46 protein-coding genes and 3 rRNA genes (2 of these 49 cut by a window edge) are annotated in these 57,671 nt (G+C 61.4%); 25 read left to right on the top strand and 24 right to left on the bottom strand.

Annotated elements, in window-relative coordinates:
- A protein-coding gene (locus DXT74_RS02670; protein ID WP_194427260.1) for a hypothetical protein crosses the window boundary here: on the bottom strand, positions 1–1,310 show its 5' portion. It extends 658 nt beyond the left edge of the window; only the first 1,310 of its 1,968 coding nucleotides appear in the window; it begins with the start codon at positions 1,308–1,310; the stop codon falls past the left edge of the window.
- Between the two features lie 10 nt (positions 1,311–1,320).
- The gene (locus DXT74_RS02675) at positions 1,321–2,346 is read right to left on the bottom strand and encodes a hypothetical protein (RefSeq protein ID WP_194427261.1); all 1,026 of its coding nucleotides are present in this window, start codon (positions 2,344–2,346) and stop codon (positions 1,321–1,323) included.
- Between the two features lie 578 nt (positions 2,347–2,924).
- Between DXT74_RS02675 and DXT74_RS02680 the strand changes: the two genes are divergently transcribed.
- Positions 2,925–3,263, top strand: a complete 339-nt coding sequence (locus DXT74_RS02680; protein ID WP_194427262.1) for a hypothetical protein — start codon at positions 2,925–2,927, stop codon at positions 3,261–3,263.
- Between the two features lie 235 nt (positions 3,264–3,498).
- Here DXT74_RS02680 and DXT74_RS02685 read toward each other — a convergent pair whose 3' ends face one another.
- From DXT74_RS02685 to DXT74_RS02735, 11 genes are all read right to left on the bottom strand, one after another.
- Positions 3,499–4,152, bottom strand: coding sequence for a phage baseplate assembly protein V (locus DXT74_RS02685; RefSeq protein WP_231138259.1), 654 nt, complete (start codon positions 4,150–4,152; stop codon positions 3,499–3,501).
- Positions 4,149–5,213 carry a phage late control D family protein gene (locus DXT74_RS02690; RefSeq protein ID WP_231138260.1) on the bottom strand — a complete coding sequence of 355 codons (1,065 nt, stop codon included), beginning with the start codon at positions 5,211–5,213 and terminating at the stop codon, positions 4,149–4,151. Before DXT74_RS02690 ends, DXT74_RS02685 begins: the two co-directional genes overlap by 4 nt.
- The gene (locus DXT74_RS02695) at positions 5,210–5,425 is read right to left on the bottom strand and encodes a tail protein X (protein WP_043639107.1); all 216 of its coding nucleotides are present in this window, start codon (positions 5,423–5,425) and stop codon (positions 5,210–5,212) included. Before DXT74_RS02695 ends, DXT74_RS02690 begins: the two co-directional genes overlap by 4 nt.
- A gap of 4 nt (positions 5,426–5,429) precedes the next feature.
- Positions 5,430–6,341: a phage tail protein gene (locus DXT74_RS02700; protein ID WP_194427264.1), complete on the bottom strand. Its 912-nt coding sequence runs from the start codon at positions 6,339–6,341 to the stop codon at positions 5,430–5,432.
- Positions 6,342–6,402: 61 nt separating this feature from the next.
- The gene (locus DXT74_RS02705; protein WP_194427265.1) at positions 6,403–9,132 is read right to left on the bottom strand and encodes a hypothetical protein; all 2,730 of its coding nucleotides are present in this window, start codon (positions 9,130–9,132) and stop codon (positions 6,403–6,405) included.
- A 124-nt stretch (positions 9,133–9,256) separates the two neighbouring features.
- The gene (locus DXT74_RS23005; protein ID WP_194427266.1) at positions 9,257–9,385 is read right to left on the bottom strand and encodes a GpE family phage tail protein; all 129 of its coding nucleotides are present in this window, start codon (positions 9,383–9,385) and stop codon (positions 9,257–9,259) included.
- A 25-nt stretch (positions 9,386–9,410) separates the two neighbouring features.
- The gene (locus DXT74_RS02715) at positions 9,411–9,665 is read right to left on the bottom strand and encodes a phage tail assembly protein (RefSeq protein ID WP_019101636.1); all 255 of its coding nucleotides are present in this window, start codon (positions 9,663–9,665) and stop codon (positions 9,411–9,413) included.
- Between the two features lie 215 nt (positions 9,666–9,880).
- Positions 9,881–10,405, bottom strand: coding sequence for a phage major tail tube protein (locus DXT74_RS02720; protein WP_043592621.1), 525 nt, complete (start codon positions 10,403–10,405; stop codon positions 9,881–9,883).
- 2 nt (positions 10,406–10,407) lie between these two features.
- Complete coding sequence (locus DXT74_RS02725) at positions 10,408–11,844, bottom strand: phage tail sheath subtilisin-like domain-containing protein (RefSeq protein WP_043639095.1); 1,437 nt, start codon at positions 11,842–11,844, stop codon at positions 10,408–10,410.
- A 2-nt stretch (positions 11,845–11,846) separates the two neighbouring features.
- Entirely contained in the window at positions 11,847–12,044 is a 198-nt protein-coding gene (locus DXT74_RS02730; RefSeq protein ID WP_043639092.1) for a hypothetical protein, read from the bottom strand.
- Positions 12,041–12,502: a Gp37 family protein gene (locus DXT74_RS02735; protein WP_043639089.1), complete on the bottom strand. Its 462-nt coding sequence runs from the start codon at positions 12,500–12,502 to the stop codon at positions 12,041–12,043. The genes DXT74_RS02730 and DXT74_RS02735 overlap by 4 nt, the downstream gene beginning before the upstream one ends.
- A 46-nt stretch (positions 12,503–12,548) precedes the next feature.
- Here DXT74_RS02735 and DXT74_RS02740 point away from each other — a divergent pair, with 46 nt between their 5' ends.
- The 3 genes from DXT74_RS02740 (at position 12,549) to DXT74_RS02750 (ending at position 13,721) form a co-directional block, all read left to right on the top strand.
- A complete protein-coding gene (locus tag DXT74_RS02740) occupies positions 12,549–12,767 on the top strand; it encodes a hypothetical protein (protein ID WP_194427267.1) in 219 nt (72 codons plus the stop codon).
- Positions 12,745–13,092 (top strand): Mor transcription activator family protein, encoded by a 348-nt coding sequence (locus tag DXT74_RS02745; protein WP_114155307.1) that lies wholly within the window; start codon positions 12,745–12,747, stop codon positions 13,090–13,092. Before DXT74_RS02740 ends, DXT74_RS02745 begins: the two co-directional genes overlap by 23 nt.
- Before the next feature lie 260 nt (positions 13,093–13,352).
- A complete protein-coding gene (locus DXT74_RS02750; RefSeq protein WP_156038999.1) occupies positions 13,353–13,721 on the top strand; it encodes a hypothetical protein in 369 nt (122 codons plus the stop codon).
- A gap of 99 nt (positions 13,722–13,820) precedes the next feature.
- Here DXT74_RS02750 and rrf read toward each other — a convergent pair.
- The 3 genes from rrf to DXT74_RS02765 form a co-directional block, all read right to left on the bottom strand.
- Positions 13,821–13,935, bottom strand: a 5S ribosomal RNA gene (rrf, locus tag DXT74_RS02755).
- Between the two features lie 122 nt (positions 13,936–14,057).
- Positions 14,058–16,946 (bottom strand): 23S ribosomal RNA (locus DXT74_RS02760).
- A gap of 302 nt (positions 16,947–17,248) precedes the next feature.
- A 16S ribosomal RNA gene (locus tag DXT74_RS02765) occupies positions 17,249–18,784 on the bottom strand.
- Together the 16S, 23S and 5S rRNA genes form the textbook arrangement of a ribosomal RNA operon.
- Before the next feature lie 484 nt (positions 18,785–19,268).
- Here DXT74_RS02765 and DXT74_RS02770 point away from each other — a divergent pair.
- Positions 19,269–20,591 carry an MFS transporter gene (locus tag DXT74_RS02770; RefSeq protein ID WP_194427268.1) on the top strand — a complete coding sequence of 441 codons (1,323 nt, stop codon included), beginning with the start codon at positions 19,269–19,271 and terminating at the stop codon, positions 20,589–20,591.
- 60 nt (positions 20,592–20,651) lie between these two features.
- On the opposite strand, the gene hslU is transcribed toward DXT74_RS02770, so the two are convergent.
- A complete protein-coding gene (gene hslU / locus DXT74_RS02775) occupies positions 20,652–21,995 on the bottom strand; it encodes an ATP-dependent protease ATPase subunit HslU (RefSeq protein ID WP_043593309.1) in 1,344 nt (447 codons plus the stop codon).
- A gap of 53 nt (positions 21,996–22,048) precedes the next feature.
- A complete protein-coding gene (gene hslV / locus DXT74_RS02780) occupies positions 22,049–22,624 on the bottom strand; it encodes an ATP-dependent protease subunit HslV (protein WP_043593311.1) in 576 nt (191 codons plus the stop codon).
- Positions 22,625–22,849: 225 nt separating this feature from the next.
- Between hslV and DXT74_RS02785 the strand changes: the two genes are divergently transcribed.
- From DXT74_RS02785 to DXT74_RS23105, 8 genes are all read left to right on the top strand, one after another.
- The gene (locus DXT74_RS02785; protein ID WP_194427269.1) at positions 22,850–23,557 is read left to right on the top strand and encodes an energy transducer TonB; all 708 of its coding nucleotides are present in this window, start codon (positions 22,850–22,852) and stop codon (positions 23,555–23,557) included.
- Complete coding sequence (locus DXT74_RS02790) at positions 23,554–24,231, top strand: MotA/TolQ/ExbB proton channel family protein (RefSeq protein WP_043593313.1); 678 nt, start codon at positions 23,554–23,556, stop codon at positions 24,229–24,231. Before DXT74_RS02785 ends, DXT74_RS02790 begins: the two co-directional genes overlap by 4 nt.
- Positions 24,218–24,628 (top strand): biopolymer transporter ExbD, encoded by a 411-nt coding sequence (locus tag DXT74_RS02795; protein WP_019101956.1) that lies wholly within the window; start codon positions 24,218–24,220, stop codon positions 24,626–24,628. The genes DXT74_RS02790 and DXT74_RS02795 overlap by 14 nt, the downstream gene beginning before the upstream one ends.
- Positions 24,629–24,970: 342 nt before the next feature.
- Positions 24,971–27,163, top strand: coding sequence for a TonB-dependent siderophore receptor (locus DXT74_RS02800; protein ID WP_194427270.1), 2,193 nt, complete (start codon positions 24,971–24,973; stop codon positions 27,161–27,163).
- Positions 27,164–27,364: 201 nt separating this feature from the next.
- Positions 27,365–28,045, top strand: coding sequence for a Fe2+-dependent dioxygenase (locus tag DXT74_RS02805; protein WP_194427271.1), 681 nt, complete (start codon positions 27,365–27,367; stop codon positions 28,043–28,045).
- A gap of 212 nt (positions 28,046–28,257) precedes the next feature.
- The gene (locus tag DXT74_RS02810) at positions 28,258–30,099 is read left to right on the top strand and encodes a DUF3857 domain-containing transglutaminase family protein (RefSeq protein ID WP_194427272.1); all 1,842 of its coding nucleotides are present in this window, start codon (positions 28,258–28,260) and stop codon (positions 30,097–30,099) included.
- A 345-nt stretch (positions 30,100–30,444) separates the two neighbouring features.
- Positions 30,445–31,002: a PAS domain-containing protein gene (locus DXT74_RS02815; RefSeq protein WP_043641032.1), complete on the top strand. Its 558-nt coding sequence runs from the start codon at positions 30,445–30,447 to the stop codon at positions 31,000–31,002.
- Positions 30,999–32,435: a methyl-accepting chemotaxis protein gene (locus DXT74_RS23105; protein WP_194427273.1), complete on the top strand. Its 1,437-nt coding sequence runs from the start codon at positions 30,999–31,001 to the stop codon at positions 32,433–32,435. The genes DXT74_RS02815 and DXT74_RS23105 overlap by 4 nt, the downstream gene beginning before the upstream one ends.
- Positions 32,436–32,500: 65 nt before the next feature.
- On the opposite strand, the gene DXT74_RS02825 is transcribed toward DXT74_RS23105, so the two are convergent.
- The 3 genes from DXT74_RS02825 to DXT74_RS02835 form a co-directional block, all read right to left on the bottom strand.
- Positions 32,501–32,782, bottom strand: coding sequence for a hypothetical protein (locus DXT74_RS02825; RefSeq protein WP_194427274.1), 282 nt, complete (start codon positions 32,780–32,782; stop codon positions 32,501–32,503).
- A 403-nt stretch (positions 32,783–33,185) separates the two neighbouring features.
- A complete protein-coding gene (gene entS / locus DXT74_RS02830; protein ID WP_194427275.1) occupies positions 33,186–34,466 on the bottom strand; it encodes an enterobactin transporter EntS in 1,281 nt (426 codons plus the stop codon).
- A 635-nt stretch (positions 34,467–35,101) separates the two neighbouring features.
- The gene (locus DXT74_RS02835; protein WP_194427276.1) at positions 35,102–36,703 is read right to left on the bottom strand and encodes an NAD(P)/FAD-dependent oxidoreductase; all 1,602 of its coding nucleotides are present in this window, start codon (positions 36,701–36,703) and stop codon (positions 35,102–35,104) included.
- Between the two features lie 149 nt (positions 36,704–36,852).
- Between DXT74_RS02835 and DXT74_RS02840 the strand changes: the two genes are divergently transcribed.
- The 4 genes from DXT74_RS02840 to katG all read left to right on the top strand — a co-directional run bounded on the left by DXT74_RS02840 (position 36,853) and on the right by katG (position 41,232).
- Positions 36,853–37,278 (top strand): Lrp/AsnC family transcriptional regulator, encoded by a 426-nt coding sequence (locus DXT74_RS02840; protein ID WP_043641040.1) that lies wholly within the window; start codon positions 36,853–36,855, stop codon positions 37,276–37,278.
- Positions 37,279–37,875: 597 nt separating this feature from the next.
- Entirely contained in the window at positions 37,876–38,436 is a 561-nt protein-coding gene (locus DXT74_RS02845; RefSeq protein WP_114154635.1) for a DUF2975 domain-containing protein, read from the top strand.
- 9 nt (positions 38,437–38,445) lie between these two features.
- Entirely contained in the window at positions 38,446–38,679 is a 234-nt protein-coding gene (locus DXT74_RS02850) for a helix-turn-helix transcriptional regulator (protein ID WP_043641048.1), read from the top strand.
- A gap of 342 nt (positions 38,680–39,021) precedes the next feature.
- On the top strand, positions 39,022–41,232 hold the full coding sequence (gene katG / locus DXT74_RS02855) for a catalase/peroxidase HPI (protein ID WP_114154633.1): 2,211 nt from the start codon (positions 39,022–39,024) through the stop codon (positions 41,230–41,232).
- Positions 41,233–41,378: 146 nt separating this feature from the next.
- Here the strand turns inward: katG and DXT74_RS02860 are convergent, their stop codons facing one another.
- Positions 41,379–41,813, bottom strand: a complete 435-nt coding sequence (locus DXT74_RS02860) for an outer membrane protein assembly factor BamE (RefSeq protein ID WP_052370823.1) — start codon at positions 41,811–41,813, stop codon at positions 41,379–41,381.
- A 43-nt stretch (positions 41,814–41,856) separates the two neighbouring features.
- Positions 41,857–43,431, bottom strand: coding sequence for a YadA family autotransporter adhesin (locus tag DXT74_RS02865; RefSeq protein ID WP_194427277.1), 1,575 nt, complete (start codon positions 43,429–43,431; stop codon positions 41,857–41,859).
- Between DXT74_RS02865 and DXT74_RS02870 the strand changes: the two genes are divergently transcribed.
- From DXT74_RS02870 to DXT74_RS02880, 3 genes are all read left to right on the top strand, one after another.
- Positions 43,421–43,645 (top strand): hypothetical protein, encoded by a 225-nt coding sequence (locus DXT74_RS02870; protein ID WP_162788090.1) that lies wholly within the window; start codon positions 43,421–43,423, stop codon positions 43,643–43,645. The genes DXT74_RS02865 and DXT74_RS02870 overlap by 11 nt on opposite strands.
- Positions 43,646–44,177: 532 nt before the next feature.
- Complete coding sequence (locus tag DXT74_RS02875; protein ID WP_194427278.1) at positions 44,178–44,747, top strand: GNAT family N-acetyltransferase; 570 nt, start codon at positions 44,178–44,180, stop codon at positions 44,745–44,747.
- Between the two features lie 582 nt (positions 44,748–45,329).
- Positions 45,330–47,003: a GMC oxidoreductase gene (locus DXT74_RS02880; RefSeq protein ID WP_196783817.1), complete on the top strand. Its 1,674-nt coding sequence runs from the start codon at positions 45,330–45,332 to the stop codon at positions 47,001–47,003.
- A 36-nt stretch (positions 47,004–47,039) separates the two neighbouring features.
- Here DXT74_RS02880 and DXT74_RS02885 read toward each other — a convergent pair whose 3' ends face one another.
- A complete protein-coding gene (locus tag DXT74_RS02885; RefSeq protein WP_194427279.1) occupies positions 47,040–48,242 on the bottom strand; it encodes an NAD(P)/FAD-dependent oxidoreductase in 1,203 nt (400 codons plus the stop codon).
- A 136-nt stretch (positions 48,243–48,378) separates the two neighbouring features.
- Here DXT74_RS02885 and DXT74_RS02890 point away from each other — a divergent pair, with 136 nt between their 5' ends.
- The 5 genes from DXT74_RS02890 to DXT74_RS02910 form a co-directional block, all read left to right on the top strand.
- Positions 48,379–49,203 carry a helix-turn-helix domain-containing protein gene (locus tag DXT74_RS02890; RefSeq protein WP_194427280.1) on the top strand — a complete coding sequence of 275 codons (825 nt, stop codon included), beginning with the start codon at positions 48,379–48,381 and terminating at the stop codon, positions 49,201–49,203.
- A gap of 620 nt (positions 49,204–49,823) precedes the next feature.
- Positions 49,824–52,634, top strand: coding sequence for an ATP-binding protein (locus tag DXT74_RS02895; protein WP_194427281.1), 2,811 nt, complete (start codon positions 49,824–49,826; stop codon positions 52,632–52,634).
- Between the two features lie 133 nt (positions 52,635–52,767).
- Positions 52,768–55,995, top strand: a complete 3,228-nt coding sequence (locus DXT74_RS02900; RefSeq protein ID WP_194427282.1) for a hybrid sensor histidine kinase/response regulator — start codon at positions 52,768–52,770, stop codon at positions 55,993–55,995.
- Positions 55,996–56,085: 90 nt separating this feature from the next.
- A complete protein-coding gene (locus DXT74_RS02905) occupies positions 56,086–56,739 on the top strand; it encodes a response regulator (RefSeq protein ID WP_043641156.1) in 654 nt (217 codons plus the stop codon).
- Positions 56,740–57,442: 703 nt separating this feature from the next.
- Positions 57,443–57,671, top strand: the beginning of a protein-coding gene (locus tag DXT74_RS02910; protein WP_043641161.1) for a fimbrial protein. It continues 356 nt past the right edge of the window; 229 of the gene's 585 nt are visible here — the first part of the coding sequence; it begins with the start codon at positions 57,443–57,445; its stop codon lies beyond the right edge, outside the window.

Genomic DNA, 57,671 nt, shown 5'->3' on the forward strand with positions numbered 1-57,671 from the left:
ACCGGTTTGTTGTTGGGCGGCGACGGCGGCAAAGCATTGCCGCCGCCCATTGGGTTCTTGTCCTTGGGCAGCAAGCCTACGTCGACTTCGGCGGACAGCGGCTGGCCGTAGCGGCTGGCGAAGAAGCTGACCGGAAGCTGCTGACCGGCGTTCAGCCGCAGCACATGCTCGTCGGAACGCACGTAGAGACCGTCTATGGATTCTTGCACCAGCACCTGATAGCCGTCGTCGGCCGGGCTCAGCAACAACAGCGGACAGGCTTCCAGCGCCTGCCGGGCGCCGGGGATGGCTGCATAGTCGAAGTCCTGGATCGCCGCGGTCTGGCGAAACCACTCGGACGGCTCGTCGCTGGCCGCCGCGCCCGGCTGTGGCGGGTCGTAGGCCAGTTGGCCCAGCACGATGACCTGGTCCTTGGCCAGCGTGCCGCTGATTGGCGCATGCGCCGGCTGTTTCAACACCGCCATGGTCAACGGCCCCAGATCAACGAAGGCGCCGCTGGCGTCAATGATGGGCAGCGCGTTGCCAAAGTCCGCGGTCAGGGTTTGACGGTCCGGATGATTCTTGCACTGGAAGCTGTAAACCCCTCCAGTCGGCTTCATCATATTGTTGCTGTCCACCTGCGCCGTCATTTGCCGGCCCAAGATGAAATGCTTGGGCTCCCGCTCATGGTAGGGGCCGATGGTGCCGACGATGTGGCCCTGGGTGTAGCGTGGAATAGAGGGGTCGCGACCGTAGCCGAACAGATTGAACTCGATGGCCAGCAGGCCGTGCTGGGTGGCTTTGCGCATTGCCTCCAGCACCGGCGAGTGGCTGTGCCCGTGCCATTGCACGTTTTCCAGGATGGACTGGTAGTTGGCGGCCAGCGTTTGATCGTTGAACGCCTGGGTTTGCTGACGCTTCCATAAATTCATGAAGCCCACCGGCAGCATGTCGCCGATGAACAGCGCGCGCTCGACATTATCGGTCAGCCGCACTTGCAGCGCCCAGATCTGGGACACCATTTGCTGTTGCGGGTCCAGGTCCGCCATCTTGCCCGGCGCGCGGCAGTCCGCATTTTCCATCGCCATGCCGATAATGGGGTCCTGCGCGCTGCTGGTGACCGGCTTGCCGTTGAGGCTGGCGCCGGTGACGCTGCAACTGACGAAGCGGAAAATGGCGGTGCCCTGCGGGTTCCAGCCCCCGTCGCCGTACTGCTGGTATTGCTCCTTGAAGGCGTCGGAATCGTAATAACAGACATTGTTGTTGACGGTGGATACGTCCGACTGGAAGTAGCCGGAAAAGTGAATGCGGGGAGAGTCGAGATAACTCATGGCGGTTCCTTTACGGCTGCAAAGTGGCCCAGCTCGGGTCGGGTTGGGCGTTGGCCTTGTCGGCCGCCGGCGCGTCCGCCTTGCCCTTGTCCGGGCAATCGGTGGCGAACAGGCAGCACCATTCCGGCTTGGCCGGGCACATCTCGGCCACCTTCATCCAGGTCTGTTTCGGGTCCGGTTTCTGCGCGCGGAAGTGGCTGTAGTTCTGGCTGACCATGGGCGCGTCCGGCGGCGAGCCGGGATCGCCGGAGAAGAAGAAGGACTGCGGGTGCCGGTACGGCGCGCCCTTGCCGCCGTCGCGCGTAGGCTGTTTGTAGAAGGCGTAGCCAAACAGGATGTTGCCCGGCTGCACCACGCGCGAGTACGCTTGGACGCTGCCGTTCAAGTGGCTGCTCTGCGCGGCGTTATACGGCAGATGCTTGATGAAATCTCGACGCGGCGGGTGGTTGTCCAAGGAGAACTGACAGCACTGCGGCGTGCCCTTGGGCCGGTCCGCGTAGCGCAGGAAATAAGCCTTGTTGCCCAGCGATACAAAGGAGCAGCTGTAATGATTGCTGCCGGGGAAGATGGGCAGGCAGCGTTTTTCATAATGCTCCATCATCGCGCCGCGGCCATCGCCGTCCGCCGGCACATAACTGGAGTCGTAATAGCTGGCGCCGTAGGACGTTTCGTAATCCTGGCCCTCGCTCATCCCGGCAGGCGGCGAGGCGTACGGCGGCGGGTATTCCTTGATCGCCGCCTGATTGAAGATGCGATACATGGTCCAGTCGCTGACCCACCATTCAGGAAACAGCGGATCGCTGGGTTCGCCGGGCTTGCGCGGATAGACGCAGCTGCCCGGCAACAGACAGCCGACGGTGTTGTGCACCCCGCCGGTGTAATAGCTGTGACGCCCCGCCGGCGTGCTCTTCAAAGCCTTGAGCGCGGCGGCGGCGGAAGCCTCCGGCATGTCCGCGGCCTGGACGCCGGCGGCGGCGCAAGCCAGAACCAGCCACCCCCAGCGCGAGCTGACGGAGACAGACTGTTGCAATGACATCGATTGTGCTCCTTCGTATTGGAACCCCGGTGCCATCCGCCCCCTTGGCGGCCGTTCCCTTCCCGGCTGACTGCGGACGGCGCCGCTTCACAGGCGGCGAACCCGCCCTCTCTGATGCAGCGCACTACGTATAGTCACTTAGTATTAATTCGCACCAACAATCATGCTTTTATCATTACATGCAAGTGTGGTTATAGCTGGCGGCCAGATCAGCCGCAAAGGAAAATGTGAGATGCGAACTAAGCGCGGATTCAAAGGCTCGGGAGCCAGAGCGAGACAAGGCGAAAACGAGCGAAAAAGCGGAATGTACACGTGGTACATGAGCATTTTGAGCTTGCTTTTAACGCCGTATCGCCGCAGCGCAGCAGATCGTGAACAGGTTCTAAAGCGGTTTGGGCGCGGCGGCTTCCTCCGGCCTTGACCCCAAGCGCGGCGCTGGACGACAATTCACGACGTGCCGGAGTTCCCCGGCGCCGGGAACGCGGCCCACGCAGGCCGGCAGGCCGCCCCGCCATGGACTTGCCCGCTTCCGATCGGTACCGGACAGGCTGCGCCGACATCAATTGGAAATTTTCATCATGGCCCTCCCCCCCACCTCCTCTGCCGCCGAAGGCAAACCCACTCATCAGTTGGGACAGGCCATTGCCCAATTGCAGGCGCTACGCCAGCAACACGCGGAGCTGGGCATGCTGGATGCGGTGATAGACGAATTGAGCCGCTGTCATCAATCCATCCGCCAGATCGCCAGCCGCCACCTGACGGAGCTGGACACCGCCAACAATAGCCTCAGCGCGGCCCTGCAGTTGCTGTGGCAAGGCGAGGACGCAGGGGTTTACGGCAGCCACCTCGCCTTCATGCTGGAGCCGCTGCATGCGATGCAGGTGAACGCGGCCAGCGAGTTGAACCGCTTGCTGTAAAAACGTGCTCACGGACTCATGACCAAGAACGAGGCAAGGCGGAAACGGCAGAGAAATCAGCATGCGCGAGTGGTGCACGAGCAAAGTCATAGCAATGCCCGCGGTGCTGCGGCTCCCCCGGCGCAGCAGACTGTGCGCCGGTGCGGATTCTCTTGCCCCATGAAACAACCCAGCCCCGACGGCTCTCGCCATCGGGGCTGGGCGCTTGACGCTGCGGTTAGACTAAACGCGACGCCTACACTGGGCCGCCGGTCATGCCGCCCGGCGCCGGATGCACGTGGCCGGCCAGGCTCTTGCCGCTGGCCACCACGTCGCCGCCGGCGTTGTTGAAGCTGCCGCCGCTCTGGCTGATATTGCCGGAGAAGCTGGCGCCGCTGCCGCCGGAACCGCTCAAGCCGCCCTGGTAGGTGAGCAGGCCCTTGACCAGCAGGGTGCCGCTGATCTCCGTGGCCGGCGCGTCTATGCTGACCTTGGCACCCGCCTTGAGGACAATGTCCGCCCCCGCTTCCACCACCACTTTTTGCACCCCGCCGCTGACGGTGAGCTGATGGGCCGCGCGATCGTACTCCAGCGTCGCGCCGTCGGCGAAGCGCCGATGCCATTTATCGACACTGGCCACCGGCACCGCATCGGCGGCGGAGAAGATGGCGCCCAACACCACGCCGTCCTCGCCGCGAGCGTCCAACAACACCGCCACTTGTTCGCCAATGTCCGGCAGCCAGTAGTCCTTGTCGCGGCCGCTCTTGCGGCTGAGCACCGGCAGCCAGGCAGTGCGCAGCCGCCCCAGTTCCGGCAGCCGCACGCGCACGCGCTGGGTATTGGCATCCACGGCGGAGACGCTGCCGAACTTGAGGGTGGCCAGCGCTTCCGGCAGGGGTACGTCCATCATGGCTTGTTCCTCTCGTTTGCTGTGTTTTGGGCGGCGCCGGCGCTCACCCGTTTCAGTTCCAGTTCGCAGACATAGCCGTCCTGACGGCTGATGCGGTGGCTGGCGCGCTGGATCTGGTAGCGGCCGGACAATTTGCCGAACCCGTCCAGATCGATATTGCTGCCGGCGGCCAACTGCGGCGAGCCGTCCACGGTGATGGACATGCGGGTGCGCTCCAACTGGCGACGTTCCAGTTCCGCCGCCGCCATCTGCTCCGCCTGGCGCTTGCCGGCCGCCTTGCGGGTGAGCTTGACGATATCCGCGCTGCTGGCCTTGCCGCCCGGCGCCTTGGCGTCGGCGCGCACGCTGGCGGTGCGCAGCGCGCGCTTGGCCGGATCGTGATAGCTGACGTCCACCTGGGCCGGCACCTTGCTAAGCTGGTCCTGCGCCTGCCAGGCCATCAGCTGGGCCGGGGTGTAACGACGCACGCTGGGGCTTTGCATCAGATCGCTGCGTTTCCAAAACACCAGCTTGCGGTTGTTGTCCATCACCTTGCAGACATAGCCGTGCTGGTCCGCCACCCGCTGCAGGAATTGCAGATCGGTTTCGTGGTACTGGGTCAGCCGGTCGATGTTCACCGTCTCTATCTTGCCCTGCAGCTTCATCCGGTGGCGCTTGGCGACGCGCTGGGCCAGCGCTTGCAAGGTGATCTGTTCATAGGCGCGGCCGTTCTTGGTGCGCAGCGGATGCTGCACGCCGGTGGCCAGCGCGCGGATGCGCACGGTGGACGGCGGCGAGCGGTATTCCACTTCGTCGATGTCGAAGCTGCCCGCCGCCACCAGCGCCGCGCCGCGATAGCCCAGTTTGAGCGCCAGCGTGGCGCCTTTGTCCGGATACCAGCCGTCCAGCCAGCGCCCGTCAACGTCCTCCAACTCCACGTCCAGTTCGTCGGACTCGCCGCTCAGGTGGTCGGTATAGCTGACGCTGAGCGCGTGGCGGGCGATGTCCGCGGTGATGGATTTGCCGTTGTAGCTGAGTTCGAAGGCCGGAGTCGGCACCTCCTGCGCGCGGCTGTCGCTCATGAGCGCCTCCACGGCGGCAATTGCTCCAGCGCCTCGCTGTCCGCGGCCTCCAGCACCGGGATGGCCAGGGTCAGGCCGGCGGGCAGGGTTTCGCCTATGGGGATGTGGGCGTTGTTGGCGATCAGCTGCGCCATTTGGCCGACATCGCCGTAATAGCGCCAGGCGATCTGGTCCCAGCGTTCGTTTTCTTGGGTCACATGGTTCAGGAACATGGCGTCACCTCAGGATGCGCCGCACCGCGGCCTTGGCGGCCAAGCCGGCCAGCGGCTCGGCCAGTTCGCGCAAGGCCACTTCGGAGCGGCCGTTGATTTCTTCGCAGGCGGCCAGCTTGTCCAGCACTTGGCCGGCCGGGGTGCCTGTCAGCAGCCGGCCCATCGCCGTCATATTGAGCTTGGCCTGCTGCAGGCTCTGGCCCACGCGCACCGCGTCGCCGGCCAGCTTGCTGTATTGCTCGAACTTGGCCATCTGCTCGACGCTGACTTGCAATCCGGGCGCCGCCGCCTGCACCTCCTTGAGCAGGCCGGGCAGCTTTTCCAAAGCCGCTGCCGGGTCGCGGCCAGCCAGCTGACGCAGCTCTCGCGCGGTGTTGATCACGGTCTTGACCTTGCCCACCACGCTTTTCACTTGAGCCACGGTCTTGGCCAGGCCGGCGATATCGGCCTTGAAGCGCTCCAGCCCGGCCGGCAATTTGAGCTTGCCCGCGGGCAGGCTGGCCGCGGCCTTGGCCAACGCCGGCTTGGGCTTGGGCGGGGCGTCGCCGCCGTACTCGCGCAGGCTGAGCTGGGCCTCCACCGCCAACAGGCTGCCGCTGCGGTCGGTCTGACGGCCGGTGCTTTGCAGTTCGGCGATGACGAAGCGGCCTTTGTAGTCGCCGTTGCCCAGCACAAACGCCAAGGCCTGGTGCTGCTGCCTCGCCGCCTGCAGCTTTTGCAACTCCTCGTCCGGCTGGCAGTAGGCGGCGTGCAGCACCAGGTCGATGCGGATTTCGTCCAGCTTGTCGCCGACGAATTGCAGCACCGGCTTGCCGCCGATGCGGCCGTGTTCGGCGAAGTCGCTGCCGCTGCGCTGTTCCAGGCCGTCGAAATAACTGATCAGATCAAACTCGATATTGCCCAGTACCGCGTACATGGGTTGCCCTCCGAATGGGTGGAAAGAGGACCCGGCGCGCGAGCGCGCCAGGCTCCGCGGCTCAAGCGCGGGCGCTATAGCTACGCCGTTGCCTGTCCGCCTCGTAGCGCCGCATCAGGCGTTCAAACTCGGCGTAGGACAACTGCACCGCTTGCTGCACCTGCTGCTTCACCGTGGCAGCCGCGCTGGCAGTAACGGTGATGTGCGGCGCAAAGGTGACGTTCATCCCGCCGCCGGCGTTCTTGGCGGGCGCCTTGGCCGCCGCGACGCCTTGTTGCAGGCGTTGCAGTTGCCGTGCGCGCACTTCCGCCTGGGCGGACACCGAGACGCTGGCCGTCACTTCCGCGTTGCCCCCGCCACGCATGCCGGTCGGCTTGTTGAAGTCCACCTTGGGCGGCCGCGACGGCGGCTGGGTAGCCGCGGGCGGCGGCGCGGCGGGCGGCTGCTTGGCCTTGCCGGGCATGGGCGCGCCGTGGATGGCGTTGCCCACCTTGCCGCCGGCCCATTCCCCAGCGTATTTGCCGGCGAAGTGGCCGATGACCCCACCCACCAGAGTGCCGACGCCAGGCAGGATCATGCTGCCGATGGCCGCGCCCATCGCCGCGCCGCCTATGGAGCCGCCAGCCTTGCCGCCTATCTTCCAGTACTCCTTGTTCTTCTCTGTCTGGCTGCGGTTGGACTTGCTGACGTTCCAGGCTTCCTGGCCGGCCTCCATCACCGTGATCACCGAGCCGGCGATGCCGGCCTTGAGCAGGCCGCCGGTTCGCTTGAACACTTCCTTGCCGATGCCGAGGCCGGCCTTGGCCACGCCAGCCCCCGCCTTCAACAACGGAGCCGCCCGCTGGGCCGCCGCCCTGGCCAGCTTGGCCGCGCCGCTGACGCCGCCGCGCGCCAATCCAGGCAGGCGCTTCATCCCGGCGCCGATGCGGCTCGCCGCGGAGCCCGCCGCCTTGGCCGCGCTCTGCGCGCCGGCCTTGGCCTTGCCCGGCAAGCTCTTCAGCCAGTCTCCCGTCTTCTGCACGCCGCCGCGCAACATGCCCGGCACTTGCTTAAGCGCATTGCCCAGGCCTTTGACGCCGGCTTTGGCCAAGGCCGCACCGCGGCGGAACAGGTCGCCCATGCCGCCGGGCAGGCCACGTCCCTTGGGTAAACGCCGCGGACGCGGGCTCCTTCTGGGATTCGGCTTCGGACTGGGCTTAGGTCTCGGACTGGGCCTCCGTTTCGGGCTGGGCTTGGGACGCGGCTTGGGTCTGGGTCGCCGCTCCTTGCGGCCCCGCTCCCGCCGATCGTTCTTTTTCTCCTTATCGCGCTTGTCTTCCTTTTTGCGCTCGTCCCGGTCCGGGTCCATGCTGTCGCCGGGCTTGTCGATGTCGCGCGTGACCGGCTGGCAGCAACAGCAGCAGTTCTCGGGCTTGGCCTCCATGCAGTCGCCCGGCTTGTCGGCCTGGCTCTGGGTGGCGCCCGGTTTGTCTTCCTTGAACCATTCGGTGCCGGCGGCCCACAGTTTGCTCAGCAAGCCGCCCTTGGTGTCCTGATAGCGGCGCAGCGATTTGCCCACCTTGTCGCTGATCTCGCCGGCCTTGGTTGCGCCCTCTTCCAGCGCTTTCACCGAACCGAGTATGCTTTCCACGCTGGGCAGCTTGCCGCCCAGCAGCGGATTGAGCTTGCCGTGCACATAGCGCAGCGCCTTGTTGCCCATGCCTTGCGACAAGGTCTTGTGTACCGTGCCGGCCGCCTTCGCCACATCGCGGCTGATGCTGCCCAGCTTATCGTTGAATTCGATCAAGGGCGTGGCGTCCGGCGCCGGCAGGCCTTGCAATAGCCGAATGGCGGAGCGGATCTTGCCGCCGCCGGCCTTGCCCTTGGCGGCCGCGCCGCCCGTCTTGCCCGACGCGGCAGACTTGGCGCCGTCTTCTTTCAACAGCGCCTCGCTGGCTGCGGCGATCTTGGCCAGCACACTGCCCGGAGCATCGGCGTAACGACGCAGCGCCCGGCCCACCCTGGCCGCGCCCTTGGCGATGGTGTCGCCGGCGTCGCGGGTGCTTTCCAGCGCCCCGAGCATGCTGTCCACGCTGGGCAGCTTGCCGCCCAGCAGCGGGTTGAGCTTGCCGTGCACATAGCGCAGCGCTTTATTGCCCAGGCCTTTGGATAGGACTTCGTGGGTTTTGCCGGCGGCGTCGGACAGCCAGCGCGAGGACAGCTGAACAGCGTCGGCCACGCCTATCCATCGCTGGATGCCGGGCGTGCGCAGACGCTTGAGAGTGGATTCGAGATCGGGGGGCGCGTCTTTGGCTTTGTCGTCGCCATCGCCGCGGGGTGTCGGCCGTTTTGGGCAGGTTGGCGGGCGAGGATTGCAGGTGGCGTCTTTTTGCCGCTCCTGGCTTTCCAGCACCCGCTGTTCCACTTCGATCACCGCCTTGACCTTCACCGAGGCCTGCAACTCGACGCGGCACTTGGCCACCAGTTCGCTGACCTGGGACACGCCGGGCAGGGCGAGCTTGACGCCCTGGCCGCGTTTGACGCTTTCCAGCCAGGCGTCGTGCCGCTGACGCAAACGGTCCAGCGTCAGCTCCAGCTTGTGATGGTCGCGCTCCAGCTGCGGCAGATCCAGCGCGGCGAAAGCCTTGCGGGAACGCTCCACGCTGTCGCTCAGCTCTCGCTGGCGGTCACGCAGGCGCAAGCTGGTCTTGCCCAGTTCGTCCAAGGAGGCGCGCGCGGAGCGGAAGGCGTTGTCGAAGACCCCGGACAGCGTCGCTCCCACCTTAAGGCCGATGAAAAACTCGCTTACCATGGTGTTAGCCTGTGAGTATGTGGGGAGGGCCGCCAAACCAGCTCCGGCGGCTCTGGGTGGGGCCGGCGGACGTCCTGACGGATGGGCCGGCCCCGGGCCGCGCGGACGCGCGGCGCAGGAAAAATCAGTCTCGATCCAGCCACTGTTGTTCGCGCTCGTGGCGGCGCTGGACCTCTCGCTCCGCCACTTCGCACCAAAACCAGTAGTCGTCCATCGCCAGCGCGTCGATTTCCGACGGCGGCAGGCCGAGCACGGTCAGCAGCGCTTCGTCGAAATCTTTAAGCGTCGTCGGAGACGCCCACCATGTCGCGAAAGCAGTCCGCCAGCGCGCGGCTGTCGGCGATGTCGAGCTGGTCGATGTCTTCCAGGGTCAGGCCGGTCATGCGCGCGAACAGAAAATCTTCCTGGTCGGCGTCGTCCTGGCTGTGATGGCTGGCGGCCTTGAGGTCGGCGCGCTTCAGGCGGCTGATTTCCAGGCTGTCCAGGCGTTCGCCGGCGGCGTTGGTGAACGGGTATTTGAGTTTGATCTTCATGGGAGCTCCTTGTCGCGGACTGCGTGGTTGATGAGCTTCATTGTCCGGTTTACGGCCCTGCGGGTCTGTTAAAGCCCTTTAGGGAAAGGCTTGAAAGCGCCAGCCGGCTTGCCTGCAAACTGAATCGCCGTGGCTCCGGCGGGACCCGGCCAAGCCGGGCCCACCTTCATGGAAACGGGAGCGTGCCGACAAGCCGGCCGGCGGCCGGCCCTTCATCAGCCGCCGATATTGCGGCGGTACAGTTCCAGCATGTCGTTGCCGCCCACCCGGAAGATATTGGCCAGGTAGTCCAGCTCCAGCACATCCTCGCCGTCCACTACCTGCTTGATGTAGGTGGCGGAGAAGGAGGAGCTGAAATCGGCGTTTTCATGCTGTTTGTAAGTGCCCAACGGATTCTTCTTGAACATCACGGTCAGGAAGGTCACCAGGCTGACCTGCTGCAGGCGACCCTGCGCGCCGTAGGTCTCGATGCTGGAACGGGCCTGCAGCTGCACCGCCTGGAACGGATTGGCGATGATCTTGGCCACGTCCTTGTACAGCGAGTTCCACTTGATCTCGCCCTCCAGCTTGTCAAAACCGGCCGGCAGCTCGATCTTGCCCACCATGCCCAGCGCCTTATGCTCCTGCATGATGGCGGACACGTCCGGCAGCTTGATCTCCTCGGCGCGACCCAGCAGCGAGTTGCCGTTGATATAGATGTTGGCGTTGGTGATGCGGTTGATTTCAATCTTGCCTGCCATGATCAATTGCCTCCCTTCAGGCTCAACAGGTATTCCGAGGTGATCTCGGTTTCAAAGGTCAGACGTTCCAGCGGCGGCGGCACCGTGTACTTGTAGCTGATCAGCAGGTGGCCGGCGGCCAGCTCGGTTTCCGGATTGCGCGCCGTGTCGAACCAGGCTTTGAAGCCCAGCAGCGCGCCGTCGCCAATCAGCTTGCGGCCGTAGCCGTTCACCGATTCCACCAGCGCGTCGATGGTGGCCTGGTTCAGCGGCATATCGATGAACTGCTGGCTGAAATAGCGAATCGACTCATTGATCACGTCGCCGGTGCGGCGCACGTTCTCGAAGTTGCGCATATGGCTGACAGTGGGCCAGGCGGCGGTGCGGTTGCCCCACAGACGGAAGCCGGAGCCAAAGCTGGAGAACACCGTGGTGATGCCCTGCTCGTTCAACAGGTTCACCTCGGACTGAGGATCGTCGATCATCGCGGTCAGCTGACGCTCCACGCCGATGACGCCGGCCAGTTCCTGGTTGGAACTGGACCACCAGAAGCCCTTGTCGTTGTCCACCTTGGCGCGCAGGCCGGCGGCGCGGGCCGACAGCGGCTCCAGGCGAGTGTCGTTGGTGGCCGGGTCATATACCTTGACGTGCGGATAGCACAGGCGCACGCGGTCGCTGGACGTGTTGAAGTTGATGCCGCCCGCCGGACCGCGGCCGGCTTGCGCCTGGGCGAAGCTGGTGCCGATCGGCGCGTCGACATAGGCGATGGCGTCCAGCTTGTCTGCCATGGCGGCCATGGCGCTGGCCACCGAGTTCTGCGTGCAGAAGCCCGGAGCGATCAGCAGCTTGGCGAAGAAGCCAAAACGGTTGTAAGTGTCCTGCAAGGCCTTCAGACCGGTGCGGTTGCCGGCGGCGTTGACCGCGCCGATGATGTCGGCGGCGGTGATCTTGCTCGGGTCGGCGTAATCGTAGCTGACCTTCAGCACCGCGCCCGCGGCGATGGCGCCGTCTTTCACACGCGTGATCTTGCCGTTGACCGCATCCAGCAGGTAGTCGGTCCCAAGCGCGTAAGCGGTGGCGCCGTCGGCGCTCTTCACCGCCACGTTCAACAGCGCCGCCTTGGCGGTTTTGCCCTGGCCGGTGGCCGCGTCCAGCGTCACCGCCTCGCCGGCCACCGCGGTTTTATGCACGGCCGGGTCCAGCACGTTGATCACCACCACGGTGCCGGCGCCGTGATCGTAGATCGCATTCAACGCTTGCGGAATGGTAAAGCCGGCCAGTTGCGGGCCAAAAGCCGCCGCGTCTTTTTCCGACAGGCACAACACCGGGGTATGGGCCGCCTCCGGCGCCGTCGGCGCGGTGCCGATCAGGCCGATCACCGCCGATTTGACGGTGCGTACCGGGCGCGCGCCGCGTTCGACTTCAATGGTTTCCACGCCATGCAGATAATTGGCTGCCATGCTCAAGCTCCTTGTTCAGCGCTAGGGGACGTCGATGCCGTCGCCGCTTGCGGCAACGGGCTCAGATGCTGCAAGGCCAACAGCATGCGGGTGTAATCGTGCTGTTCCGGCATCTCCACCTCAGCGCCGGGAAACAACATGATTTCCTGGCCGTCGGCCAGAGTGACGCCGCTGATCGGCCCGGAATACAAGTACTTCATGACTGCTCCTCCTTAGTGACTGCGGTTAACACAGGCTCATGCCCCGGGGCCGCCTCCGCCACCTGCAAGGTGTCGGCGGCCAGCGAAATGGCGTAACGGGCGATACCGTCGCTGAAGCCCAAAAAGGTTTCGCTCGATAAGCAGGCGGGTCGGCAATCCGGCGCGGGGAATCCCAGGCAGGCGCTCCGCGCCGCGTCCAGCGCTTCCGTATCGTTGAGTTGCGCGCTGGCGCGCCGCAGCAGCAGCGTCAGCTCCAGCTGCAGCGTGCGCTGCTGGCAAACTCCGGCTACATCGCGAGGCAAGGCGAATTGGCTGCCGCGGTAGCTCAACAAGAGCGCGCCTTGCGGATGTTCAAGCCGGTAATCGGCCGGAGCGGCGCAATGCTCGACGCTCAATGACGGCAAAGCGCCGCGCAAACGCGCCAACAGCGCGTCAACAATTTGGGAAGTGCTGGCCACGGGCGGGCTCCTGGACATCGTGGGAAGAAAGGCGAGATCACTCGCAATGACGGTTGCCGACGGCGCCTGGCCATCGAACGAGGGCAAGGATGCGCCACCAGGGTCCTGGCGGTCTTTTAACGCGCTTTACAGAAAAGCGGCCGCCAATGCGCCTCCGTCGGCGCTGACACGCGTCATCCGGGCCGCGCGCGCGAAGACGACGATAATGTCCTTCATCGACACCGTCGCCAAAGGACAACGCCATGCAAGCGCGCTTTCGCAGTAAAGGACCGGAACTGCTCGTAGATCTGGCACAACACGTGGCCATGACGCTGAGGCAGCTCGCCAACACCGAGCAGCAGCAAGCGGAACAACTGGGCCAGGAAATCGCCGAACGCATGGCCAAGCACTGGGGCGGACAGAACATCTATTTCCCCATTGGCCTGTCCTATAAATCCTCCCAGCGCGACCAGCAGATCTACCGGGAATTCACCGGCGGCAACCACGCCGAACTGGCACGTCGTTACGGCGTCTCGCTGCAATGGATCTACAAAATCATCAAAACGGAACGCCAGCGGGAGCAGGAACAACGAGCCAGCCAGGCCAGCTGAGCGCCTCCCAGTCACTTGAATGCAAAAAGCCGCTCATCCGAAACCGGAGAGCGGCTTTTGTCACGCAAATTTTAAACAATGTTGGATTAATAAAGGCTTGATTTGTAACTTTTATAGATATTTACTATTAAACGCGGTTTTAACATATTAATTTTTTGCTGGAATCAAACTGGATACCGCCTATATCTAGAAGGCCACACCGCCACAACGGCCGCCAGAGCCGTTGGGAACAAGCTTATTCGATCAAACGGGGTATTCATATGAAACAACCAGCGTCGCTTGCCGCCATGGCTTGCCTGCTGCTGTCGTCGGTCGCACTGGCCGACGGCGGCGTCATCATCTTCAACGGCCGCATCGTCGAGGCTCAATGTCCACTCGCGCTCAACGCGCCCAGCGGCCTCAATGGCCCTAGTCGGCTGGAAGTCGGCAAATGCAAAGCGCCGGTCCACATCCAGGCCCTCGCGACCAACGGCGAGAACCTTCTTGTGCGGGCCAACGCCGACGCAAAATCCAGCAGCCAAGCCGCCGCGAACGGCTACGACCTGGGTCGCAGCGATAATCTGCGCAGCTTCAGCATCGCCACGCCCAAAAACAGCCAGCGCGGCCAATTGGTCGTCAGTTACTACTGAGCCCTGCAAACGCACGAAAGCCTCCCATGGGGAGGCTTGGCAAGGTCTGAACACCAATGCAAAAGCCCAGCTCGTCTGAGCTGGGCTTCGCAATCGGGCGTCTGGCGGTGTCCTACTTTCACATGGCGAATGCCACACTATCATCGGCGCTAAGGCGTTTCACGGTCCTGTTCGGGATGGGAAGGCGTGGGACCACCTCGCTATGGCCACCAGACATAAACTGGTACAAACTAGAAGAAGCCTAGGCTGATCTTTGATCAGCCCACATATATTCGGTATTCAATTGTGTCGCACACCCACATCTCGTCGCTCAGTCTCCCAAGCCACTCAAATGATAGGATCAAGCCTCACGAGCAATTAGTATCGGTTAGCTTAACGCCTCACAGCGCTTCCACACCCGACCTATCAACGTCCTGGTCTCGAACGACTCTTCAGGAGGGTCAAGCCCTCAGGGAAGTCTCATCTTCAGGCGAGTTTCCCGCTTAGATGCTTTCAGCGGTTATCTCTTCCGCACTTAGCTACCCGGCAATGCGACTGGCGTCACAACCGGTACACCAGAGGTGCGTCCACTCCGGTCCTCTCGTACTAGGAGCAGCCCCCGTCAAACTTCCAACGCCCACTGCAGATAGGGACCAAACTGTCTCACGACGTTTTGAACCCAGCTCACGTACCACTTTAAATGGCGAACAGCCATACCCTTGGGACCGGCTACAGCCCCAGGATGTGATGAGCCGACATCGAGGTGCCAAACACCGCCGTCGATGTGAACTCTTGGGCGGTATCAGCCTGTTATCCCCGGAGTACCTTTTATCCGTTGAGCGATGGCCCTTCCATTCAGAACCACCGGATCACTATGTCCTGCTTTCGCACCTGCTCGACTTGTCGGTCTCGCAGTTAAGCTACCTTTTGCCATTGCACTATCAGCACGATTTCCGACCGTACCTAGGTAACCTTCGAACTCCTCCGTTACACTTTGGGAGGAGACCGCCCCAGTCAAACTGCCTACCATGCACTGTCCCCAATCCGGATCACGGACCAAGGTTAGAACCTCAAACACACCAGGGTGGTATTTCAAGGACGGCTCCATGAGAACTAGCGTTCCCACTTCATAGCCTCCCACCTATCCTACACAAGTCTGTTCAAAGTCCAATGCAAAGCTACAGTAAAGGTTCACGGGGTCTTTCCGTCTAGCAGCGGGGAGATTGCATCTTCACAAACACTTCAACTTCGCTGAGTCTCAGGAGGAGACAGTGTGGCCATCGTTACGCCATTCGTGCGGGTCGGAACTTACCCGACAAGGAATTTCGCTACCTTAGGACCGTTATAGTTACGGCCGCCGTTTACTGGGGCTTCGATCAAGAGCTTGCACCCCATCACTTAACCTTCCAGCACCGGGCAGGCGTCACACCGTATACGTCCACTTTCGTGTTGGCACAGTGCTGTGTTTTTGTTAAACAGTCGCAGCCACCGATTCTCTGCGACCTCTCAAAGCTCCTCCCGCAGGGGATTCACTCTAAGAGGCATACCTTCTCCCGAAGTTACGGTATCAATTTGCCGAGTTCCTTCTCCTGAGTTCTCTCAAGCGCCTTAGAATTCTCATCCTGCCCACCTGTGTCGGTTTGCGGTACGGTTCTTATGCAGCTGAAGCTTAGTGGCTTTTCCTGGAAGCGTGGTATCAGTCACTTCAGGTCCGTAGACCCTCGTCATCACGTCTCGGCCTTAAGGGAAGGCGGATTTGCCTACCTCCCCAGCCTACCGGCTTAAACAGACTATTCCAACAGTCTGATGACCTAACCTTCTCCGTCCCCACATCGCACTGCATAAAAGTACGGGAATTTTAACCCGTTTCCCATCGACTACGCTTTTCAGCCTCGCCTTAGGGGCCGACTCACCCTACGCCGATGAACGTTGCGTAGGAAACCTTGGGCTTTCGGCGAGCGGGCTTTTCACCCGCTTTATCGCTACTCATGTCAGCATTCGCACTTCTGATATCTCCAGCATCCCTTACGAGACACCTTCTCAGACCTACAGAACGCTCCCCTACCATCTGCACTTACGTGCAAATCCGCAGCTTCGGTTATCAGTTTGAGCCCCGTTACATCTTCCGCGCAGGACGACTCGACCAGTGAGCTATTACGCTTTCTTTAAATGATGGCTGCTTCTAAGCCAACATCCTGGCTGTCTAGGCCTTCCCACTTCGTTTACCACTTAACTGATCATTTGGGACCTTAGCTGGCGGTCTGGGTTGTTTCCCTCTTGACGATGGACGTTAGCACCCACCGTCTGTCTCCCATGCTCGCACTTTCCGGTATTCAGAGTTTGCCATGGTTTGGTAAATCGCAATGACCCCCTAGCCATAACAGTGCTTTACCCCCGGAAGTGATACATGAGGCACTACCTAAATAGTTTTCGGGGAGAACCAGCTATCTCCGAGTTTGTTTAGCCTTTCACCCCTATCCACAGCTCATCCCCTAGTTTTGCAACACTAGTGGGTTCGGACCTCCAGTGCGTGTTACCGCACCTTCATCCTGGCCATGGATAGATCACTCGGTTTCGGGTCTACGCCCAGCAACTAAATCGCCCTATTCGGACTCGGTTTCCCTACGCCTCCCCTATTCGGTTAAGCTCGCTACTGAACGTAAGTCGCTGACCCATTATACAAAAGGTACGCAGTCACGGAACAAGTCCGCTCCCACTGTTTGTATGCATCCGGTTTCAGGTTCTATTTCACTCCCCTCCCGGGGTTCTTTTCGCCTTTCCCTCACGGTACTGGTTCACTATCGGTCGATCATGAGTATTTAGCCTTGGAGGATGGTCCCCCCATCTTCAGACAGGATTTCTCGTGTCCCGCCCTACTTATCGTACGCCTAGTCCTTGGAATGCGTTTTCGTGTACGGGGCTATCACCCACTATGGCAGTCCTTTCCATGAACCTTCCACTAACACAATCCATAACACGTACAGGCTCTTCCGCGTTCGCTCGCCACTACTAACGGAATCTCGGTTGATTTCTTTTCCTGCAGCTACTTAGATGTTTCAGTTCGCTGCGTTCGCCTCCTCGTGCCTATGTATTCAGCACGGGATCTCCTTGCGGAGGGGTTTCCCCATTCGGACATCGCGGGATCAAAGCTCTATTGCCAGCTCCCCCGCGCTTTTCGCAGGCTTACACGTCCTTCTTCGCCTATGATCGCCAAGGCATCCACCAGATGCACTTAGTCGCTTGACCCTATCATTTCAGTAACCTGGATCACTAAAACAACAAGTTGTGTTTGTGCGACGACTACACCGCCCCTTTTGATATGGCGACGTAGCCTAGATACAATCAAATACCCAAGATGACGATCCAGCCAATGAAGACTTAACTCCATCGTCTTTCTCGCCGTCTTTATATATTCGGCTTCTTCAGTTTGTTAAAGATCAGTGCGTTTAAACAACGCGATCACAGTACTCATTAAGCACTCTGATCGCGATACTCAAACTCGCGAATAACCGATAGGCTGTAAGTACTCGATCAACAACCTTCTCTAGAAAGGAGGTGATCCAGCCGCAGGTTCCCCTACGGCTACCTTGTTACGACTTCACCCCAGTCATGAATCCCACCGTGGTAAGCGGCCTCCTTACGGTTAGCCTACCCACTTCTGGTGAAACTCACTCCCATGGTGTGACGGGCGGTGTGTACAAGACCCGGGAACGTATTCACCGCAGCATGCTGATCTGCGATTACTAGCGATTCCGACTTCACGCACTCGAGTTGCAGAGTGCGATCCGGACTACGATCGGTTTTATGAGATTGGCTCCACCTCGCGGCTTCGCGACCCTCTGTACCGACCATTGTATGACGTGTGAAGCCCTGGTCATAAGGGCCATGAGGACTTGACGTCATCCCCACCTTCCTCCGGTTTGTCACCGGCAGTCCCATTAGAGTGCCCAACTTAATGATGGCAACTAATGGCAAGGGTTGCGCTCGTTGCGGGACTTAACCCAACATCTCACGACACGAGCTGACGACAGCCATGCAGCACCTGTGTTAACGCTCCCTTTCGGGCACCGCCACATCTCTGCAGCGTTCGTTACATGTCAAGACCAGGTAAGGTTTTTCGCGTTGCATCGAATTAATCCACATCATCCACCGCTTGTGCGGGTCCCCGTCAATTCCTTTGAGTTTTAACCTTGCGGCCGTACTCCCCAGGCGGTCAACTTCTCGCGTTAGCTTCGCTACCAAGGATTCAAACCCCCAACAGCTAGTTGACATCGTTTAGGGCGTGGACTACCAGGGTATCTAATCCTGTTTGCTCCCCACGCTTTCGTGCATGAGCGTCAGTGTCATCCCAGGGGGCTGCCTTCGCCATCGGTATTCCTCCGCATCTCTACGCATTTCACTGCTACACGCGGAATTCTACCCCCCTCTGACGCACTCTAGTCGTGCAGTCTCCAATGCCGTTCCCAGGTTAAGCCCGGGGCTTTCACATCAGACTTGCACAACCGCCTGCGCACGCTTTACGCCCAGTAATTCCGATTAACGCTTGCACCCTACGTATTACCGCGGCTGCTGGCACGTAGTTAGCCGGTGCTTATTCTTCCGGTACTCTCAGCCCCAGTAGGTATTAACCACTGGGATTTGCTCCCGGACAAAAGTCCTTTACAACCCGAAGGCCTTCTTCAGACACGCGGCATGGCTGGATCAGGCTTGCGCCCATTGTCCAAAATTCCCCACTGCTGCCTCCCGTAGGAGTCTGGGCCGTGTCTCAGTCCCAGTGTGGCGGATCATCCTCTCAGACCCGCTACTGATCGTCGCCTTGGTGAGCCTTTACCCCACCAACTAGCTAATCAGACATCGGCTGCTCGTATAACGTGAGGCCTTACGGTCCCCCACTTTCCCCCTCAGGGCGTATGCGGTATTAATCCGGCTTTCGCCGAGCTATCCCCCATTACACGGTACATTCCGATGCATTACTCACCCGTTCGCCACTCGTCAGCGGTGCAAGCACCCTGTTACCGTTCGACTTGCATGTGTAAAGCATGCCGCCAGCGTTCAATCTGAGCCAGGATCAAACTCTTCAGTTCAATTCCAAGCAAATTTTCTGGCACGCAAGATCAAAGAAACATCGAGACATTTCTCGTCTTGCAGTGCAAGTGTTTGGTCATCGACCGAGCACTTACACCTATCGGTTATTCGTTCTGTTAAAGATCGGTGCAGATCGCTGCGCTTCGTTTCCGTCGCTGCGTTGTCTGCTGAGGAGGTGAAATATACGTTACCGGCCCTACTCCGTCAACACTTATTTTGGAAAAATATTGGGTTTTTAAGATATCAAAACGTAAGCCAATGATTTCAATAAGAATCATATCGATAGAATTTTACAAGAACTTTTGGGCAAGCAAGAAAACAAGGCTTTCCAGCTGGTTGTCACCCGATGATAAGCTGCGAAAGCGGACGGATTTTCTCGGTTTTTTCTGAAAATCCCGCTTTCCGGCAAATTATTCGATGCAGACTTTATGCTTTAGGCATTAATTGTTAAGCTGAGCGCATCCCTTCGCTCAGGAAACGTCCATGCAGCAAACTTTGCGTCAAAGATTAGAGGGACTGCCCACGCCGTTTTACGCCTTGATGCTGAGTGATGTGTTGAGCGGGCTGGCGATGGGCGCCGGTTATGTCGCCATCAGTTGGTGGGTGGTGCAGTCCGGCGGTGCGCGCGATATGGCCTGGTTCGGTTCAATCACCGCTTTAGTGATGCTTCTGTCGCTGCCGCTGACCGCGCCATTGGGTGATCGCCTGCCTAAGAATCGCCTGATTGGCGGCGGCATGTTGCTGGCGATGCTAAGCGCGCTGCTGCTGGCCTTGATGGCCGCACTAGGCTGGTATCGCATCGGCTGGGTGATCGCGGTGGAGTCGCTGGCCATGCTGGCCTGGTCCATCGTGCTGCCGTCCATGCTCAGCATCGCCGCCGAGATGGTGCCGGCAGCCCGGCTGGGCGACGCGCTGTCCTTGCAGAAAAGCTCGCAGTCGGCGGGCAATCTGATCGGCCCGGTGCTGGGCGGCGGCTTGATGGCGGCGACCAGCCCCACCCTGACTCTGCTGGCCTACGCCTGTCTGCTGGTGGTGGCCGCAGCGGCCTCCTTATATGTGCGCGTGCCGCCGCGCGCCGCGGACGCCGTGCGCCAGCCTTGGCTGGAGGATATCCGCAGCGGCCTGTACGCGCGCTGGCGCATTCCGCTAGAACGCTATTGGACCTTGGCGGTCTTCGTCACTCTGGTGGCCTTCATGCCGCTGGTGACGACTCTGCTGCCGGTCAAGCTGCATGCGCTGGGCTTGTCCGCCGCCTGGCTGGGCGGTTGCGAGGCGGCGATCAGTGCCGGCATGCTGCTGGGCTCGCTCTGGTTCACCCATGTTTTGCTGCGCCGCTTCAGCCGCTACCAGGCGCGCACCATAGGCATGGTGGTCTGCGGCGTATTGATGCTGGTGGTGGCGATCAGCGACAACCCTTGGGTGATCCTGGCCTGTTTCGCGGTGATGGGGCTGATGTTCGCGCTGAACCAGCTGATAGGCCAAACTCACCGCACGCTGGCGGTGCCGGAGAATTACCGCGCGCGCTTTTCCGCCATCAATGTGATGCTGGTGAAAATAGGATCGATGCTGGGGCCGGCGCTGGCCGGCGCGCTGTTGCATGTGCTGCCGCTGGAGCGGGTGTACTTGATTTTCGCGCTGCTGCATTTGGCCACCGTGGCGCCCATGCTGCTATTGCCTGGCTTGAAGGCGTTTCTGGAGCTGGATCACGACGAGGTGAAGGATTGGTATTGGCGGCGCCATCCGGAAGCATTCCGCGATTTGGCAGCCGAGCCTCCCCCCGCCCAGCCGGCATGCGAGGCACGCTAACCCGGATGCGAGAACGGCGACCCAAGGCCGCCGTTTGCGTTTCTATATATAAGGAATGGATCAGAGCACGTAACGCGCCAGGTCTTCGCGCTCGGCCACTTGTTCCAGCTTGCTGTCGACATAGGCGGCATCAATCTCGCAACGGCCGGCCTTGGCGTCGAAGGCCACTTCTTCCAGCAGCTTTTCCATCACCGTGTAGAGGCGGCGCGCGCCGATGTTCTCGGTTTTCTCGTTGACCTGCCAGGCGATCTCGGCCAGGCGCTGGATGCCACTGTCGACAAACTCCAGCTCCACGCCCTCGGTCGCCATCAGCGCCTGGTACTGACGAGTCAGACAGGCATTGGTGCTGGTGAGAATGGCCTTGAAGTCGTCCACGGTCAGCGAGGATAGCTCGACGCGGATGGGCAGACGGCCTTGCAGCTCCGGGATCAGGTCCGACGGCTTGGACAGCTGGAAAGCGCCCGAGGCGATGAACAGGATGTGGTCGGTCTTGACCATGCCGTACTTGGTGGACACGGTGGTGCCTTCCACCAGCGGCAGCAGGTCGCGCTGCACGCCGGCGCGCGAGACGTCGGCGCCGCCCTGGCCTTCGCTGCGGCTGGTGACCTTGTCGATCTCGTCCAGAAACACAATGCCGTTCTGCTCGACGTTCTTCAGCGCCTCGGCGCGCAGTTCCTCGTCATTGACCAGTTTGGCGGCTTCCTCGTCGATCAGTTGCTTGCGCGCTTCCGTCACCTTCATCTTGGCCGCCTGCTTCTTGCCGGAACCCAGGCCCTGGAACATGCCTTGCAGCTGGCTGGCGAAATCCTCCATTCCCGGCGGGGCCATCACGTTCATTTGCGCCGCCGGCGCGGCGATTTCGATTTCGATCTCTTTATCGTCCAACGCGCCTTCGCGCAGCATCTTGCGGAATTTCTGACGGGTGGCGCCGTCTTCCGGCTTGGCTTCCGCTTCCGGTTCGCCGCCGAAGAATCCGGCTTGCTGGCGCGGACGCGGCAACAGCACGTCCAGGATGCGGTCTTCGGCCGCGTCTTCCGCGCGCGGGCGGTTGCGTTTGATGGCGGCGTCGCGGGTCTCTTTGATCGCCACTTCCACCAGATCGCGAATAATGGTGTCCACATCGCGGCCGACATAGCCCACCTCGGTGAACTTGGTGGCTTCTATCTTGATGAAGGGCGCGCCGGACAGTTTAGCCAGACGGCGGGCGATCTCGGTCTTGCCCACGCCGGTGGGGCCTATCATCAAGATGTTCTTGGGGGTGATTTCGCTGCGCAGCGGCTCGGCCACCTGCTGACGGCGCCAGCGATTGCGCAGAGCCACCGCCACCGCGCGCTTGGCCGCGTTCTGGCCGATGATGTGTTGGTCCAGCTCGTGGACGATTTCCTGCGGGGTCATTTGCGTCATGACGTTCTCCAACCGGAAGCGACGCTCCCGGCGATTTGATTCTTGAATGCGGCTTAGTTGGCTTCCGATGCTTTGCCTTCCGGCTCTTCGGCTTCGTCCAACAGCTCGATCACATGGTTGTGGTTGGTGTAGATGCAGATGTCGCCGGCGATCTCCAGCGATTTCTTCACCACCACTTCCGGCGCCAGATCGGTGTTTTCAAACAGCGCGCGCGCGGCGGACTGAGCGTAGGCGCCGCCGGAACCGATGGCGGCGATGCCCTGTTCCGGCTCCAGCACGTCGCCGTTGCCGGTGATGATCAGAGTGCTGTTCTTGTCGGCGACGATCAGCATCGCCTCCAGCCGGCGCAGCATGCGGTCTGTGCGCCAATCCTTGGCCAGCTCCACCGCCGACACCAGCAAGTTTCCCTGATGCTTTTGCAGCTTGGCTTCAAAACGCTCAATCAGGGTGAAGGCGTCGGCGGTGCCGCCGGCAAAGCCCGCCAGCACCTTGCCGCCATGCAGCTTGCGCACTTTGCGCGCCGAGGCCTTGATCACGATATTGCCCAGAGTGACCTGGCCATCCCCGCCCAGCGCCACGCGATTGCCGCGGCGAATGGACACAATGGTGGTTCCGTCGAACTGTTGCATGTTTTGTATTCCAATAATGTCGCCACCGGCACTCCGCCGTGGCCAATGCTGCAAGATATGCAGGCAAAACCATGGATTGCAAGAACTGGAACGCTCCGAGGCGCCGGCTAACGCGGCGCTTGGCAAAACCCTTTTCCCGTCATTTATTTACTTACGTCAATGACATTGAGGTATACGCGTTTTCCAGCTTGGATAATGAGAATAGTTTGTATTATCATCACCATCATGAACCAGCGAATTCTTCAATACTCGGCGCTCTCCAGCACCGTGGGCCTGCATGCCCTGGCCTTCGCGCTGATGGGCGGCGCAGTGGCGATGCAGGCGCCAATCACGCTGCCGCGCGTCGCCAGCATGGAAATGATCAGCCTGGCCGCGCCCAGCAAGGCCGCCGCGCCGGCTGCGCCCAAGCAGCAGCCCAAGCCTGAGAAAAAGCCGACTCCGCAGGTCAAGCCCACTCCGACGCCGAAACCGACTCCGGTCAAACCCAAGGTGATGGCCACGCCCACTCCGGCCGCGCCCAGCGCCAAGGCCATCAGCGTGCCCACGGCCGCCCCGGCGGCGGAAAGCAAGCCCAGCCCGGCAGCCAGCTCCGCAGAGGGCGGCAGTTCCCGCGGCCAGTCCGCCGACGCCAAACCTTCGATCACCGAGCCGATGTACCGAGGCGGCTATCTGAACAACCCCAAGCCGGCCTACCCGGCGCTGTCCATCGAGGAAGGCGAAACCGGCACCGTGCAGTTGCGGGTGCACGTGTCCGCCCAAGGCCAGCCGCTGGAGGTGACGCTGTCCAACAGCAGCGGCTTCCCGCGGCTGGACCGCGCCGCCGTGGCGGCGGTGAAAAAGTGGAGCTTCACCCCGGCCAAGCGCGGCAATGAAGCCATCGCCTACACCTTTATCGTTCCCGTTGAATTTTCTTTGAAGTCTGCAAAATCATGAATCTAATGACTGTATTCCATCAAGGGGACGCCGTGCTGGTCACGGTGTTCATGATCCTGGTCCTGATGTCTGTGCTGACCTGGTACCTGATCCTGGTCCGCGGCGTCAGCACCTGGCATATCCGCCGCGCCAACAAGCAGGCCGAAACCGCGCTGTGGGACGCCCCGGACTGGAAGCAGGCGGAAGCCCAGTTGCAGGATTCGCGCGCGCCGTTCGCCAACCTCACCCGTCAGGGCCTGGCCGCGCTGCGCCACTACCGCAGCCAGGCTGAGCGGCCGCTGGGCCAGAGCTGCGATCTGGACGAGTTCCTGACCCGCGCCATCCGCAAAGGCCTGGCCCAGGAAAACGGCAAGCAGGAAACCGGCATGACCGTGCTGGCCTCGGTGGGCTCCACCGCGCCCTTCATTGGCCTGTTCGGCACGGTATGGGGCATTTACCACGCGCTGGTGAACATCGGCGCCGCCGGCCAAGTCACCATCGCCGCGGTGGCCGGCCCGATCGGCGAAGCGCTGGTGGCCACCGCCGCCGGCCTGGCCGCCGCCATTCCCGCGGTGCTGGCCTACAACGCCCTGACCCGCATGCAGCGCATCATGGCGCAAGACATGGACTACTTCGCCCACGATCTGCACGCCCAGCTGCTGACTCAGTCCGGAGAGATCGATGGCGTTCGGTAGTTTCGACAAGGGCGCTTCCGCCCCGATGGCCGACATCAACACCACCCCGCTGGTGGATGTGATGCTGGTGCTGCTGGTGGTGTTCATCATCACCACCCCGTTGCTGACCAATACCGTCAAGCTGGATCTGCCGCAAGCCAGCGCCGCCGCGCAGCAGAGCCAGCCCAAGGAAATCCGCCTGGCCATAGATGCCGCCGGCGCGGTGTTCTGGAACGACGTCAAAGTGCCGGAAGGCGAGCTGGACGCGCGTTTCGCCGCCGCCGCCCGCGACAACCCGCAAGTGGAGCTGCACTTGTTCGCGGACAAGAGCGTGCGCTATGAAACCGTGGCCAAAACCCTGGCCAGCGCCCAGCAAGGGGGCATCAGCAAGATAGGCTTCGCCACCGAAGCGCCTTAACGACAGCCGTGCGAGCATGGCCGGCGCCTGCCGGCCGCTCGCCGCAGAGCCGTCACGCAAGCCCACGCCATTGGTTTGCGTGAGGACTCTGCCGGCCCCTGAGCCACAGTAGACGCGAGATCCGCGTCCCGTACCCGCCAGCGCGCAGCCGCTTATCCAGCCGCTATTTCGCGCCGGTACCTCATTCCTCTTCTTCTATTCCATGGACTGCCGCCGCGCAGACCAGGGAGGGTCTTTGTCCGCTCTTTGCCCGGACAAGGCCGGAGAGGCGCGCAGTAAGGCAAAGCAGAGCCGGCCTCAGCCGGCCGGCGATTATAACGACGACACGAAATGAGAACCCTGATGGAACATCGACCCACCCCAAGCCGCGGCAGCGGCATCGTCGCGCGCAAGCTGCCGGCGAAAATCGGCGCCGGCATGCTCGCCGCCGCCCTCTCCCCCGGTCTGGCTCTGGCCGCAGACGCCCCCACCAAGCTGGAAACCGTCCGCGTGGAAGGCGAAACGCCGGTACGCGGCAGCCTGAAGACCGAGTCCAGCGCCATCGGCAAGCTGAACCAGAAGCTGAAGGATATTCCGCAATCGGTCACGGTGGTCAGCAAGCAATTGCTGGAAGACCAGGCCGTTTCCAACTTGAAGGACGCACTGCGCAATGTGCCCGGCATCACTTTCGCCGCCGGCGAAGGCGGCCGCACCGGCGACCAAGTCGTGATCCGCGGCTTCTCCGCCTTCACCGACACCTATCTGGACGGCATGCGCGACATCGGCCAGTACAACCGCGACACCTTCAACCTAGAAAAAGTGGAAGTGTTGAAAGGCGCCAGCTCCATGCTGTTTGGCCGCGGCTCCACCGGCGGCGTGGTCAACCAAGCCAGCAAAACTCCGTTCGCCGGCTCCCTGGTGGCGGGTGAAATTGGCGTCGGCAGCAATCGCCTCACCCGTTCCACCTTCGATATCAACCAGGCTTTCAGCGACACCGCCGCAATGCGCGTCAACCTGATGGCCACCGACGACGGCAGCGACCGCGGCCCGGCGAAAAACCGACGCTTCGGCATCGCTCCCTCGCTGGCCTTCGGCCTGGGCGAGCCCACCACCTTGGTGCTGTCCTACTTCCATCAGAAGGAAGACAACGTTCCGGACTACGGCATTCCGTTCAACGCCAACACCCGGCAGCCCATCGACGTGCCGCGCGACCGCTTCTACGGCCTGAACAGCGACTTTGAAAAGACGCAAACCGACATCCTCACCGCCAAGCTCACTCACCGCTTCAGCGACGACCTGGTGCTGAGCAATCAATTGCGTTTCAACCGCTTCTGGCGCGATGTGTCGCCCACCGCGCCGCGCATCCCGGGCATCACCCCCAGCAACCCGGTTCTGGACAGCTCCCGCATCAACCGCAGCAAACCCATGCGCGACGGCACCGACTGGTCGTGGAACAACCAGACCGATCTGATCAGCAAGTTCGAAACCGGCAGCGTCCGCCACACCTTGCTGACCGGCCTGGAGCTGAGCAAAGAGAAATCCGACACCAGCCGCTACGCTCTGCTCAACACTCCGCCCAGCACCACCGTGGGCGCGCCGGACCCTGGCGTGCCCGTCGACCTCAGCCGCTACCGCAGCAGCAACACCCAGTTCGACGCCAGCAATATCGGCCTGTACGCGATGGACACGCTGGAGCTGACCCCGCAGTGGAAGGCCGTGGTGGGCGCCCGTTTCGACCGTTTCAGCGGCGACTACAAGATCCGCGCCGGCAACCGCGACGGCTCCGTCAACCAGGACCCCAGCCGCAGCTACGATGTCAGCCGCACCGACAATGTGTGGAGCTGGCGCAGCGGCCTGATCTGGCAGCCCAGCACCGCCCAGTCCTACTATCTGAGCTACGGCACCTCGTTCAACCCGTCGGGAGAAGCCTACGCGCTGGACAAGGCCACCGCCAAAGTGGACCCGGAAAAGAACCGCAACATTGAACTGGGCGCCAAGTGGGATCTGTTCGACGGCGACGCCAGCCTGCGCGCGGCGCTGTTCCGCATCGAGAAGACCAACGAACGAAATACGGATGCCAACGACCCCAATACCGTGCTGCTGTCCGGCAAACGCCATACCGATGGCGTGGAAGTGGAAGGCGCCGGGCGGCTGACCGAGCGTTGGGACGTCTTCGCCGGCCTCACCCTGATGAAGTCCCGCATCGACAAGGCCGCGCCGCCGGCCCTGGGCGCCGCCGGCACCGAAGGCAATATGCCGCGCTACACGCCCAAGGTCACCGCCAACCTGTGGACCACCTACAAGTTCACGGAAGAAGTGATCGGCGGTTTCGGCCTGACCCATGTGGGCAAGCGTTACGCGCATGAAGCCAACACCAACTACCTGCCGGCCTACACCGTGGCCAACGCGATGCTGGCTTACGAGACCCGCAAGTACAAGGTGCAGCTGAATGTAAACAACCTGGCCAACAAGACTTACTTCGACGGCGGCTACCCGGCCCACGCCACGCTGGGTACTCCGCGCGAAGCGCAACTGACAGTCAGCTTCAAGTACTAAGCACCTGTTCATGATCTCGCAAGCAAGGGCAAGACAAGGCGAAACCGGCCTAGAAAGCGGAATGCCCGGATGGGGCAGAAGCATTTCGAATGCCGGCGCTCATCGCACAATGTCCCTACCGATGCGCCGCAGATCGTAAACACGTTCCAAGCCAGTTCCGGCCCCCGGTTCGCCGGGGGCTTGGCCTCATACGGAGACACCATGTTATTGCACATCCCCGCGGTGCTGAGCGCCGAAGAACTGGCGCTGGGCCGCGAGCTGCTGGCCCGCGCCGACTGGGCCGACGGCCGCATCACCGCCGGCAAGCAGTCCGCTCAAGTCAAACGCAATCTGCAACTGCCGCAGCAGCTGCCGGAAGCCCAACAATTGCAGGCCATGGTGGAAGGCGCCTTGCAACGCAGCGGCCTGTTTTTCTCCGCCGCGCTGCCGGCCAAAATCTTCCCGCCGCTGTTCAACTGCTACCAAGCCGGCATGGATTTTGGCAACCATGTGGACAACGCCGTGCGCCGCCACCCTTTCGACGGCGGCTGGGTGCGCACCGACGTGTCCTGCACCCTTTTCTTCAGCCGCCCGGACGAATACGAAGGCGGCGAGCTGGTGATCGAGGACACCTATGGCAGCCACAGCGTCAAGCTGGACGCCGGCGACATGGTGCTCTACCCGTCCACCAGCTTGCACCGGGTGGAACCGGTCACCGCCGGCGCGCGGCTGGCCTCGTTCTTCTGGGTGCAAAGCATGATCAGCGACGACGGCAAGCGCCGGCTGCTGTTCGACATGGACGCGGCGATCTCCAGCTTGCGCCTGCAGTTGGGCGATAACGAAGCCCTGGTGGCGCTAACCGCGAACTACCATAACCTGCTGCGGATGTGGGCCTCGCCGTGAGCGCCCGTTGACCATCCCCCGTCTTGTGCCGCTCGTATTCGCGGGATCGTGGACAGGCTCGACAGCGACACAAAAAGCACACACATTCGTAAGCGCTAATATGCGAACATGGAACGCTTGACCCCATCCGGCGGTGCGGACGCCGGATGCGCGTTTTCACCGCCCTCGCGCCGTATAATCATCACAGCAAGATCACACTTTTCGATTCCAATATGCGTACACTCACTCTCGGGCTGGCCGCCGGCCTCTACAGCAGCTTCAGCGCCGCCGCGCTGCAACCGGTCAGCGAAGCGCCGCTGGCGGTCAAAACCGCCGTCAGCTGCCAACACAACAAAGACAACAGCCTGGACTGCGTCACCAGCAAGCAATTCACCATCCTGCACCCCTCCGGCCGCGAACAACTGTCCCGCATCGACTTCACCTACCCGGCCGAAGACCGCATGCAAGTGGAACGGGCCGAAGTGATCCAGCCCAACGGCAAAGTGATCAAACTGGGCAAATCCCAGATTGAAACCCGTGCCGCGCCCAATCCGGACGCCGGCGTCAGCCGCGACATGCAAACCTGGATGGCCTTCCCGGAACTATCGGTGGGCAGCACCGTGTCCTACCGCATCAAAACCCACAGCGTGGCACAGCCCTTGGTGCGCCAGTTGCGCTACCAATTGGACCTGGGCCCGCAAAAAGCCCGTGAAGACAGCTTCAGCTTCGACCTCCAGTCCACTCGCCCGCTGATCTGGCGCGGCATGATGCTGGACGATTACGCGGTGGACGCCAGCGCGGACCGCAAGCGCGTCAAGGTATCGCTGCGCCGGCCGCGCTACCTCAACTACATCAACGAGTGGAACAACAGCGCGCTGCGCGAATGGCCGCAACTGGTGATCGCCACCTCGGACCAGCCGCAAGACCACTTCGGCGCCCATGCCCGCCGCTACAACGAAATCCTGGCCGCGCCGCTGCCGCCGGCTGCCGCCGCCGTGGTGGCCGCCAATCAGGGCAAGCCGGCCGCGGAGCAGACGGCCGCCTTCATGCAGCATATCAACCGCAACTACCGCTACCTCAACGACACCCGGCTGGCGGAACGCGGCCTGGTGCCGTTCACGCTGGCTGAAATTGAAAAACACGGCTACGGCGACTGCAAAGACCTTTCCACTCTGCTGACCGCCATGCTGCGCCGCGCCGGCATCGCCGCGGAACCAGCGCTGATCTACCGCGGCAAGTTCGCCCCGCCGCTGCTCCTGCCCGGCGTCGGCGCGCCCAACCACATGATCGTCCGCGCCAACATCGCCGGCCAGACCTGGTGGCTGGACCCCACCAACCCCTTCTTCCAGCCCGGCCGCATCATATCGGACCTGCAAGACCGCTGGGCCTTCATCATCGACAAGGACGGCGTGGTGAGCCAAACCCAGGTGCCGATGGAGCCGGCGCGCACCGATCTGAACATCAAGCGCGAAAACGCGCTGCAAGCCGACGGCAGCGCCAATGTCAGCGCCGACATCGAACTGGCCAACTCCGCTCTGATCGACACCATTCTGCAAGACCGCTACCAAGGCGTCAGCGCCACCGACCAAAGCTTGTGCAACCGGTTGAGCAATCAGCCGGAAGACTGCAAGGTCCAGCGCGACAAAACCTCCTTCATGGTGCCGTCGGTCTACCCGCTGCGCATGAGCGTGCGCGACCCGCGCATGCTGGAGAAGATTTCCGGCCTGTTTCTCTACGACTCCCACTTCAAAAGCGTGTGGGACAGCTTCGACAACTACAAGCGCAACGGCAACCTGGCGGACGTCTACCTGGGCGACGCCAGCGCCATGCAATCCGATGTGCTGCTCAAGGGCGCCAAAGCCATCCAGCCCGCCTTTGAATGCAAGGTGAATTCCCCCTGGTACGAAGTGAACGCCAAGCAACAGCAAACCCCGGCCGGCATCCGCGTCCAGTACCGGATCAGCAATAAGGTGCGCTGGCTCAGCCACGCGGAGATCAACAGTCCGGAGTTCGCCAAGCTGATAGAAGACGCCCGCGCTTGCGTGTCTCAGGTCCGCCAGATCGTCAAACTCTGAGAACCTGTTTACGATCTGCTGCGCGCCGACGGGGCTGTTAGACAAGGGCGTTGAAAACGGCTTCGAAATGCTCATGTGCCACTTGACCATTCCGCTTTCTCAGCCGTTTTCGCCTTGTCTCGCGAAGCTTTTAGCAGGCTCTGAGGCCCGCCCCGGCCCACGCATGCAAGGACGCCACAGGCGTCCTTTTTTGTTTTCGTAAGAACTGAATTATTAAGAAGTAATTTAAGCAGACTCCTGTCAAGCATGGGCAGTACAAATAAATAAACGCTTGCCCCTACTGGGCCAGTGGCCGAAAATGAACATTTGAGGTTAGGCAATCGACAAATAAGAGAGAAACAGACCATGACGCACCCCGCCGCCGGCACGGCCAGCAAGGAAATCCGGCTCGCCCCTCATGAACTGATCATCACCAAGACCGACCCCACCGGCCACATCACTTACGCCAACCGCGTGTTCATGCGCATCGCCGGCTACGCCGAGCACGAGCTGCTGGGCAAGCCGCACAACCTGATCCGCCACCCCGACATGCCGCGCGGCGCCTACCGCCTGATGTGGAAAACCCTGCAACAAGGCCAGGAATTCTTCGCCGTGGTGAAAAACCACAGCAAAAACGGCGACTACTACTGGGTACTGGCCAACGTGACCCCGGACTACGACCTGCGCGGCCAACTGCAAGGCTATTACTCCGTGCGCCGTCCGCCCAGCCAGGAAGCCATCGCCGCCATAGAGCCGGTCTACGCCCAGATGCGCCAGATAGAAGCCAGTCACAACAAAGCCACCGCGCCGGACGCCTCCGTGGCCTGGCTGCAGCAAGTGTTGGCGGACAAAGGCGTCAGCTACCAGGACTTCATCCTTTCCCTCAACGCCCAGGTGCTGCAAGCGCCGGGAGTCGCCGCATGAGCCAGCTCCAACACAAGCCGCCCTTCCTGCGCACCCAGCTGGGCTGGTGCATCATAGGCTTCAATTTACTGGTCGCCTTCTCGCTGCTGGACAGCTATTTATTCCCGGAAATCGTCGGCCACGTCGTGGACGCCTTGCTGCTGGCCGCCTCCATCGCCCTATCCCTGCTGCTGTGGCGCCACAGCGGCCGCATCTTCGGCCTGCTCAACACTCTGCACGAGCAACTGGGCTACGCCAGCTCCGGCGAACTGCACCACCGCGCCACCGGCACCCGCAACCTGGGCGAAGTGGGCAAGCTGGCCTGGCAGCTCAACGACTTCCTCGACCTGATCGAAACCTATTTCAAGGAAATCAACACCTGCTTCAAGGCCATCAGCGCCGGCGACTACAGCCGCCGCCCGCTGAGCCAAGGCCTGCCGGGCATCCTGGCCAGCTCGCTGGGCAGCGTCAACCGCGCCATCCAGACCATGGCCGACAACGACGGCTACATCCGCCGCAACCGCCTCTCCTCGCAGCTGGCCGCGCTCAACAACCCGCACCTGCGCAAGGACCTGGCCAGCAACCAGAGCGATCTGGAAGACATCAGCCAGGCTATGGCCGACGTGGCCGCAATCACTCAAGACACCGCGGACGGCGCGCGCGTCAGCCTGGAAACCGCCCAACAGTTGTCCGGCCACCTGGATACCATCGCCGACAGCGTCAGCAGCATGGACACCGCCAGCACCGCGCTGGCCCAGGAATGGCAGGGCATAGAAACCTCGCTGGCCGACATCTCCGCCATCGCAGACCAAACCAACCTGCTGGCGCTGAATGCCGCCATCGAAGCCGCCCGCGCCGGCGAAACCGGCCGCGGCTTCGCCGTGGTGGCCGACGAAGTGCGCAAGCTGGCCGAGCGCAGCAAGAGCACCGCCAACAATGTGCAGGACGTGCTTGAAAACTTGTCGCTGCGCATTGGCAATATGCAGACCCAGGCCAGTGCCGCCGGCAATGTGGCCAGCCAGGTCAAAGACTCGGTTGAAACCTTCCGTCAGCGCTTCAGCAGTCAGGTGGAGCAATCGCAGCAAGTGATGGCCCAGGTGAGCCGCGTGCACGACAAATCCCAGCTCAGCCTGCAAAAAGTGGGGCATGTGATCTTCAAACAGACCGCCTACCACTCGATAGAGGAGGCCAAGCCGATGGAGCAGAGCAGCGAACTGCAAAGCTGGCTGCAGCAGCAAGGCCAGCAGTCCTTTGGCAAAACCCGTTCCTGGAGCGAGCTGGCAGCCACCGAGCAGCAGGCCAGCCAGCACATCGGCGCCGCGCTGGCGGTGTTTGATCAGGAAGGCCCGCTGGACGAGCAGGAAATCGTCAACCGGATGCAGAAGCTGGAACAAGACAGCGGCCGCATCCTGCGCTACCTGGACAAACTAGGCGAGGAGAAACACGGCCAGTAAACAGCGCTTCAATGCCGCCTCGCATCGGCGATAAGGCATTGGAGCATGCCCTGGCGTTCTAGCACTCAGAAATCAAGCGGGGCCGCTTTGAGCTGCCCCGCTTTTTTTGCGTGCGCCGACTCGTTTTGTATCCGCTGCGCGGATGATGATTTTGATTGCCGGGACAGCCCGAACAGGCCGCCGCTTAAGACCTCGGGACAGCCATCCGACAGCAGGCCTGAAGGGACCTGGGGCACGTCGCATTCGTCGCTTATTCTTGGTTCTCTTGAGATATCCACAGGAAAGAGCGGTGGTGCTAAGTTACCCACAAACATGACCGACTCTGCCAAATCACTTTTCTTTTTCAAAAAGACAACCTTGTGGAGCGCCCAAGTGTCCCCTCGGGGGCGCTCCGAGTTTCGCGTCCTGGGGGACGAGGGGGGATGGAAGGGGCAGCGGCCAGCTCCCTTCCCGTTCGCCGGGCGGAACCGGTCCTAAATCACCATCCGTGCGGCGGATTCAAACTCCCCTACACTAGCCAGCGCTTCATAGAGGATGCAAAAAGGGCGGAACCCCCAACCGAGGTTTCCGCCCTGCAACGACATTAGCTCCAACAAACCCTTGGCGCTAAGAACCTGCTTACGATCTGCTACGCGTTGGCGGGACTGTTAGACAAGGGCGTTGAAAACGGCTTCGAAATGCTAATGTACTACTTGTGCATTCCGCTTTTTCAGCCGTTTTCGCCTTAGCTCGCGAGATCGTAAGCACGTTCTAAGACCCCGCGCCCTGCCGCGCCGGCTCCCCGACAGTCTCCGCCCCGGCGGCCGCGCCACCGGTCAAACGCCGCAAAGACCCAAAAGCCCCGCACATCGCCAAACTGGCCGCGGCGGCCACTGCGCCGAACCACCCCACCGCCGTCAACGGCACCAAGGCTCGCGCCAGCGCGCCCAGGCCCAAAGCGCCCAAGCCATCGCCCACCACGTCCTGCGCGTTCCACAGGCTATTCACCCGTCCCAGCAAATGATCCGGCGTATTGCCCTGCACCAGCGTGAACTGCAACAAAGACGCGATGGAACCGAAATAACCCAGCAAAGCCAAGGCCAGCAGGCCGTAAGCCAGATGATGGACCAGGCCCAAGGACGCGATGCTCAGGGACGAGGCCAGCACGCAACTCAACATCACCGCGCCAGGACGGCTCAAGCCGCCCACCCAGCCGCTGGTGAACGCGCCTATCATCGCGCCCAGCGGTACCGCCGAATACATCAGGCCCACCTCGAAAGCGCCGCCGCCGTAGCCGTCTTCCGCCAAGGACGGATACAGCACCCGCACCGCGCTGAGCAGGGTTTGCAGCGTGCCCACCGCCACCACCGCGCCCACCACCTTGTTCTGCCACAGAAACTGGAAACCCTCCAGTAGGGAACGCAGCGGATGCGCCGGCTCCCCGCCCTGCGGCTTCAGGGATGGCAAACGCGTCAGCGGGATCAAGGTGGCCAGAGTGCCGACGCCGGCCAGCAGATAGTTCCAGTTCACCCCGGCGGCGGCGATGATCAGCCCCCCCAGCAGAGGAGACAGCACACCGCCGATGCGCATGGTCAGCATGCTCAACGCGCCGGCGGCCGGCAGGTTTTCACGACCAACCAGCACCGGGATGGACGCCATCAGCGAGGTGATGCCGATGCCGCTGAAAAAGCCGTCCCAGGCCGACACCACGTAGAGCGCCAGCACCGAGGGATGGGTCATGAAGCCGTTGAGCGCCAGCGCCAGAAAGCCCAGGCCGCACAGCGAGCGGCCCAGCAGAATCAGCCGGCGGCGGTCCATGCGGTCCGCCAGCACGCCGCCGCACATCAGGCCGGCGAACATGCCGATGCCGTCCAGCGCCATCGCCGCGCCCACTTGCAGGGTGGAGCCGGTGAGCTGATGGATTTGCACCGGCACGGCCACCATCAGGATGCCGAAGGCGAACACCGAGATCATGCGGGCGATGAAGATGGAGCGGAAATGCGGGTTGAGCCTGAGCAGGCTGAAATCGACGAAGATGGGCGACTTTTTCATGACAGGTTTTTTTTGATCTCGACAGAGGTGGAGGCCGCGCGGCAAACGCCGACGCGGCCGGCAAGAGGGTGTGCCGTTATGGATGCCGCATGGTAACACCAGCCGTCTGTATTAGGAATCATTTGCATTTGAACACATCAATCGGCCACCGCGGCTGACGCTGAACGCCGGCCTGGGCCTGCTGGACACCAAGGAGGCTCAAAGCGACGCCGCCGCCACCGGCATCCTGGGTAATCCATTCAACCACGCGCCGTACCTGGTGAACCTGGGCTTCAAGCCACGACGGGATCACGACTGTTCCTCGGCGGCGGCCTGAACCGGGTGGGCCGTTACGACTCCGACACCACTAAGAGCCTGTTCAAAGTCTAGCGAGCAAGGACGAGACAAGGCGAAAACGAGCGTAGCCGCACCAGCGGCGACTCCACCGTGGCAAGCCTCAACGCCGGCCAAGAGCACGCCGCCTGGACGGTGCGCGGCAACAATCTGGGCGTGATCGCCGCTCCGCGCACTGTCGCGCCAAACCGTGGATTACCGCTTCGATTCCCGCTTGATTGCCCTTTAGCCCGCCTGCTCCGCTGCGGGCCTTTTTTCACCTGGCGCACGGGGCCGGCCCCGCAAGATCTTGCGCCGACGGCTCAAACCATGCGGCGCCCCAGATCCCGCAGCACCTCGCGCGCCGCGTTGTGGCCGGGCGCGCCCGTGACGCCGCCGCCGGGATGGGCGCCGGCGCCGCAGGTGTACAAACCGGGAATGGGGCCGCGGTAGTCGGCGTGGCCCAGCATGGGCCGTGCCGAGAACAACTGATCCAAGCCCAGAGCGCCGTGGAAGATGTCGCCGCCCACCAGGCCGAAGGTGCGCTCCAGGTCCAGCGGGCTCATGATCTGCCGCCCCAGCACCGCGGCCTTGAAATTGGGCGCGTAACGGGTGACGGTGTCAATCATCAGGTCCGCCACTTCCTCGCGATGGTCGTCCCAGCTGGCCCCATCCGGCAATTGCGGCGCCACGTGCTGGCAAAACAGGCTGGCCACATGCTGGCCCGGCGGAGCCAGCGACGGGTCCAGCGTCGACGGGATCAGCACTTCCACGATGGGCCGGCCGGACCAGCCGCGCTCGCGCGCGTCGTGATAAGCGCGCTCCATATAAGCCAGGCTGGGCGCGATGATGATGCCGCTGCCGTGATGTTCCGCCGGCGTCTTGCCCGGCAAGCAGCTGAAATCCGGCAGCTCGGACAGGGCCACATTCATGCGGAACGTGCCGGAGCCACAGCGCCAGCTTTGCATCCGGCGCAGGAAGTCCGCCGGCAGCGCCGCCGGGTCCAGCAGCTGGGTGTAAAGCAGCCGCGGATTGAGATTGGACACCACCACCCGCGCGTCCAGCCGCTCGCCGCGCTCCGTCACCACGCCCACCGCCCGGCCCTTCTCCAGCAACACCTCCCGCACCGCGCTGTCGGTGAGGATCTCCGCGCCGCGCTCGCGCGCCGAACGGGCCATGGCCTGGGTGATGGCGCCCATGCCGCCCAGGGCGTGGCCCCAGGCGCCCTTGCGGCCATTCACTTCGCCGAACACATGGTGCAGCAATACATAGGCCGAGCCGGGCGCGTACGGGCTGGCGTAGTTGCCCACCACGCTGTCGAAACCGTAGGCCGCCTTGATTGGATCGCTGTCGAACCAGCCGTCCAGATAATCGCCGGCGGACTTGGTGAACAGATCCAGCAACTCGCGCTGCTGCGCCAGTTCCAGCTTGCCCAGCCTACGCCCCAGCCGACCGGCCTTGAGCAGCTCCGGCAGCGCGCTCAGCCAGCCGCCCTCCACCGCGTTGGGCGGCGTTTGCAACACCAGCTCGCGCAGCAGTTCGGCGGCGGCGTCCAGATGCCGAGCGTAATCGTCCAGCCTGTCGGCGTCTCGGCGCGAGAAGCGCGCCACCTCGGCGGCGGTGCGGCCCGGCCCCACTTTCAGATAGCCGCCGTCGTCCAGCGGCAGGAAGTTGGACAAGGGCCGCTCCGCCACTTTCAGACCATGGCGCGCCAGCTCCATGTCGCGGCTCACCTTGGGATTGAGCAGCGACACCGTGTAGGCGGCCACCGAGTTGCGAAAACCGGGGTGAAACTCCTCGGTCACCGCCGCGCCGCCCACCACGCCGCGCCGTTCCAGCACGGTCACCTTCAGCCCGGCCCTCGCCAGGTAATGGGCGCACACCAGGCCGTTGTGGCCGCCGCCCACAATGATCGCATCTCGCATCGCTCCGCTCCTCGTCTCAGGGGAAGCCTCATTCTCGGGTCAAGTTCGGCAAATTGCAGCGCGCATAGAGACGAACTGTTGGATATTATTGATCGCATTGACGAAAAGTCCGGCATAGCGCTAAACCGCCACCCCCGCATGGAGCCGCCATGGACGCCACAGATCAGCAATTGCTCGCGCTGCTGCGCGAAAACGCCCGCGCGCCCACCGCGGAACTGGCGCGCCGGCTGGGCCTGTCCCGCACCACGGTGCAAAGCCGCATAGAACGGCTGGAGCGCGGCGGCGTGATTTTGGGCTATAGCGTGCGCACCAGCGCCGCCCACGACGCCGCCCAAGTGCGCGCACTGGTGATGATCAGCGCCGCGCCGCGCTTGAGCCCGTCGATAGAAAGCGCCTTGCGCCGGCTGCCCCAGGTGCGCACCCTGCACTCGGTCAGCGGCGTCCATGACTTCATCGCCGGCGTGGAAGCCGCCGGCGTGGCCGAGTTGGACGGGTTGATAGACCGCATCGGCGCGCTGGAGGGCGTGGAGCGCACCAGCACCGCCATCCTGATGACCACGCGCATAGACCGCTGAACCGGCCAGCGCGGTCAAGGCGTGAAACGGCCTCGACATTGCCGCTCTCAGCCCGGCGCTGTCTCCCCGGCACGCCGCCAATCCCCACGCCAGCAAAACGCACAGCAGGCGTGCGCGCCGGCCGTGGCCCAGCGCTTTAAGCATGCGTCGGCGCCAGACATTCGGCCACCCATCCAGATCGAGGCGCCAGCTCGCCGCTTGCTTGATTTGCATCGCTCATCATCAAACCTCTTTCGTTCATCCGGCGCGCAAACACGCCAGGCATCTCGGAGAGCACGCGAGGGCAAGCCCGCCTTCACGTGAAGTTGATGACTGTATTACATAAATTAATTACTGTTAAACAATAATAAATTGTTGTTTCTCATGTAGACACCGCTCAGCACGTCTTCAATCCGTCCAAAAGCCGCGCCCAGCCTGGGCCGACGGCTCACGAAGCCCCCATGCAACGACAAGCCCAAGGTGTGTGCTAGCCGCAACGTTGCGAAAATCAAACTTGCACAGCAAAAAATTATCGTTTTACAATAACAAATAATTGTTTTGCGATACCTAACCAACTCCCTTTCTCAACGCCTTTCCAACCACTGCTAAGGAACTCTCATGAACTCCACACGATTGAGCCGCTATTGCGCCGTCATGGCCTACATCACTGTCTTGGGCATCAGCGCCATGCTGCTGTTCAATATCCTGTTCTGGCTCTTTCCCAAGTCCATTATCGACGCCGGCTTGACCATCTCCGTGGACACCGTCAGAGGGTTTTACGGCTCAAGCGAATTCGATCTTCCGAGCCTGCCGCTGTGGCAACGCGCCGGTGGCGCGGTCCTTTCCTGCATCCCCCTGCTGATCCTGGCGCAAGGCCTGAACGCCTTGCGCCGCCTGTTCAAGCTTTATGCTCAAGCGGAATATTTCACGGAGCGTTCCGCCGCGCTGTTGTCCAAAGTGGGTTCCAGAGTCGCGCTTTGGGTGTTGGCGGACCTCGTCTCCCAGCCGCTGATTAGCGCCTGGCTGACCATGATGCGGCCGGAGGGGCAGCGGCTGATCGCCGTCAGTTTCCACGCTGAAAACCTGGAAAGCCTGTTCATCGCCGCCGTGGTCATGATCATTGCGCGCATTCAGCGAGAAGGCATTACGCTGGCGTGCGAAAATAAGCAATTCATCTGAAAGCGACACATGCCCATCAAAATCCATCTGGACATGCTGCTCGTCCAGCGCAAGGTCAAATCCAAGGACCTGGCCCAGGCAATCGGCATCACAGAACAAAACCTGTCGCTGTTGAAACAAGGCAAGGTCAAGGGCTTCCGGCTCTCCACGCTGGAGGCGATCTGTCTGTATCTGGACTGCCAGCCGGGCGACTTGCTGCAACTGGTGCCGGCTGAGCCGGACGCCGACAACGACAGCGTATAAGAACCTGTTTACGATCTCGCGAGCCTAAGGCGAAACAAGGCGAAAACCACTAGAAAGCGGAATGTACGCGTGGTGCATGAGCATTTGACGAGGTGTTCAGCGCCGTATCGCCAATACGCAGCAGATCGTAAACAGGTTCTAAACCCTGAACGCGACTTGAGCAGGCAGTTAACTCTCCAGCCCAGGAACTATGTGGCGCGCCTAATGAACTAACTATCACCAAAGCATGATTGATTGACGGAAGCCATAGGGCTGATTGAAATTGCTCAATGGCTTCCGACTCCAAGCTTCACTAAGCTGATCCCAGCAAGTCATTGAACACCTTGACCTAAGGAGTCTGTCATGAGTAGCGCGTCCAAGTGCCCATTCCACCAAACCGTCGGCAATCCGGCTGTCGTGAACGCCCAATCCAACCGCGACTGGTGGCCCAACCAGCTCAATCTCAACATCCTGCATCAACACGCGCCGGCCTCCAATCCGCTGGAGCCGGACTTCGATTACCCCGCCGCCTTCCAACAGCTGGACTACGCCGCGCTGAAAAGCGATCTTAAAGCGCTGATGACCACCTCCCAGGACTGGTGGCCGGCTGACTGGGGCCATTACGGCGGCCTGTTCATCCGCATGGCCTGGCACGACGCCGGCACCTACCGTACCGCCGATGGCCGCGGCGGCGCGAGCACCGGCAACCAGCGCTTCGCTCCGCTCAACAGCTGGCCTGACAACGGCAACCTGGATAAGGCGCGCCGTCTGCTGTGGCCGATCAAGCAAAAGTACGGCAACCAGATCTCCTGGGCCGATCTGATGATCCTGGCCGGCAACGTGGCGCTGGAGTCCATGGGCTTTAAAACCTTTGGTTTCGGCGGAGGCCGTCAGGACATCTGGCAGCCGGAAGAAGACGTCTATTGGGGCGCGGAAACCAAATGGCTGGCCACCAGCAACGAGGCCAACAGCCGCTACTCCGGCGACCGCCAGCTGGAGAATCCGCTGGCCGCGGTGCAGATGGGCCTGATCTACGTGAACCCGGAAGGCCCGGACGGGAATCCGGACCCGCTGGCATCCGGCCGCGACGTGCGCGAAACCTTCGCCCGCATGGCGATGAACGACGAGGAAACCGTGGCTCTGGTGGCCGGCGGCCATACCTTCGGCAAAGCCCACGGCGCAGGCGACCCGGCGCTGGTGGGCCCGGAACCGGAAGCCGCGCCGCTGGAAGCGCAAGGCCTGGGCTGGATCAACCGCTTTGGCGACGGCAAGGGCGAATACACCACCACCAGCGGCATCGAGGGCGCGTGGAAACCCAACCCGACGCAATGGGACAACGGCTATTTCGACATGCTGTTCGGCTACGACTGGGAACTGACCAAGAGCCCGGCCGGCGCCCACCAGTGGGTGGCCAAGAACGTCAAGCCGGAACACCTGATCCCGGACGCTCACAACCCGGCGAAAAAACACCCGCCGATGATGACCACCGCTGATATGTCGCTGCGCTTCGACCCGATCTACGAGCCGATCGCCCGCCGCTTCCATCAAAACCCGGCCGCTTTCGCCGACGCCTTCGCCCGCGCCTGGTTCAAACTGACTCACCGCGATATGGGCCCCAAGACCCGTTACCTGGGCCCGGAAGTGCCGGCCGAGGATCTGATCTGGCAAGACCCGGTGCCGGCGGCCTGTCAACCGCAGATCAACGACGCAGACATCGCCGCGCTCAAGGCCAAAGTACTAGCCTCCGGCCTGTCCGTCAGCGAACTGGTGTCCACCGCCTGGGCCTCCGCCTCCAGCTTCCGTGGATCGGACAAGCGCGGCGGCGCCAACGGCGCCCGCATCCGCCTGGCTCCACAAAAAGACTGGGCGGTGAACCAGCCGGCGCAACTGGCCCGCGTGCTGAAAACGCTGGAGGCCATTCGTCAGGACTTCAACGCCGCTCAGAGCGACGGCAAGCAAGTGTCGCTGGCCGACCTGATCGTGCTGGCCGGCGGCGCAGCGGTGGAAGCCGCCGCCAAGGCCGGCGGCCACAACATCAGCGTGCCGTTTGCGCCGGGCCGGACCGACGCCAGCCAGGAACAGACCGATGTGGAATCCTTCAGCGTGCTGGAGCCACAGGCGGACGGTTTCCGCAACTACCAGAAGCAAGCCTACTCTTTGCCGGCGGAAGCGCTGCTGGTGGATAAGGCGCAGCTACTGACGCTGAGCGCGCCGGAAATGACGGTGCTGGTGGGCGGCCTGCGCGTGCTGGGCGCCAACGTCGACAATGCGCCTCACGGCGTGTTTACTAGCCGTCCGGGTGTATTGAGCAACGACTTCTTCGTCAACCTGCTGGATATGGGCGTGGCCTGGCAGCCCACCTCCAGCGCCGGCGAGTTGTACGAAGGCCGCGATCGCAAAACCGGCCAGCTCAAGTGGACCGGCAGCCGCGTTGACTTGGTGTTCGGCTCCAACTCGCAGTTGCGGGCGCTGGCCGAGGTCTATGCGCAAAACGACGCGCAGCCCAAGTTTGTCCGCGACTTTGTCGCCGCCTGGAACAAGGTGATGAACCTGGACCGTTTCGATCTGAAATAAGCGCGGTTCACCGTCGGCAAACAAAGCGCGGTCCATCTGGACCGCGCTTTTTTAGGGCCTGGCCCCGCTGCTGCGCGCATGAAAAAACGAACCGCCGGTAAAGGCGGTTCGTTTCATTTCGCTCGGCTCCGGGCGTCGCGCTGGATTCAGACCCCGGCGGCGATCTCGGCGCAGGACTCCTGTCGCCAGATCACCGAGGCCACCTTCATCCGCTTGTCGAACAACAGTTTGTACTGGCAAACCCGGGCTTGCTCTCCGCCCTTGGAGCTCAGGTTCAACACATAATCCCACTCACGCACGGCCACCATGCCTTCCGCGAAGTGCGGGCGGCCGATCAGGCCGTAAACCTGTTCCTTGCTCAATCCCTGCTGGACCTTGGCCAAATTTTCGAGGTTGGGAACGCTGCCTTCCGGCTGCCAGCCATTGTGTTCAATGCTGGGCCATGTCGGGCTGGCCTGCTCGGCCAGATGGCCATCGTCTGTGATCTTGCTCAGGCGGCTGGTGCCGCAGCCCATCAAGGCCGCGCCGGCGGCCGCCAGCAGCAGGTAGCGGAGAGAACCGCCGAATATCGGTTTTTTCATCATCTATCTCATTCAATATCAGCTGATTGATCTTGTGTCCCGCTTACCACTGGAAGCCCGCGCCCAGGCTGGCGCCGCCTTGACCACGGGTATTGGTGGAACCGGAGAACTTCACCACCCAGCGGCCGTTGTCGGACAGCGAGGACAGCCCCACCGCAATGGCGGACTCGCCGCCGGTGGTGGCCGTGGCCACGGCCAACATGTTTTTGCCGGGCAAGAAGGCCTGCGGCAGACCGGCCATGGCCATCGCGCCGGCGGCGGCGCCGAACGCGTCGCGGCGCGTATCGGACAGATCGGACCGGAGCTGCTTGAATTGCTGCTGATTGTTGAAATTGGCCGCATTCAGCTGATCCACATTCACCGCGTCCGTGCCCTGTGCGCCGGCCGCCACATTGTGAATGGTCACCGGTCTGCCGCCGTCCCCGCCCACCAAGGTGACGTCGTTGCCGGCGGTCGTCGTCGTTGTCCGCCCGGAGGGGTCGGAATACTGCACCGGTCCGCTTTTCTGCAGACGATCGATCGCATCGCCGACATTGTTCACGGTCTTGCCGTAAACGGTGTAGTCCGGGCCGCTCACCGCCCCGGTTTGAGCGTTGTAGGACGCGCCGCCGCCCAAGGCGGCCGCGGTTCCCGCGCCCGCCTTGTCCACTTTGGCGCTCACGCGCTGCACCGCCTGGTTGGTCGCGTTCAGCTGGCTGCCGTTGACCGCGTCCGTGCTGGTCCCGCTCACCCGGCCGGCGGCGACATTGCTGATTTGACGCTCATTGCCCGCGCTGCCCACGCTCACCACGCTGGAAGGCGCCGCGCCGGCATAGTTGTAAGTCACGCCGTCCACCACGCCGCTGGCGGTGGGATTAGCCGCCGCGGTCCGGCTGTTGGCGCCCAAGGCGACGTCGTTGGCGTTACTGGCCTGGGCATTGCTGCCTATCGCCAACGCATTGTTGGCTGTGGCCGCGGCGTTGTTGCCCACCGCCACCGCATTGCTGGCGTTGATGTTGGCGCCCGCATTGTTGCCGATGGCCACGTTATTGCTGCCGGACACGTTCTGGCCGGCCTGGCTGCCGGCGGCGAAGTTGCCGTTGCCGGTCACGCCGCGGCCGGCGGAAACACCCACAGCGGCATTGTTGCTGCCGCTGACATTGGAGCCGGCGTAGGAGCCGTTGGCGGTATTGTTGCTGCCGTTGATGTTCCAGCCGGAGAAGGTGCCGCTGCTGGTGTTGTAGCTGCCGGTCACATTGCGATTGGAGTTGTTGCCCAAGCCGGAGTTGAAATCGCCCTGGATGTCCTGAGCCGAGTTAGCCCCGCTGCCGGTGTTGCCGGTGCCGGTAACGTTGCGGATGGTGTTGATGCCGGTGCCGACGTTGGCATCGCCGGTAACGTTATAGCCGGAGTCGTTTCCCATGAAGGCGTTATTGTTGCCTTGTACGCGGGTGCCGGCGTTCTGGCCGATCGAGGTGTTGTAGCCGCCGTTCACATTCACGCCGGCGGCGGCGCCGAACGCCGAGTTATTGGTGCCAGTCATATTGCTGCCGGCGCCCACGCCATAAATCGAGTTATTGCTATTGGTCGCCACCCCCGGATCCACCGAACCCGCGCCGTAGACATTATTGCTGCCCACGCCGGAGATCGTGTCGGCGCTCGCCAAGGCGGACCAGGAACAGGCCACGGCCAAGCCAATTGCGCTCAACGCCAAGGAAGACAAGGACAAACTCTTTGCTGCAGATACTTTGTTACTCATTTCACAGACCACATTCTTCAAGATTGATGGAATTCACCCAAGGCAAGTCTTTGCAGGCAAGCGCGCCGCCAGCTCCAGGTTTCCGGCGGGATAAGCGCAAATACGCGCATTCCGGCCTGAAACCCATGGCCGACCACGGTTCGGTCCAGGGGCGCGGCGGGGCTCCGCCGGCGGCGCTAGCTTGTCTCTGCATCCAGGCACTCCGTTCACGACAAACCGCGCTCGAGAAGGACGAGTACATGAAAAGTCCCTCTTCGGCGCGGCCAGGATCACGCTATGCCTTTGATTTTTATGAATCCTAACATTCTGTTAATATCTGTGAAAATTGAAATAATCGAATTAATTAATTCGTTTTAGCTATCAATCAAAATTGCTGATAATGAAATTCAAATAGAATATCCAAACGCCACACGCCGGATCTCTAGCCTAGGCCAAAACTATCGGGCTCCAGCGCTCGACGCGCCGTTCTGAGCATTCTCGCGAGCAAGGCGAAAGCGAGCGAAAAAGCGGAATGTATACGTGGTGCGTGAGCATTTTGAGCTTGTTTTTAACGCTGTATCGCCGACGCATAGCAGATCGTAAACAGGTTCTGAGATAATTCCGTTCTAGCTTCCCTCATCCAAGCCATGTCCATCCGCCCATCTACACCGCCCATACGCCGGCTAAGCCCGCACGACATCTCCCCCAACTGGCTGGATGCCTTCCAGCGCCGTCAAGACGTCCGCATGGTCTACCGCGCCGGGGCCGATGGCCGGCAAAGGGTGGCCGAGCCCTTCATTGATGACTGGTCGCCAACGGAACGGCGCGAGTTGGCGTTGGAACTCGCGCGCATCGCCGCCGCCGGCGTGGTCTTGGCCTTGGAAATCGATGGCCACCTGGCTGGCTTTGCCGCCATAGACCCTCAAGTCCTAGGCCCGGACGGCGGCTACCGGCAACTGAAAGAGCTGCAAGTGGACCGCCGCTGGCGAGGCCGGGGCCTGGGCCGCGCGCTGCTGGCCGCCTGCGCCGCAGCCGGCCGCGAACTGGGCGCGGACGCGCTCTACATCTCCTCGCACTCCGCCGTTGAAACCGTCGCCTTCTACGAGGCCTGCCGCTGCGCGCCCGCCCGCTGGCTGCACGCGCCGCAACTGGCGCTGGAGCCTTTCGATTGCCAGCTGGAACTGGTGCTGACCGCGCAGGCTGTTGATTTTATTTAGCTATCCGCATCGATACGGCCTGCTCGTGTGATTGAGCGCCCTTCTTTTCCTCACACACGGCTTTGCATGTTGGAGATGGCGGCACTCCGATGACGCTGCCCGCTTTTTATGGTCGAGTGGTACATGAGCATTTTGAGCGTGTACTCACCGTGCAACGCTTCGCGAAGCGCAGCAGACTTTGAACGGGTTCTTAGCAAATCAACAAAGCCGGCCTGCGTGCCGTGCATGGCCAGCTCGGCAAGCAGTGGCCGCCATCCCTGACGCCGCGGCTCTTTTCTCCATCAAATCAGTTTTTCAGAAAATGATTTAATGTCATTTAAATATCTGTCACAAATGACAGTATCGCCCCCCAGCATTGTCAGACAAAAATCTTACCGCTTACTTAATAAGCAAACTGTTTGGCCGTAATGGCCTCCTTGAGCCTGTACAAAACTTCGCGCCAAGGGAGAGGCAAGGCGAAAACCATTGAGAAAGCGGAATGGCCAAGTGTTCCATGAACATTTCGAAAGGGTACTCGCCGTGTAACGCTTCACAACGCGCAGCAGATCGTGAACAGGTTCTTAAACATGAAAGAGCGATCCCATGGCTTACTCCCCGGACAATGAACAACCTTCCCCGCTCGCCGCGCAGTTGAACCGTCGCCAGCTCTTGCTGGGCGCGGGTGCGGGCGCCGCCGGCCTGATGCTGCCGGCGTCCTCATCGGCCTTCATCGGCACGGACGCGCTCCAGCTGGCCAAGTACCAGCGGCTGATTCCCGAACTATTCCAAACCGTGCCGCGCCCTCCCGCCTACACCCCCAACCTGGTGATAGGTTCCGGCTTTGGCGGCGCCGTCTCCGCGCTGCGCCTGGCACAGGCCGGCCAGCAGGTCACGGTGCTGGAACGCGGCCATCGCTGGCCCAATGGGCCTCGGCGCGACATCTTCTCCAACGACACCCTGCCGGACGGACGCGCGTTCTGGCACCGGCGCCAGGCCAAGATGCTGATAGGCGTGACCACGCACTTCGACTCCTTCGGCGGCGTGCTGGACTCAACCGACTACCCAAATATGAATGTCTGGCGCGGCGCCTGCGTCGGCGGGGGATCGGTGGTGTTCACCGGGGTGATGATTCAGCCGGAACAACGCTATTTCGAAGCCCTGTTCGGCAACTGGGTCGGTTATGAGGAGATGAACAAGACCTACTACCCCAGGGTCCGGCAAATGCTGCGCTTGGATTCCATGCCGACCGACATCTACAACAGCAAGCCCTTCCACCATTCCCGCGTCTGGGACGCCCAAGTGCGCAAGGCCGGCTACGCCACCACGGCCAACGATTCCATTTTCAACTGGGACGTGATCCGTCAGGAACTGCGCTGGCAATCCACGCCCTCCGCCACCGTGGGCTTGTCCAACCACGGCAACTCCAACGGCGCCAAGTTCGACCTCAACCAAAACTACCTGGCCCAGGCGCAAGCCACCGGCCGCGCCGCCATCTATCCCGGCCATGAGGTGCTCAGCATCGCCTGGGACGGCAGCCGCTACGAGGTTGACGTCGTCAAGCGCGCGCCCGACGGCCGGCAACTGGACCGCTACCGCCTCAACTGCGACCGGCTCTTTCTCGCCGCCGGCTCTATCGGCAGCTCGGAACTGCTGGTCAAGGGCCGGGCTCAAGGCACGTTGCGCAATCTCAACGAACACATCGGCCAAGGCTGGGGCAGCAACGGCGACACCATCGTCACGCGCAGCTTCAGCACGCTGTCGCTGGCCACCCAGGGCACCCCCAGCGCCTCCCGCATCCACGATCCAAACAGCGGGCAGCCGCTCACTCTGGAAAACTGGTACGTGCCGGGCTTGCCGCTGGATTTGAGCACGGTGATCGGATCGCTGGGCATGGCCTTCGATCAAAGCAATCGCGGGCATTTCAGCTATAACCCGGCCACGGACCGTGTGGTGCTGAACTGGCCGCAGAACGGCAACCGCGACAGCGTGGCCGCCGCCAAGACGGTGAACGACAAAATCGCCGCGGCCACCGGCACCGTTCCGGGTTTTCCGGGGATCATAGCCGGCGTCACCGGACTAAACTGGACCGCGCATCCGCTGGGCGGCGCGGTGATCGGCAAAGCCACCGACGCCTGGGGCCGCGTCATCGGCCATCCCGGCCTGTATGTGATGGACGGCGCCTTGCTTCCCGGCAGCGCCGGCGCGGCCAACCCCTCGTTGACCATCACCGCGCTGGCCGAGCGCAACATCGAGCACATCATCAAAAACGGAAAGTAAGGCCCGCCGCCGCCAAGCCATGGCGGCGGCCGAGCCTCACGCTAAGCCAGACCTTTGCAGCAAGCGCGCGCTGCCCTCGCGCGACATCCGCAAAGCGCGTTCAGCCCGCCGCCGCATGTCCCGCTCCCAGGCGCGCAGGGCCGCCTCCGCCTCGGCCGCCGTGCTCGCAGACGCCAAGACGCCCGCCAGTGCCGCGCCGTCGCAAAGAGCGGTATTGGCTCCCAGGCCTCCGGCCGGACTCATCGCGTGTGCCGCATCGCCCAATATGGCCACCCGCTCGCAGCGCCATACCGGCACCTCGGCGGCCATCCGGATAGGACGCGCACCCAGGCAACGCGGATCGCCATGCGCGAAAACGGCCTGCAAACGCGGATGCCAGCCGCGCGTCGCCTGTTGGACCCGCGCCCGCAACGCCGCGCCGCTCAGGCGCTCATCCGGCAAGGCCCCGCCCAAGTCCTCGGCCCTCGCCACGCAGGCCCAATACCAGTAATCCGGCATCGCGCTCAGCTTCACTTCCGGCGCCATCCGCCGAGCCAGTTCAGGCAAGGGCGCGCGAAAGCGCATCGCCTCGATCACCGCCGTCAGGCCGTCGCCGAACACCACGCAGACGCCCTGTCCCAGCTCCGACGTCGACGCCTCGGCCGGCAAGGCGTCCCGAGGCGTGACACCATAGAGCACCACGGCGCCCTCGTCCTCCGGCTCCCCGCCCGGAACCAATTGCCGGCGCACCGTGGAGGCCACCCCGTCCGCGGCGATCAGCACATCCACCTCGAACTCGGGCTCATCCTCGAAGTCCAGCAACAAACCGCTGCGCGCTTCCCTAAAACCGCGCAACGCATGGCCCCAATGGATTTGTTCTTCCAGGCCACTGGCCAGGATTTCCCGCAGCGTCTGGCGGTTGGCGCTCAGATCGCGCTCCGCCGCGTCGTCGTCCCGCGCCGACGGCCGCCAATGCGCCGGCTTCCGCTCCGACCAAACACGCAGTTGCGGGTCGATGAAACAATCGTCGCCGCCCAGCGAGCAGCTTTGACGGAACAACTCGAACTGCCTCGGCGTCAAGACCCGCCTCAACGCCTGCTGGCCGTCGCCGTCGATACGCAGCCGATAACCTTGCCAGCGGCTGTCCGCAGCGTGATCGCGTTCAAACAACGTGGCGGCGACGCCGGCGCGCGCCAGGCCCTGAGCCAGGCACAACCCGCCCAAGCCGGCGCCGACGATGCCAATGCGTAGGGATTGCATCGCTTCTCCTTTGCTTTTCATGTGGACACCCGGCCTGAACCGCCGCAGCACTGGCGGCCGTCCAGGCCCTTGCCGGTGATTGTGCGCCCCGCCGCCAAAGCTGCTATAACGCTGTTTTGCCAATAAATAGTGAAAAATGGCCAATATCGTCGTCACTCCGCCGAAAGACGGAACGGACCTCAGCGAATGGACCGGCGGTCCGCCGCTGATCGCCGTGCCCGGCAACGATAAAGAAGACAGCGACTACCGGCTGGGCAGCCGCGAATACGCTTGGCACAGCCATGCCCGCGGGCAACTGCTGTGCGTGGACACCGGCCTGATCCAAATCCGCACCCCGCGCGGCGCCTGGGTTCTGCCGCCTCACCGCGCCGGCTGGATTCCGCCCGGCATGCCGCATCGGGTGCGCGTCAGCGGCGCGCTGACCGGCTGGAGCCTGCTGTTGAGCCCGGACTGGAGCCGGATGCTGAGCCCGCAAGCGCAGGTGGTGGCGATCACAGAACTGATGCGCGCCGCAGTGCGTCGCGCGGTGACGTGGACGGATTATTCGTCATGGCGGCCAGAACAGGAGCGCATCGCCGCGGTGCTGCTGGACGAGTTGCGGCAAGCGCCGCAGGAGGCGCTCTGCCTGCCGATACCTGAGCATCCGCGCATCACGGAGCTGGCCCGCCGCCTGCTAACCGAGCCGGGCGGCAAATACACGCTGGCCGACTGCGCGGACGCGGCGGCAATGTCGCCACGCACCCTGCGCCGCCATATTCAAGCGCATACCGGCATGAGTTTTGGACAGTGGCGGCAACAAGCGCTGCTGATACGCGGCATGGAAATGCTGGCGCGCGGCGTCGCCGTGGCCGCGGTGTCGGACGAGTTGGGTTACGCCTCGCCCAGCAACTTCATCGCGATGTTCCGGCGCGCCTTCGGCGATTCGCCGGCGCGCTTTTTCGCGCGGCAAGCGCCCACCTGACGAGAGGTTGGCTGGGAAAGGCGCGCCGACGCAGGCAGTACAAGTCGTAACAAGGAGACGCAACGCAGGATCAGGGGTGTTGTTAGCGGGCCTAAGCAAGAGCACATGCCCGACCGGCCTTGACCCGTTTCTATTGAAACTTCCTATCTATTTTTACTCCGATATAACGCGCCAACCTCTTAAAACACGCTCTCTAAGAGCCTGTTCAAAGTCTCGCGAACAAGGACGAGACAAGGCAAAAACGACTGAGAAAGCATAATGCACGCGTGTTAGATGAGCATGTCGAAGCCGGTTTCATATCCCTTTCTATCCATCCCGCCGACGCGTAGCAGATCGTAAACAGGTTCTAAATCGACAGGCGAAATCCAGAAGCAATCAAAACCTAGCTTATATATGAAAGTCGGGACATAGCGACCAGGCCAGCCTAACGGGAGAGTCATTTTCCACTAGGGGTCGAGCAATCCGCTCACGGGTCAGGCAATATAAATTTCACCATGAACCATGCATAAAAATGACATGCGCATTACAGGCCAGACTGTTGATATTTCGTACTTGAAAAATATTATTGCTTTCAGAAATGACTTATATTTCCCGGCAGCATACGCACTTACGATATTCCGATGGATATCAAGTGCTTAGTGCTTAGACCCTGGCCATCGCGGCTGTCTGCGGCCGCCAGCATTGTGTGGCTATTGGCTGGGGCCCTGCTTTTATGTGTCGCATGCATTTTGGCTATTTATCTAAATATCCAAATGAATCGCCATATCGCGGTCCAACGTGTATCCATGAATGAAGCGGCTTACGCCGCCAAGGCTTTTTTCAATCGCCGCGTGGAATTCCTAAAAAATCTGGACAAGCCCGTCATAACCGGTTCAGACCGGCCTCAAGGTTCATTGGACCACTCCAACCGGATAGGCGAACCTTCGCCTCCGCCCGGCTTGACCTTGTCCTTGAACGATCGGCTCCAGGCGGCCAACTTGGGCGTCAACCTGTTGTTGTTATTACAAGGCAAGGATCAGTTGACCGTGCGCAGGCTGGAGAGCGGCTTTCCAATCGCGAAAGAAACGCCGGACGCCGTGCTCCGGCAGTTACGCGATAATCCGACGCCTCTGTACCAAAGCACCACGGTGTGGCTGTTCGATCCCAAAGATCCTCAGCGCCGCATTTACATAGCGCGGCCTTCCATCTCCCCCTCGTCGCTGGACAGCGGTGAACAAGCCTGGATGGTTTTGGAGTTCTTGGGACGAGACGTTCTGGCCAGCCAGCAGCCCTTTGCTGGCTATGAGTTCGCCTTGCTGGACGCCAATGAGCACGAGGTGGCCGCTTCAGCCGCGGCCTCTTCTGGGCGGGCGCAGGACATGTGGCAGCGTCTGTCCAACGCATTGCCTGTTGTGTCCAGCGTTCAAACCCGATTCCCGCTTGGGCCTGACTGGGTACTGGCCTATCGCTACCCGGAATCGGCTCTCCTCAACGATATGCGCCATGCCTTGATGAAGTGCCTGGCCATCTTAAGCTGTGTTATCGCCGGGCTTGCTCTGGGCAGTCTATGCGTGCTGAACAGGTTTGTGCGGCCGGCGCTGCAACGGCTGCAACAGCATGCGGAAGCGGAAGCTTTTCTGCGTTCGGTATTCAACGCGGCTCCTGTGGCGCTTTGCGCGCTGCGAAGACGCAATGGTCAGGCTGTCCTGGAAAACCAGTTAGCTCGCGACTGGCTGCCCGCAATCGATCCGAATTGGAGATCGACGGAGTGGGTGGAGCGCGTCTTCCTGCGGGCCCGCCTGCAACAAGTCGGCGTTGTCAGCGAAGAGCTGGCCACTCTGGACGGCCGTCATTTGTTCGCCAGCCTCGTGCCCACTCGCTACCGAGGAGAGGAAGTGCTGTTGTGCGCGTTGAGCGATATCAGCTTGCGCAAGCAGGCCGAACTGGCGCTGGAGCACGCCAAGCAATTAGCCGACGCCGCCAACGCCGCCAAGACCGCGTTTATCGCCACCATGAGTCACGAAATCCGCACTCCGCTGTACGGCGTGTTCGGCAACCTGGAGCTCTTCAAACACACCCGCCTGGATCCGCAACAGCAAGGCTATGTGCAGGCGATCCAAAGTTCCTCCACCACGCTGTTGGGGCTCATCAACGACGTCCTGGACCTTTCCAGAATAGAAGCGGGTCAATTGCGGCTGGAGATGGAAACATTCAATCTGTTTGAGCTGGCGCATGAGGTAGTGCACGGCTACGCCGCCTCCGCTCTGAACAAGGGCGTATTGATCTACGCTTGCGTCGACCCGCGTTTGAGCCTGCCCTTACGGGGCGACCCGCGCAAAGTACGACAGATTCTGAGCAATCTCCTTAGCAATGCGGTGAAGTTCACCGATAACGGCCGTATCGTCATGCGCTGCGGCTTGGTCAATGGAAACAACGGCAGTATCCGGGCCTCCATCCAGGTCGCGGATACCGGCATCGGGATTGCCGCCGAGGATCAGGCTTCTTTGTTCAAACTGTTTTTCCAGGTTGGCGAAGGTCGCCGCAGGGCCAACGGCACCGGCCTGGGCCTGCCGATCTGCCAGCAACTCGCCACCCTGATGGGAGGAGACATCACCGTAGTGAGCGAGCCGGGCCTGGGCAGCAGTTTCACTCTATGGCTGCCGCTGAAACCCCTGGCGGACAACCCTTCAGGACAACGGCCTCTGAATCAGCAAGCCATCTACGTCAGCGCGCCAGTGCGAGAACTGGCCGATAGCCTATGCGACTGGCTGAACTTCCTCGGCGGCAGAGCGCTGGCCTGCGCAAGGGAAAACTTGCCGCGAGACAAGCTGTGCTTGGAAGTGCGCTTGGACATTGATCCGCACCGGCGAGCCAACTGGCCCGGACTGCGAATATGGCATGGCAACGAATCGTCGCGCTCTAGCGCCGAATGGGTCTCCTTGTATGCTCCGACAGTGATCTTGGATACCGTGCTTTCCACGCTGGGGCTCGCCCCCGCTTCTGCCACAGGGGCCGGCGCCTCAACACTGGGCAACTTGAATCTCAGAGTCTTGGCGGTGGAAGACAACGACATTAATCGCATGGTTTTAAAGGAACAACTGGAAACCTTGGGCTGCCGCGTGCAGTTGGCCGCCAATGGCCAGGAAGCGCTGCAGCGATGGAATGTCCACGAATTTGATCTGGTGCTGACGGACATCAGCATGCCGCGGATGGACGGCCGGGAGTTGGCGCGTAGAATCCACCTGCAAGCGCCGGGCTTTTTGGTCGTGGGAACGACGGCCAGCACCTTAAAAGAAGAGACCCAACTTGCGCGCGAGGCCGGAATGGCCGCGGTGATCATCAAGCCAGTCAGTCTGTCCAACCTGTTTCGGTGCCTAAACTCATTGAAGCAGAGGAGGGAGTACGGCGAACGTTCCTCCCCAGGCTATCTCTCTTCCAGTGGCGTTGTCTGAGCGTCGGCCCAGCCGGCGCGATATCGCTTCAAGCCATAAAGCGGCCGCAGGCTGTTTTACGAAGCGACGCTGCCGGCACTTGCAAGCCAATCCAAACATAGACCCGCGCAAGATGTGTAAATGAAACGGAGTCATGGAAAATAATACGCAATCCATCGGTAAGTTGATCAGAACATCCTTACGGCTCAATGTGAGCCTGATCCTGGTCCTGTCCTTGGTTCTACTCGCCTTAACCGCCAGCTACTGGGCCGCGACCTTACTGCTGGATGAAAAACAGAATATGGCCCAAGTGCACTTCGCATGCGTGACCAACGGCATTCAAGAGCATGAAGCCTTCCTCAGCCGCGGCGCGCGGCGCAACTCCGACATCATGGGCAAACGGCTGGGTAAACTGCTGGATACGACACGCACCCCTATTGCGCGGACTGGCGATTACCTGATGGTGGAGGGGCGCAGCTCGCCGTATTCAATGCCGTTTACTCTGGGCTACCAAGCAGATCAGTGGCCAGAGCCGCCAAACGGCCTGTATGCCTTAGGGGCCTTAAGCGCGGATTACTACAGCACTTACTGGTCGCTGGCCAAAACCGAAGCCCCCCAAAGCTTTCTATTGGCCTTGGATGAAGCAACCAGCCTGGCGGTGCCGACGGTGGACAATACCGCAACCGAAATGGCGCTGACCCATACCAATTTTGCAACAATCACCTCCGCCATCCGCCGGTTTTTACTGCAACAGCGGCATGACACCACCAAGGTCAAATGGGTAAGCGGGAAAAGCGCCCAAGGCCTCGATCCAGATACTCTTCTTGCCTATATCCCGGCCTATATCAGCGAAAAGTTTTGGAAAAAAGGCAGCCGCTCCCAAATCATGGCGGTTTCAACGCTGGAGATTCGAAATGTTTGCTGGGCCGGCACCAGCAAGCGCCGGGTATTTGACGGCATCAGTCTGATTGCGCCCGACGGACGGGTACTGTTAGGCCAAACCTATTCATTGCCCACGTTAAAAGCGGGACTGAATTTTAGCCAAGATGGCCTGTTGCTTTATTTTCCCGCCAAAACCAAGCCGAATTGGTCCGCGGTCTATCGAGTGCAATACAACCGTTTGCTCGCCCTGGCAAACTGGCACGTCCAAGTCTTTATGATCAGCTTGCTACTGCTGACTTTGAGCGGCGTGCTGGCGGTACGCTGGTATCGGCTTCGCGTATTGGCGCCGGCACAAGCCTCGCACCAAGCAGTGCTGGAAAGCGAGGCCTTCAATCGCGTGGTAACGCAAACCGCGCCCACCGCCTTGTTTGTTCTGGAATTGCCTCTCCTCCAACCCTTGGTGGTCAATCCGCTAGCGTTGGAGTGGTTCGACCGAGAACGAGATTACCCGCAGCTGATAGCATTCTGGGGCGAAATAATAGACGGGAAAGATATCTCCAACCGCACCGCTTGTCTTCGCATTGGAAAGCGCTATCTGCAAGCCAGCTTTGCTCCAGCCCGTCACCGCGGCAAGAACGTCATAGTATGCTCTTTTAGCGATATTTCTCATTACAAAGCAAGCTCAATGGCGCTGGAGGCCGCAAAACGGGCGGCGGATAGCGCGAATGAAGCCAAAACCCATTTCCTGACTACCATCAGTCATGAAATTCGCACCCCGCTTTACGGCCTGCTGGGCACGATAGAAATTCTTGACATGACCCCGCTAAGCCCGCGTCAGCGCGCTTATTTGAGCACCATGCAAGACTCGTCTTCTCTGTTGTTGCAATTGATCAGCAATGTATTGGATGTTTCCAAGATTGAGTCCGGGCAAATGGCGCTGGAGTCGCAATCATTCTCCCCAGTCAGCCTTTCCGAGGAGGTTGTGCGCGCTTTTGCCGCCATGGCTAAAAGCAAAAGACTACGCTTGTATTCCAATCTTGATGAGAGCGCCCCCGAGCTCGTATTGGGGGATGCCACGCGCATCCGCCAGATTTTAAATAACCTGCTCAGCAACAGCATCAAATTCACCGAGTCCGGCTGGATTGTATTGCGCCTGAAAGCCACCGCCTTGCCAAACGGCCGCGTCAATTTGGCCTGGCAAGTGACCGATACCGGCATCGGCATCACTCAGGAACAGCAAACCCGGCTGTTTGAGCCCTTCTATCAGGCTCAAGCCTTGCCTGGCTTGATTGCGGGAACAGGGCTAGGCTTATCGATCTGCCGGCAACTCAGTCAATTGATGGGAGGCTCGCTTCGAGTCGTCAGCGATCTGGGGCTGGGCAGCAGCTTCACCCTGTCCTTGGAACTGGAACAACAAGCGCCGCCGCCCACGCTAACGGACTACCCACTGAGCCAGACTACCGTGTTGTTGCGCGCTCATCTGAAAGAGCAGGGAGAAAGCTTGATGCGCTGGTTGACCCGACAGGGCGCCAGCGCTCGCTGGCTGGACCCGATGGAGCCTGTGCCGGAAGATTCCGGATTGATTCTATTGGATCTGGACCCTGCCGATGAATGGCCTAGCCACCCACTGAGCACACGCGTCATCGCCGCTCCGGAAGGGCCGCTGCAGGCGCAACTGCAGGGTGATAATTGGTTGGTGAACATCCATCATCTCAAAGGCATCCTGCAAGCGGTATGGCTGGCAAAACACGGTCTGCCCGGCGAGGCCCAGCCGGCGTCGGCCAGCGATACTTCTCCACTAGGATTGAACGTCTTGGTCGCCGAGGACAATCCAATCAACCAGCACATATTGAAAGAGCAGCTGGAGTTGCTGGGTTGCCGCGCCAGTGTAGTGGGCAATGGCCATGAAGCCTTGAAACACTGGAATATGCGTCCGTATGATCTGGTGATGACCGATGTCAACATGCCGCAGATGAATGGGTACGAGCTAGCCATAGCCCTGCGGGCCCAAGGCGTGGACATTCCCATCATCGGCGTCACCGCGAATGCCATGCGGGTTGAGGAAGAAGCATGTCTGCGCGCGGGCATGGATGCCTGGCTGGTTAAGCCCATCAATTTGCACGGTTTGCGCACCGCATTAACGCGGCTAAGCCAAAAAGCTTTAGACAAGCCCGCTTTCCACTCTGCGCCTCCCATTCCCATCCCAGATGGATTGATAGTGCCAATGGCCATGCGCGAGCTATTTTTGCGAACCATGCGCACGGACCTAGACATGCTATACACGGCGTCAATGGCCAGAAAACCCCATAAAGCTGCCAGCATATTGCATCGCATTAATGGCGCTCTGGCGGTAGTCAACGCGCAAACGCTGATGAGCACCGGCCAAGCATTGGAAGCACAGCTCGCTGATTTATATGAATTAAATGACGAGAGCCTCGCCAAACTGGAACAATTTCAAAACCGTTTGAAGGCTGCTTTGCAACAACTAGCGGCTTCTTAAACAGTAACGGATGAGAAAAATCTCAATGATTTAAAAGCCCAGCTTATTGATAAAGAGATAGGCATTGGAATCAAATTCACTGGAAACACCATGAGCAAAATAAAAGTATTGATAGCCGATGATCATCCTATCGTTCTGATGGGCATTCGTGAAGAAGTGGAGCGCAATACACTGTTGGAAGTGGTGGGAGAAGCGCACAACTCTACTGAATTAGTCGAAACGTTGATTAACTTGCGGCAAAAAAATGAACTGCCTCATATAGTCATCGTTGATTACAGCATGCCCGGCGACACCAATTATGGCGACGGCATGAAATTGATAGAATATCTACTACGCCATTTCACCAATGTACGGCTTATCATTTATACAATGGTTTCCAACCACTTGATCGTTTCAAGCCTGCAAGATCTGGGCGTGACGGCGGTGGTTCTGAAAAGCCAACCCTTATCTGAGCTACGCCGCACGCTTGAGCAAGTGGTGAACAGAGGGTCGGCTCTTCCTCCCCCCAATAGGGGAAATATTGCTGAGGCTACAATAGGCAGCAAGGTGGAAAAATTATCCGCCAGGGAATTTGAAGTTTTACGTCACTTCGTGGCAGGCATGACGCTAAACCAAATAGCAAAGATGCTCAGCCGAAGCGAAAAAACCATTAGCGCTCAAAAAGTTTCCGGCATGAGAAAACTGGGCGCTCGAAGCGATCAGGACTTGATTACTCTCTGCTTGGAAATGGGGCTGTTTCGCTAAAACATGGCTAAGAGAGCCTGTTCAAAGTCTCGCGAGCCAGGGCGAGACAAGGCGAAAACGAGCGAAAAGCGGAATGGTCCAGTGATGCACGAGCATTTTGAGCTTGTACTCACCATGCGACGCTTCACGAAGCGCAGCGGACTTTGAACAGGCTCTGGGCGCCATCCCTCAGCTCCATACCTTGCACAAGCGCCTGAACCGCCCGCTCGGCACGCGGGCGGAGCGCTTGCCCTCCATCGCCAGTCCTGGCGCATCGCGCAATCGCGTGAAATAGCACGGTCTCGCCAATGCCGGCGACCTGACAGAAACCCGTCTTGCTCAATGGCGGGCCTCTCGGTTCCTGACCTGCGCTCGGGCCGCTGCCACACGCCGCCCTACTCATAAGCCGCCTCGATCGAGGGGCGGCGTTGGCGCGCCTTGGCTCAGGTTTTCCGTGAGGCTTTGTTAACGCCTCTACGCCACGACATCTTCACTTTCCTTTTTTTATTAAGAAATTCCTTATTCTGCGGCCCAACCCTCAGCTTTAAGAAACGCCTTATTCAATTGTACGAAACACCTACAGATAATGCCCTTACTGATTGGCGGATGTTTCCGTCATTGGCGACAGACCGCGGTGATTTGATGACGCGGCCTGTCTCGCGGGCGGTGGTCAGGAAACATGGTCACGGCTTTGATTTAACTTAATTTAAGTGTGGAGTGTTTTATGAATAAACTGGCAATCATGGTTTCGCTGGCCTTGGGCGTGGGCATGGCCTCCCAGACGTTTGCCGCCAACCGCGGCGAGATCGTATTCAAAGGCAGCGTAGCCACCAGCACTTGCCTGATCGATGGTCAGGAAGACGGCTACAAAGTGGTGGACTTCAACAACCTGACGCCTGATCAGATCCCTACCGCCGGCAGCGCTGAAGTCCCGTTCAGCCTGACCGTTTCCG

Origin of the sequence: Chromobacterium sp. Rain0013 (assembly GCF_015291765.1) — a bacterium.
Lineage (GTDB): Bacteria > Pseudomonadota > Gammaproteobacteria > Burkholderiales > Chromobacteriaceae > Chromobacterium > Chromobacterium haemolyticum.

Coding starts and splice junctions, on each gene's coding strand:
- DXT74_RS02675 (WP_194427261.1), bottom strand. CDS start 2,346: ATGTCATTGCAACAGTCTGTCTCCGTCAGCTCGCGCTGGGGGTGGCTG.
- DXT74_RS02680 (WP_194427262.1), top strand. CDS start 2,925: ATGGCCCTCCCCCCCACCTCCTCTGCCGCCGAAGGCAAACCCACTCAT.
- DXT74_RS02685 (WP_231138259.1), bottom strand. CDS start 4,152: ATGATGGACGTACCCCTGCCGGAAGCGCTGGCCACCCTCAAGTTCGGC.
- DXT74_RS02690 (WP_231138260.1), bottom strand. CDS start 5,213: ATGAGCGACAGCCGCGCGCAGGAGGTGCCGACTCCGGCCTTCGAACTC.
- DXT74_RS02695 (WP_043639107.1), bottom strand. CDS start 5,425: ATGTTCCTGAACCATGTGACCCAAGAAAACGAACGCTGGGACCAGATC.
- DXT74_RS02700 (WP_194427264.1), bottom strand. CDS start 6,341: ATGTACGCGGTACTGGGCAATATCGAGTTTGATCTGATCAGTTATTTC.
- DXT74_RS02705 (WP_194427265.1), bottom strand. CDS start 9,132: ATGGTAAGCGAGTTTTTCATCGGCCTTAAGGTGGGAGCGACGCTGTCC.
- DXT74_RS02715 (WP_019101636.1), bottom strand. CDS start 9,665: ATGAAGATCAAACTCAAATACCCGTTCACCAACGCCGCCGGCGAACGC.
- DXT74_RS02720 (WP_043592621.1), bottom strand. CDS start 10,405: ATGGCAGGCAAGATTGAAATCAACCGCATCACCAACGCCAACATCTAT.
- DXT74_RS02725 (WP_043639095.1), bottom strand. CDS start 11,844: ATGGCAGCCAATTATCTGCATGGCGTGGAAACCATTGAAGTCGAACGC.
- DXT74_RS02730 (WP_043639092.1), bottom strand. CDS start 12,044: ATGAAGTACTTGTATTCCGGGCCGATCAGCGGCGTCACTCTGGCCGAC.
- DXT74_RS02740 (WP_194427267.1), top strand. CDS start 12,549: ATGACGGTTGCCGACGGCGCCTGGCCATCGAACGAGGGCAAGGATGCG.
- DXT74_RS02745 (WP_114155307.1), top strand. CDS start 12,745: ATGCAAGCGCGCTTTCGCAGTAAAGGACCGGAACTGCTCGTAGATCTG.
- DXT74_RS02750 (WP_156038999.1), top strand. CDS start 13,353: ATGAAACAACCAGCGTCGCTTGCCGCCATGGCTTGCCTGCTGCTGTCG.
- DXT74_RS02770 (WP_194427268.1), top strand. CDS start 19,269: ATGCAGCAAACTTTGCGTCAAAGATTAGAGGGACTGCCCACGCCGTTT.
- hslU (WP_043593309.1), bottom strand. CDS start 21,995: ATGACGCAAATGACCCCGCAGGAAATCGTCCACGAGCTGGACCAACAC.
- hslV (WP_043593311.1), bottom strand. CDS start 22,624: ATGCAACAGTTCGACGGAACCACCATTGTGTCCATTCGCCGCGGCAAT.
- DXT74_RS02785 (WP_194427269.1), top strand. CDS start 22,850: ATGAACCAGCGAATTCTTCAATACTCGGCGCTCTCCAGCACCGTGGGC.
- DXT74_RS02790 (WP_043593313.1), top strand. CDS start 23,554: ATGAATCTAATGACTGTATTCCATCAAGGGGACGCCGTGCTGGTCACG.
- DXT74_RS02795 (WP_019101956.1), top strand. CDS start 24,218: ATGGCGTTCGGTAGTTTCGACAAGGGCGCTTCCGCCCCGATGGCCGAC.
- DXT74_RS02800 (WP_194427270.1), top strand. CDS start 24,971: ATGGAACATCGACCCACCCCAAGCCGCGGCAGCGGCATCGTCGCGCGC.
- DXT74_RS02805 (WP_194427271.1), top strand. CDS start 27,365: ATGTTATTGCACATCCCCGCGGTGCTGAGCGCCGAAGAACTGGCGCTG.
- DXT74_RS02810 (WP_194427272.1), top strand. CDS start 28,258: ATGCGTACACTCACTCTCGGGCTGGCCGCCGGCCTCTACAGCAGCTTC.
- DXT74_RS02815 (WP_043641032.1), top strand. CDS start 30,445: ATGACGCACCCCGCCGCCGGCACGGCCAGCAAGGAAATCCGGCTCGCC.
- DXT74_RS23105 (WP_194427273.1), top strand. CDS start 30,999: ATGAGCCAGCTCCAACACAAGCCGCCCTTCCTGCGCACCCAGCTGGGC.
- entS (WP_194427275.1), bottom strand. CDS start 34,466: ATGAAAAAGTCGCCCATCTTCGTCGATTTCAGCCTGCTCAGGCTCAAC.
- DXT74_RS02835 (WP_194427276.1), bottom strand. CDS start 36,703: ATGCGAGATGCGATCATTGTGGGCGGCGGCCACAACGGCCTGGTGTGC.
- DXT74_RS02840 (WP_043641040.1), top strand. CDS start 36,853: ATGGACGCCACAGATCAGCAATTGCTCGCGCTGCTGCGCGAAAACGCC.
- DXT74_RS02845 (WP_114154635.1), top strand. CDS start 37,876: ATGAACTCCACACGATTGAGCCGCTATTGCGCCGTCATGGCCTACATC.
- DXT74_RS02850 (WP_043641048.1), top strand. CDS start 38,446: ATGCCCATCAAAATCCATCTGGACATGCTGCTCGTCCAGCGCAAGGTC.
- katG (WP_114154633.1), top strand. CDS start 39,022: ATGAGTAGCGCGTCCAAGTGCCCATTCCACCAAACCGTCGGCAATCCG.
- DXT74_RS02860 (WP_052370823.1), bottom strand. CDS start 41,813: ATGAAAAAACCGATATTCGGCGGTTCTCTCCGCTACCTGCTGCTGGCG.
- DXT74_RS02875 (WP_194427278.1), top strand. CDS start 44,178: ATGTCCATCCGCCCATCTACACCGCCCATACGCCGGCTAAGCCCGCAC.
- DXT74_RS02880 (WP_196783817.1), top strand. CDS start 45,330: ATGGCTTACTCCCCGGACAATGAACAACCTTCCCCGCTCGCCGCGCAG.
- DXT74_RS02885 (WP_194427279.1), bottom strand. CDS start 48,242: ATGCAATCCCTACGCATTGGCATCGTCGGCGCCGGCTTGGGCGGGTTG.
- DXT74_RS02890 (WP_194427280.1), top strand. CDS start 48,379: ATGGCCAATATCGTCGTCACTCCGCCGAAAGACGGAACGGACCTCAGC.
- DXT74_RS02895 (WP_194427281.1), top strand. CDS start 49,824: ATGGATATCAAGTGCTTAGTGCTTAGACCCTGGCCATCGCGGCTGTCT.
- DXT74_RS02900 (WP_194427282.1), top strand. CDS start 52,768: ATGGAAAATAATACGCAATCCATCGGTAAGTTGATCAGAACATCCTTA.
- DXT74_RS02905 (WP_043641156.1), top strand. CDS start 56,086: ATGAGCAAAATAAAAGTATTGATAGCCGATGATCATCCTATCGTTCTG.